Genomic DNA, 55,853 nt, shown 5'->3' with positions numbered 1-55,853 from the left:
GCAGGAGACGACATGACCGACAGACGGATGCTGATCGGCGGCGAGCGGTGCAACGCCCGCGACGGCCGCACCTTCGACCGCTTCAACCCCGCGACGGGCGCGCTTGCGTCGCGCGCGCCGGCCGCCGGCGTGGCCGACGCCGACGCGGCGATCGACGCCGCGCACCGCGCATTCCCCGCATGGGCGGCGCTTGCGCCGACGGAGCGGCGCCGCCGGCTGCTGAAGGCGGCCGACCTGATGGACGCGCGCATCGACGAGATCGTCGCGACGGGCGTGGCCGAAACGGGCGCGACGCCCGTCTGGCTCGGCTTCAACGCGACGCTCGCGGCGAACATGCTGCGCGAGGCCGCGTCGATGACGACGCAGATCGCCGGCGACGTGATCCCGTCCGACGTCCCGGGCAATCTCGCGCTCGCGATGCGCGTGCCGTGCGGCGTGGTGCTCGGCATCGCGCCGTGGAACGCGCCGGTGATCCTCGGCACGCGTGCGCTGGCGATGCCGCTCGCGTGCGGCAACACGGTCGTGCTGAAGGCGTCCGAGGCGTGCCCGGGCGTGCATGCGCTGATCGGCGCGGTGCTGGACGAAGCGGGGCTCGGCGCGGGCGTGGTGAACGTGATCACGCACGCGGCGGCCGATGCGCCCGAACTCGTCGAGCGGATGATCGCGCATCCGCATGTGAAGCGGATCAACTTCACCGGCTCGACGCACGTCGGCCGGATCATCGCGCGCCACGCGGCCGCGCACCTGAAACCCGTACTGCTCGAACTCGGCGGCAAGGCGCCGGTGCTCGTGCTCGACGATGCCGATCTCGATGCGGCCGTCGACGCGATCGCGTTCGGCGCATTCTTCAACCAGGGGCAGATCTGCATGTCGACCGAGCGCGTGATCGCCGCGCGGCCGATCGCCGATGCGCTCGTCCAACGGCTGACGGCGAAGGCGCGCACGCTGGTCGCCGGCGATCCGCTGGCCGGCCATCCGCTCGGCACGATGGTCGATGCGTCGGCCGCCGCGCGCGCGGCGTCGCTGGTCGAGGATGCGCGTGCGCTCGGCGCGCAACTGCCGCTCGGCTGCCGCGTGGAAGGCGCGACGATGCAGCCGGCGATCGTCGACGGCGTCACGCGCGACATGCGGCTGTACCGCGAGGAATCGTTCGCGCCGGTCGTCGCGATCCTGCGCGCGGACAGCGACGACGAAGCGGTCGCGCTCGCGAACGACAGCGAGTTCGGGCTGTCGGCGAGCGTGTTCAGCCGCGATATCGCACGTGCGATGGCCGTCGCGCGCCGGATCGAATCGGGGATCTGCCACGTCAACGGGCCGACCGTGCACGACGAAGCGCAGATGCCGTTCGGCGGCACGAAGGCGAGCGGCTACGGCCGCTTCGGCAGCCGCGCGTCGATTGCCGAATTCACGGAGCTGCGCTGGATCACCGTGCAGACCGCGCCGCGGCACTATCCCATATGAGCGAGCCGACGATGAATGCAAAGAAGGCGCCGCTTCAGGTCGCGCAACACGCCGACGCCGTGCGCTATCGCGCGGCCGACGTCGCGGTCGGCGCGGCCGAGATTCGCCGCGCGGCCGACGGCACGTGGTATCTGCGCTCGCGCGAACCGCTTGGCGACTACCCGACGCGCGTGACCGACTGCCTCGTGCGCGGCGCGCAGGCGCACCCCGATCGCGTGCTGGCCGCACGGCGCGGCGCCGACGGCCGCTGGATCGAGTTCACCTACGCGCAGATGCTCGAACGCGCCCGCGCGATCGGCCAGGGCCTCGCCGATCTCGGGCTGTCGGCCGAGCGTCCGCTCGCGGTGCTGTCCGGCAACGATCTCGAGCATCTGCAGATGATGTTCGCCGCGATGCTGGCCGGCGTGCCGTATTCGCCGATCTCGCCCGCGTATTCGCTGGTGTCGACCGACTACGGCAAGCTGCGTCACACGCTCGGCGTGCTGCGGCCGGGCGCGGTGTTCGTCGCGGAGCGCGCGCCGTTCGCGCGTGCGCTCGACGCGACCTTGCCGGCCGATGCGACGCTGATCGTCGCGCGCGATGCCGATGTCGATGCGGAGGGTCGCGCGGTGCCGCTGTCGCGCCTGCTCGCCACCGTCCCGCGCACGATCGACGCGGTCCACGCGGCGGTCGGTCCCGACCATCTCGCGAAGATCCTGTTCACGTCCGGTTCGACGAAGCAGCCGAAGGCCGTGCCGACCACGCACCGGATGCTGTGCAGCAACCAGCAGATGCTGCGCCAGACGATGCCGGAGCTCACGCGCGAGCCGCCGGTATTGGTCGACTGGCTGCCGTGGAATCACACGTTCGGCGGCAGTCACAATCTCGGCATCGCGCTGTACAACGGCGGCACGCTGTATATCGACGACGGCCGCCCGATGCCCGGCCGCTTCGACGAAACGGTGCGCAACCTGCGCGAGATCGCGCCGACGATCTACTTCAACGTCCCGAAGGGCTGGGAAGAGCTGACTGCCGCGCTGGAGCGCGATGCTGAACTGCGCGACACGTTCTTCTCGCGCGTGAAGCTGTATTTCTTCGGCGGCGCGGGGCTGTCGCAGGCCGCGTGGGACCGGCTCGACCGCGTGACCGAAGCGCATTGCGGCGAGCGCATCCGGATCATGGCCGGCCTCGGGATGACGGAGGCGTCGCCGTCGTGCCTGTTCACGACCGGGCCGCTGATGCGCGCCGGCTATATCGGGCTGCCCGCGCCGGGCTGCGACGCGAAGCTCGTGCCGTGCGGCGGCAAGCACGAACTGCGCTTCAAGGGGCCGAACGTGATGCGCGGCTACTGGCATGCGGACGTCGATCCGCGCGACGTGTTCGACGAAGAAGGCTATTACCGCAGCGGCGACGCGGGCGTCTTCGCCGATCCGGAGCGTCCGGAACTCGGGCTGCTGTTCGACGGGCGGCTGACCGAGGACTTCAAGCTGAGCAGCGGCACGTTCGTCAGCGTCGGGCCGTTGCGCGCGAACGCGGTGTCGACCGGCGCGCCGTACGTGCAGGACGTGGTCGTGACCGGCATCAATCGCGGCGACATCGGCTTGCTGGTGTTTCCGCGCGTCGACGCATGCCGGGCGCTGGCGGGGCTCCCGGCCGATGCGTCCGTGACCGACGTGCTGCGCGCGCCGGCCGTGCGCGCGGCGTTCGCGGCATGGCTCGCCGCGCTGAACCGCAACGCGAGCGGCGGTTCGACGTTCGTCGCGCGGATCCGGCTGATCGACACGCCGCCGTCGCTCGATCTCGGCGAAGTGACCGACAAGGGTTCGCTGAATCAGGCGGCCGTGCAGAAGCATCGCGCGGCGACGATCGACGCGCTGTACGACCCGGCGCGGCGCGATCCCGACGTGATTTACGCGTAAGCAGCACGCGCGAGCAGTTGCAGCGGTAAGCAACACGCAGGCACGACGACCGGCCGGCCATGACACCGGCAGGCACTTTCGCGGCCAATGAATCAGGTTGCCTGATAAAGGCGGCCGTTCATACGACACCTCGCGCGCCGAACCGCCACTGGCCGGCGGCGGCGCGCGGCGGCCGTTGCAGGGCCGACCGACTACAAAGACATGGGAATGGAGACATGAACACTTACGTTGCCGAAAAATCCACGGTCGCGACCACGCTTGCGCTGTGTTTCGCGATCGCACTCCTCGAAGGGCTCGACCTGCAGTCGGTCGGTGTCGCCGCGCCGCGCATGGCGCGCGAATTCGGGCTGTCCGTCTCGCAGATGGGCATCGCGTTCAGCGCGGGCACCTTCGGGCTGCTGCCGGGCGCGATGCTCGGCGGGCGGCTCGCCGACCGAATCGGCCGCAAGCGCGTGCTGATCGCATCGGTCGTGCTGTTCGGGCTGCTGTCGATCGCGACCGCGCAGGTATCGACGTTCGCGATGCTCGTCGTCGTGCGCGTGCTGACCGGCATCGGCCTCGGCGGCGCGATGCCGAACCTGATTGCGCTGTCGTCCGAAGCGGTCGAGCCGCGCTCGCGCAGCAGCGCGGTCGCGACGATGTACTGCGGGATCCCGTTCGGCGGCGTGATCGCGTCGGTGATCGGCGTGCTGCTCGCGGGCGACACCGAATGGCGGCACATCTTCTACGTCGGCGGCGTGGGCCCGCTGCTGCTCGTGCCGTTGCTCGTGTGGTTCCTGCCGGAATCGCGCGCGTATCTCGACGTCGCAGGCACGCAGGCCGCGCGCACAAGCGTCGGGAAGACGCTGTTCGGCGACGGCCGCACGACGTCGACGGTCGCGCTGTGGGTCAGCTACTTCTGCACGCTGATCGTCCTCTACTTCCTGCTGAACTGGCTGCCGTCGCTGATGGCCTCGCGCGGGCTCGATCGCGCACACGTCGGCCTCGTGCAGATCGCGTTCAACGTCGGCGCGGGGCTCGGCGCGCTCGGCATCGGCGCGGCGCTCGACCGGATGCGCGCGTCGCGCGTGGTCGGCGGCATGTATGTCGGGATCGTGCTGTCGCTCGCCGCGCTCGCGGCCGCGCCCGGTTTCGCGTCGCTCGCGGCGGCCGCGTTCGCGGCGGGGATGTTCGTCGTCGGCGGGCAGTCGGTGCTGTATGCGCTCGCGGCGATCTACTACCCGACGGCGATGCGCGGCACCGGCGTCGGCGCGGCGGTGGCGGTCGGCCGGCTCGGTTCCGTCGTCGGGCCGCTCGCGGCGGCGACGCTGCTGGCCGCGGGCCGCAGCGCGCCGGTCGTGATCGGCGCGAGCATCCCCGTCACGCTCGTCGCGGCCTTCGCCGCATTCGTGCTGATTCGCCGCCCGCAAGCCGGCGACTGACTGGCGGCTGACGGTTCGATTTTTTCAATGCGCGCCGTCAGAGCGCGCTTACTCAAGGTCTGGAGACGCAACGATGAAGAAGACAAGGAACGGCCTGCTGGCCGCCGGCGCGTGCTGCGCGCTCGCCGCGCCGGGCGCGCACGCGCAGTCGAGCGTGACGCTTTACGGGATCATCGATACGGGCGTCGAGTTCGTGTCTCACGCGAACGCGGCAGGCGACCACGTCGTGCGGATGCCGGGCGTGACGGGCGAGCTGCCGTCGCGCTGGGGCCTGCGCGGCGCCGAGGATCTCGGCGGCGGCTACCAGGCGGTGTTCACGCTCGAAAGCGGCTTCAACGTGCGCGGCGGCGATCTCGGGCAGGGCGGCCGGCTGTTCGGGCGCCAGGCGTTCGTCGGGCTGAAGAGCGGCTTCGGCACGCTCGCGTTCGGCCGTCAGTACACGATGACCTACCTCGCGCTGCAGGGCGCGGACATCATCGGCCCCGACATCTACGGGCTCGGCTCGTTCGACGCATACGTGCCGAACGGCCGCGCCGACAACGCGGTGACCTACGTCGGCACGTATCGCGGCGTGACGTTCGGCGCCGCCTATTCGTTCGGCCGCGACGGCGCGGGCACCGGCAACTCGCCGGGGCAGGGCACGTGCGCGGGGCAGGTGCCGGGCGACGCGGTGCAGTGCCGCAACTGGTCGCTGATGCTCAAGTACGACAGCGCGTATTTCGGTGCGGCGGCGTCGTACGAGGAACAGCGCGGCGGCACCGGCGCGGCCGCGAACTTCTTCGATGGCGTGGCGCCCGTCCCGTTCACGAGCAGCGGCGGCAAGGACGCGCGCGCGCACGTGAGCGCGTATGCGCAGGCGGCCGGCGCGAAGATCGGCGCGGGCTGGATCGGGCGGCGCGTGTCGACCGGTTCGCCGGCCGCGCCCGGCGCGCATTCGGACCTGTTCTTCCTCGGCGCGTCGTATGCGGTGAAGCCCGATTTCATCGTCGACGGCGAAGGCTACCGGATCGTCAACAGCGCGCACGACACGCGCGCGACGATGGCCACGCTGCGCGCGACCTATCTGCTGACCAAGCGCACGGCCGTCTATGCGCAATCGTCGTATCTGTGGAACAGCGCGCATGCACGCTACGCGGTCAGCGGCGGCGGGCCGGGCACGACGCCGGGCGCAGGGATGGGGCAGCTCGGCGCGATGGTCGGCGTGCGGCACATGTTCTGATTGACCGGCGTGACGAACCGAACGGGAGTTATCTTGAACAGGAAATCTGCGTTCCTCTGTATCGCGCCGCTGTCCGCCGCCGCCCTGCTCGCCGGTTGCGGCGGCGACGATTCGATCAGCGCCCCGCCCACGCACATGAGCGCCGCGACGCCTGCCGCGATGGCGCAGACCTGCGACGCGCTCGCCGCGAAGCTCGCGTATGCGAACACGTCGTTCACGTCGGTGACGACCGCGGCGGCCGGCGCGCTGACGGTGGCCGGCAAGCCGGTCGCCGAGCACTGCGTGATCGAAGGGAAGATGAACGAGCGCGTGAGCGCGGTGGACGGCAAGACCTATGCGATCGGCTTCGAGATGCGATTGCCGAAAGCGTGGAACGGCCGCTTCTTCTACCAGGCGAACGGCGGGCTCGACGGCAACGTCGTGACCGCGACCGGCGAGATCGGCGGCGGCGGGCCGTTGACCAACGCGCTGAACCAGGGTTTCGCGGTGATCAGCTCGGATTCCGGGCACAGCGCCGCGCAGAATCCGTTGTTCGGCCTCGATCCTCAGGCGCGGATCGACTACGGCTACGGCGCCGTCGACGCGCTGACGCCGATGGCGAAGCAGGTGATCCGGCTCGCGTACGGCAAGGCGCCCGATCGCAGCTATTTCGGCGGCTGCTCGAACGGCGGCCGTCACGCGATGGTGACGGCGGTGCGCAACCCGGCCGACTACGACGGCATCATCGCGGGCGATCCGGGCTTCCATCTGCCGAAGGCGGCGATCGGCGAGATGTACGGCGCGCAGCAGTTCGCGAAGATCGCGTCGGCCACGGGAACGAACGGGCTGCCGGACATCCGTAGCGGTTTCAACGATGCGGAACGCCAGTTCGTCGGCGCGAAGATCGTCGAAAAATGCGATGCGCTCGACGGCGCGGCCGACGGGATGGTGCAGGACGTCGCCGCGTGCCAGGCGCACTTCAGCGTCGATGCGGATATCCCGACCTGCGCGAACGGCACGCGCACGGGCGCCTGCCTGACGCCCGCGCAGAAAACCGCGCTGGAGAACGTGTTCACCGGTGCGCGCAACAGCGCGGGCACGGCGTTGTACGCGAGCTTTCCGTACGATCCGGGCATGTCGGGCCCGGGCTGGGCCGCGTGGAAGCAGTCGAACTCGATCATGCTCGACCCGGCCGCGATGGCGTTCACGTTCATGACGCCGCCGAAAACCGCCGCGACGCTCGCGAACCTCGCCGGCTTCGCGCTCGGTTTCGACATGGACAACGACGCGCCGGCGATCTTCGCGACGAACGGCACTTACACGCAATCGTCATGGTCGTTCATGACGCCGCCCGACGAGACGAACCTCGCCGCGCTGAAGTCGCGCGGCGCGAAGCTGCTCGTCTATCACGGCACGGGCGACCCGGTGTTCTCGTTCAACGACACGCGCGACTGGTATGCGCAGGTCGCGCAGGCGAACGGTGGCGATGCGTCGAGCTTCGCACGCTTCTATCCGGTGCCGGGGATGAACCACTGCTCGGGCGGGCCGGCCGCCGATCAGTTCGACATGCTGACGCCGCTCGTAGCGTGGGTCGAACAGGGGCAGGCGCCCGCGGCGGTCGTGGCGACCGCGCGCGACGCGACGAACGCGGTGCCGAACGCGGACGTGCCCGCGTCGTGGGGCGCGGGACGCACGCGGCCGCTGTGCCCGTATCCGCAAGTCGCGCGCTACAACGGTTCGGGCGATTTGAACTCGGCGGCGAGCTTCAGTTGTCGTTGACGTAGCCGTCGACGGGAGACGGCCGGCGCACGCTGCCGCGCGCCGGCCGTTTCATCGTTGCATTCACTCGCCGGCATCGACCGGCACGTCGAGCCCGACCTTCACGCGGCTCATGCTCACCAGCGTCTTGAACCGCTTCACGTTGTTGTTCGCGAAGAACAACTCGCGCGTGAGCGCGTTGTACTGATCCATGTTGCGCACCGCGAGGATCAGCACGAAATCCCATTCCCCCGTCACGTAGTAGCACTGCTGGATCTGCGGGCAGCGCTCGAACGCGCGTTTCATCGCATCGAGCTGGTCGATCTGCTCGCTCTCGACCTCGACGTTCACGACGATCGTCAGCGGATGATCGACCTTGTCCGGCGCGACGACGGCCGTATAGCGCTCGATCACGCCCGCTTCCGCGAGACGCCGCAGCCGCCGGTTCACGGCGGCGGTCGACAGGTTGACGCGCGCGCCGAGCTCGGCCTGCGGCGTCTGCGCGTCGCGCTGGACTTCCATCAACAGCTTGCGATCGAACGCATCGAGAGGAGTCGTCATGATGGCGCGTGCAACCTCGAAAGAATGAGAAATTTTTGCGTCGGAGCGGTCGATTTGGCGATTTCGTTCGCCCGCCTGCGCAATATTATTTTTCCAACCGACGGCGCGCGCAACCCGCGCCTGCCCGACCCGACTCACCCGACGGACCCCCCGGCGGTCCCGCTCCGGAGCCTTACGTCATGCTGATCGACAACCCGCGCGCGTCGCGCACTGCCTATCCGGACGCGCTGCGCCGCGTGATGAACATCGCGTCGGCCGACGAAAGCGGCGCGTGGCTCGCGCACTGGCCGCTCGTCGGCCACGCGCGCACGCCGCTGCGCGCGCTGCCCGATCTCGCCGCGCGGCTCGGCGTCGCGAGCGTCAGCGTGAAGGACGAGTCGTGCCGCTCGCCGCTCGGCAGCTTCAAGGCGCTCGGCGCGCCGATCGCGCTGGTGCGGCTCGTGAAGCGGCTGCGCCGCGCGCAGGCACTCGATCCGCAAGGGCTTCTCACCGGCCGCTACGCGTCGGCGCTGGCCGACCTGACGGTGATCAGCGCGACCGACGGCAATCACGGCCGCGCGCTGGCCGCCGCCGCGCGCGCGATCGGCTGCGGGTGCGTGATCGTGCTGCACGCGAACGTCGACGCCGAGCGCGAATGCGCGATCTCCGCGTATGGCGCGCGGATCGTGCGCATCGCGGGGAACTACGACGAATCGGTGGTCTGCGCGGCTCAGCTCGCGCAGGCGAACGGCTGGTACGTCGTGTCGGATACGTCGTACGACGGCTACGAAGCGAGTCCGCGCGACGTGATGCAGGGCTACGGCGTGATCGCCGCCGAAGCGGCCGCGCAGGCGAAAGAGGGCGACGGGCGGCCGTTCACGCACGTATTCCTGCAGGGCGGCGTGGGCGGCCTCGCCGCGGGCGTCGCGAGTTACCTGTGGGAGCGCGACGGCGTGCAGCGGCCGCGCTTCGTCGTCGTCGAGCCGCGCCAGGCCGATTGCCTGTACCAGAGCGCGCTGGCCGGGCGCGCGACGAAGGCGAGCGGCAGCGTCGATTCGGTGATGGCCGGGCTCGCGTGCGGTGAGGCGTCGCCGCTCGCGTGGGATTTCCTCGAGATGTGCATCGACCACTTCATGCTGATCGACGACGACGACGCGGTGCAGGCGATGCGCGGCCTCGCGGCCGGCAGCGAACGCGACGTGCCGCTCGTCGCCGGCGAATCGGGCGCGGCCGCCGTGGCGGGGCTGGCCGTGCTGATGCGCGACCCGGCGCGCGCGCGGCAGGTCGGGCTCGACGCCAACGCGCGCGTGCTGGCGATCAACACCGAAGGGGCGACCGCGCCGTCGGTGTACCGGAACTGCGTCGGCGAGACGGCCGACGCGGTGCTCGCGCGCCAGCGCGACTGGCTGAGCCGCGCGGCGGTGGCGGCCTGAACGACATGACGACCGACATGACCACCGACGAGGCGAACGCAATGGACACAATCGACGCAATGGCAGAAAGCACGCTGCAGGGCCGACTGAAGACCTGGCGCCGGTATCTGCACCAGCACCCGGAAACGGGTTTCGAAGAAGTGAGCACGTCGGATTACGTCGCGCGGATCCTGACGACGCTCGGGCTCGACGTGCATCGCGGCATCGGCGGCACCGGGCTCGTCGCGAACCTGACGGCCGGCACCGGCCAGCGCGCGATCGGCATTCGCGCGGATATGGACGCGCTGAACATCGTCGAGCATGCGCCCGACCGCGCGCACGTGTCACGCACGCCCGGCAAGATGCACGCGTGCGGGCACGACGGCCACATGTCGATGGTGCTCGGCGCCGCGCAACTGCTGGCCGAGCGCAAGGATTTCGACGGCACCGTGCGTTTCATTTTCCAGCCGGCGGAAGAGCACGGCCGCGGCGCGAAGGCGATGATGGCCGACGGGCTGTTCGAGCGCTTCCCGGTCGACGCGATCTTCGGCGCGCACAACATGCCGGGCATGCGCGCGGGCACGTTCGCGACGCGTGCGGGCGGCATCATGGCGAGCGAAGACAATTTCGTGATCCGGATCGACGGGCGCGGCACGCATGCGGCGCGGCCGCACATGGGCATCGATCCGATCGTGATCGGTTCGCAGATCGTGCTTGCGCTGCAGACGATCGTGTCGCGCAATCTCGACCCCGGCCAGCAGGCGGTGATCTCGTGCACGGAATTCATCACCGACGGGCTGCGCAACGTGCTGCCGTCGACCGTGACGATCAAGGGCGACACGCGCAGCTATTCGCGCGACGTGCAGGCGCTGCTGGAGGCGCGGATGCGCGAGATCGGCGAAGGGATCTGCCGCACGCACGGCGCGACCTGCACGTTCGAGTACACGCACGAGTTCGCGCCGACGGTGAATTCGCCGGAATGGGTCGACGCGGCCGTGCAGGCCGCCGCGGACGTCGCGGGCGCCGACGCGGTGAACGCCGACGTGCAGCCGATGATGATCTCGGAGGATTTCGGCGCGTTCCTGCAGGCGGTGCCGGGTAATTTCGTGTTCATCGGCAACGGTGAAGCGGCCGGGCAGGGCGGCGTGCCGCTGCACAACGCGACGTACGATTTCAACGACGAGATTTTGCCGATCGGCGCGCGATATTTCGCGGAAGTGGCGCGGCGCGCGTTGAAGGCGGTGTAGCGGGATGGGCGCGGGCGGTGCACCTGCGTCATCGGCGACGCATCGATGCTCGAGCGCACCGGGTTGCCGGCGCGTCGAGATCATTCGTCGTCGGCCGTCGTTTGCAGGCGCACGAGGATCATGTTGTGGAACGGCGCGATCAGCACGCGGCGATTCAGCAAAAGTTTTTGCGCATAAACATACGACAACTTGTCTCTAAGCGGTCCATTCTTCGATGTGAGTGTGCGCACACATCTAGCACAAATGTTTGGTGAAAACGACCTAAACGACAAATGCGTATCTCGCGCCTGTCGCGTCCCGACTCCGCAATGTAGTACGACGACGTATAAATCGTGATCCGCCGATCAGCGCATCGATACCCTTTCACCCTGCAGGGTTGTCAACACGACGATCACCGACAAGCGATGAGATGAAGCAACACGCCACGAGGTTCGCGTGCGACCCGGTTGGTGCCCGGACGCGAACGCGAATGCGTCAAGCCAGCGTCTTGATCATGTAGTGCTCGTCGTAGAAGCGGCCATCGACGAACAGGGAACGCGGCTCCGTGCCGAACCGCACGAACCCTTGGGAGGCGTAAAGCTGCTCCGCGGTGCTGTTGACCTCGTTCACGCACAGCATCAGCTGGCTGCATCCCCACGCGTTGGCCGCATGCGCGGTCGCGCTGTCGAGGAGCGCCTGCGCGATGCGTTGCCCGCGATACGCGGCGTCGACGTACACGCCCCAGATCGTCGCCTTGTGCGCGATCTTCATGCGCGCATCGCGGCGTACGCCGGTGATGCCGACGAGCGTGTCGCCGTCGAACGCGCCGAACACGGCTTGTGCCTGCGTCGGCGTGAGGCGCTTCGCGAATTCGTCGACCGGCACCTGCGACTCTTCGTCGAGCGTCGGCAGGAACGACGTGGGTGCCGTGTCGACCGCACGCAGGCGGACGGTCTGGAACTGCGCCGCGTCGGCGGCGTCAAGCTGGCGGATCGTGATCGTCATCGGGGGCATTCCGGTCGAGTGGCGTGCATGCCGGCGCGCCGCTGCCGCGGTCGCGGGATGCATCGTCCTTATCCTAATAGGAATCCGGTTGCCGCGTGGCGACGTGCGGTGCGCCGTACGGGCTGCGCGCACGATCGTGAACGGAGAACGCGGTGATGGCGGTGCGTCGTACCGCCGTCAAGGCGGGAGCGCGTCAAGCGCATGCGCGGTCGCGTCGGGCTGACGCGCGACGTCGAACCGGCGACGTGCGCGCGACCAACTCACGCGCACGCAACGGGAATCAATAGCGCGACAACTGATTGCCGTTGATCTGCACGCGGTCGCCCGGACGCAGGTTGCCCGGCGACTGCACGTCGAACGAGCGCATCGAGCCGTCGCTGACCTGCACGTCGATCCGATAGCTGCTCGGGCCTTGCGCGGCGCCCACCTGCTGGCCGATCTGGTTGCCGGCCACCGCACCGCCGAGCGCGCCGATCACGGTCGCCGCATCGCGGCCGTGACCGCGGCCGAACTGGTTGCCCACCAGCCCGCCGACCAGCGCACCGACGACGGTGCCGGCGATGCCCGACGGGGCGACCGAGCCGTTGACCGGCTGGATGTTCGACACGGTGCCGTACTGCGTGCCGTACGGGGTCGCGTATTGCTGTTGCGGGTTGCCGTACTGGTCATACGGCTGCGAGCCGTATTGCGACGGATTGCCGTATTGATCGTACGGTTGCGGCGCCTGGTTCGGATAAGCCGGTTGCTGCTGCACGTAGCCCGGCTGCGAATACGCGGGCTGCGGATAGCCGGGCGTCGCGTATTGCTGCTGCTGCGGATAGCCCGGCTGCGCGCCGTAGTAGCCCGGCGCGACGCACGCGGTGAGCGGAAGCGCCGCCACGGCGACGAGCGAGGCGAACAGAACGGTCTTCGTGGAAGGCATGCGCATCATGATGATTCCTGCATCGGCAACGTGTCCGCCGCTGGATTCCCGTCAGGGTGGCGAACTCGGCGTGAGTATAAGGAATGGCCGGATGCGCGTCCGGTGTGGCCGGGTAACAACGTGTAAAGTCTGTTGCCGCGTAAATCGCCGGTGGGGCGGGGCGCCGAAGCCGCGACCGGCAACGGCGCGACGCGGTTTCCCGGCGCACGCGTGCCCGCGCTGCGGCCCGCGCGCGGCCGCCGACATTCCAGCCGTTTCCACGGCCGGCGCAACCCGTCTGCGCGCCGGCCCGGCGGCCCCGCGCGCCGCACATCGCGAAATCGAATGCGCGGCATCGCGACATTTAATTGGCCTCGCGCAGCGGCGTCCGATATCGTGGCCGCATTCCCTGCCAACGGTCGCGCCGCGCCGGCCGCGGTTCCTTCCCTTGTCCGCGCCGGTGTCGCGCCGCGACCGCCCCACATTCGAAGCCATGACCGAACGACTCTTCATCAACGTCCGCGACGCCGGCGGCCGGCCCGTCAATCTCGTCGTCCGCGACGGCCGCTTCGCCGCGATCGGCGCCGCGTGCACCGCCGCGTCCGGCGCGCAGACGATCGACCTCGACGGCCGCGTCGTGCTGCCTGGTTTCGTCGACGGACACATCCATCTCGACAAGAGCTTCGTCGGCGATCGCTGGGTGCCGCACGAACCGGTCGGCTCGCTGCGCGAGCGGCTCGCGGTCGAGAAGCGCCAGCTCGCGGACGCGCCGCCGGCCGTCGAGCGCGCGAACGCGCTGATCGCGCAGGCCGCCGCGTTCGGCACGATCGCGATGCGCAGCCACATCGACGTCGATGCGACGACGGGCCTGTCGAACCTGCACGCCGTGATGGCCGCGCGCGAGCAATGGCGCGGGATCGTCGACATCGAACTGGTCGCGTTTCCGCAGGCCGGCGTGATCACGTGCCCGGGCACCGCCGAGATCCTCGACGCCGCGGTGCGCGAAGGCGCGGACGTGGTCGGCGGAATCGATCCGACGACGCTCGACGGCGACGCGGACGGCCAGCTCGACATCGTGTTCGGCATCGCCGAGAAGCACGGCGCGAAAATCGACATCCACCTGCACGAGCCGGGCGAAACGGGCATCGCGCAATTGCTGCGGATCGCGGCGCGCACGCGCGCGGCCGGGCTCGGCGGGCGCGTGAACGTGAGCCATGCGTACGCGCTCGGCCAGGTGAGCGACGACGAGGTGCAGCGCACCGCCGCGGCGCTGGCCGACGCCGGTGTATCGATCCTGACGAATGCGCCGGGCGATTGCGCGTTCCCGCCGGTGCAACGGCTGCGCGGCGCGGGCGTGCACGTGTTCGCGGGCAACGACAATATCCGCGACGCGTGGTGGCCGTACGGCAACGGCGACATGTTGCAGCGCGCGATGATGGTCGGCTACCGATCGGGCTTCTACACCGACGAAGCGCTCGGCGTCGCACTCGACATGGCGACGCACGCCGGTGCGCGCGCGATCGGCAAGGAGAACTACGGAATCGCGGTAGGCTGCGACGCGAGCTTCGTCGCGGTGCGTGCGCCGAATGCGGCGGCGGCCGTCGCGGGCGTGCCGGCCGAACGCTGGGTATTCCGCCGCGGCGAAAGCGATACGGGCGCACCGTTCGCGCCGTCGCTGCGCTTCACGTGCTGATTCGCCCGACCGGCGGCACGGCATGTGCCGTGGCCGCCTTGCATCGATCGACCCGACCGGAACCGACATGACGAACCTGCTGATCCGCAATGTCCGCACGAACGCCGACGCCGCGCTCGATATCCTGATCGAAGGCGATCGCATCGCGCGCGTCGGCCCGTCGCTCGAGGCCCCGGCCGGCTGCGCGATCGAGGACGGCGCGGGCGCGTTGGCGTTGCCGGGCCTCGTCGAAGGCCATACGCACCTCGACAAGACCCACTGGGGGATGCCGTGGTATCGCAACGCGGTCGGGCCGCGTCTCGTCGACCGTATCGAGAACGAACGCCACTATCGCGCGACGAGCGGCCATGACGCGGGCGCCGCGTCGCTCGCGCTGGCGCGCGCGTTTCTCGCGGCCGGCACGACGCGCATCCGCACGCACGTCGACGTCGATACCGACGCCGGGCTGCGTCATCTGCACGGCGTGCTCGCGACGCGACAAACGCTGCGCGGACAGGTCGAGATCCAGATCGTCGCGTTTCCGCAATCGGGCGTGCTCAAGCGGCCGGGCACCGATGCGCTGTTGTCCGACGCGCTCGACGCCGGCGCCGACCTGCTCGGCGGGCTCGACCCATGCGCGATCGAAGGCGATCCGGTCGAGGCGGTGGACGTGCTGTTCGCGATCGCCGAACGCCACGGCCGCGGGCTCGACGTCCATCTGCACGAGCGCGGGTCGATGGGCGCGTATTCGCTCGACCTGATCCTGCAGCGCACCGCGGCGCACGGCATGCACGGGAAGGTCACGATCAGCCATGGTTTTTGTCTCGGCGATCTCGCCGAACGCGAGCGCGATGCGCGGCTCGCGCGGATGGCCGAGCTCGGCGTCGCGATCGTCACGACCGCGCCGGCCGCGGTGCCGGTGCCGCCGGTGGCCGCGTGCCGCGCGGCGGGCGTGACCGTGATCGGCGGCAACGACGGCGTGCGCGACACGTGGACGCCGTACGGTTCGCCCGACATGCTCGAACGCGCGATGTTGATCGGCATGCGCAACGATTTCCGCCGCGACGATGCGCTCGAAGTCGCGCTCGACTGCGTGACGCACGGCGCGGCGCGCGGCTGCGGTTTCGCGGATTACGGGCTGCGGCCGGGTAGCCGCGCGGACGTCGTCCTGGTCGATGCGCTGACGTTCGCCGAGGCCGTCGTCGCGCGACCGGTGCGGCGCGTCGTCGTCTCGTCCGGGAAGATCGTCGCGCGCGACGGCGCGCTGGTCTGAGCGTCGCGTCGCCCCGGTATGATCGGGTTTTCAGCCGGATGTCGGGAGACGACGATGCGACGCACGACCGCGGCACGGGCCGCACGATGGATGGCGGTGGCCCTGTTCGCCGTGAGCGCCGCGCATGCGGTGGCGGCCGGGCCGGCCGACGCGCGGCAGGAAGCCAACCGGCGCACGGTGCTCGCGTTCTACGAGAAAGGTTTGAACGAGAAGGATGCGGACGCCGCGCTCGCGTATGTCGGCGATCGCTACGTGCAACACAACCCGAACGCGGCCGACGGACGCGACGGCTTCCGCAAGTTCGTCGCGTTTCTGCGCGATAAATATCCGCAGTCGCACAGCGAGATCAAGCGCTCGTTCGTCGACGGCGACTACGTGATCCTGCACGTGCACGCGGTGCGCGAACCGGGCACGCGCGGCAGCGCGATCATGGACATCTTCCGGCTCGAGCACGGCAAGATCGTCGAACACTGGGACGTCAACCAGCCTGTGCCCGAGCAGGCGGCGAACGGCAACACGATGTTCTGACGCGTGTGGCGCGCGGCGCGCCTGTGTGCCGCTCCCGTTTGAAATCCGCTTCGCCTACCGCCCTTCGAGTTCCAGCATCGCCGCGAGCGTCTTCGTCAGCGCGCTGACCATCGGATCGGCGGTCGGCCGGTGCAGGATCGCGATGTCCATGTGCTCGATCGGCGCGAAGCCCTGCTTCGCGGCCAGCACCACATGCTCGTCCGTTACCGCACGCGCGGGCAGCACGCTGATGCCGAGCCCGTCCGCGACGGCCGCCTGGATGCCGCTCAGGCTCGACGTCGTGAAGCTGATCCGCCAGCGGCGGCCGCGTTCCTCGATCGCCTTGATCATGTCGTCGCGGTAGAGCCCGCGCGGCGGGAACGCGACGATCGGCACCGGGTCGAGATCGATCGACGGATGCTTCGCGCTGTCGATCCAGCGCAGCTTCTCCGGCCAGCGCACGACCGCCTCGCGGCTGTCGCGCCGCTGCTTGATCAGCACGAGATCGAGTTCGCCGCGATCGTACGCGGCGCTGACGTCGCGGCTCAGCCCGCACGTCACTTCGAGCTTCACCTGCGGATGCTCGCGCTTGAACGCCGCGAGCGCGTGCGTCGTGCGGCCCGCCGCGAAATCGTCGGGCACGCCGAGCCGGATCGTCAGCGCGACCGTCGCGCCCGACAGCGCCTCCAGCATCTCGTCGTTCAGCGCGAGCATGCGCCGCGCATAGCCGAGCACCGTCACGCCCGCATCGGTCGGCCGCACGTCGCGCGTGCCGCGATCGAGCAGGCGGTGGCCGGCGATTTCCTCGAGGCGACGCACCTTCTGGCTGACCGTCGACTGCGTCGAATGCAGGCGCGCGGACGCCGTCGTGAAACTGCCGCAGTCGGCGACCATCACCAGCGCGCGCAGCAGGTCGATGTCGAACAGGGGTCTATTCATTTATGCACTTCTAGGGATTCGGGTATTTCATTTTCAAATGCGTGCGACGACTTTTAACATGGTGGGGCATCGCGGGCAATCGCGGTTTCGCCGGAGCTGGGCGGGTGTTTTGCGGGGTCGTGAGGTGCTTGACGACATCCCGTGGAGGACGTTCGCGCACGACGCCGATCTGCACGGCACGAACCGGTGTCGCGGCTCCGGGTTGATTCCGGCGGCCGATCGCGATCATGTCGAGACGGTACGCACGCCGATCGATGCGAACGTGAACGTCGATCACGGAGGCGAGGTGCGATATCGCGCTGAAAAATTCGATCGCGGTATAGGGCGCATTACTGACGGATTCAATGGAATATCGGGCGACAGATTGACGTGGTTGCTGGTGTGGGCGACTTCCTCTCGCTAACATCCGGAATACACGTTCTGACGCTCGCGTGCATAGCGCAGGGTAAACATTCGAGCATTCCATAAAAAAGCCGTCAATGGAGCATCGTTACGCTTCCTTGGTTTCTATCTTCCGTCAATCCGCCGCGCTCCTCATTTCTCCGCTTGCGCCCAAAAATTATGCGGTCTAGACTGCATCGCAATTTCATCGAAGTCCGTCTTTCGCGCCCCGTGCCGGCTTCTCGTCGCGGCGCCTCCACCGGACGCCGGCATCGCCTGCCGCGTCGAGACTTTCAAGGACCCGCCATGAACCGCATCGCAAAGCTCCTCGTCACCGCGCTGGCGTTCGCACCGCTCGTATCGTTCGCACAGGACACGTCGACGATCCGCTGGGGCATCGACCCCACGTATCCGCCGTTCGAGGCGAAGCAGCCCGACGGCTCGCTCGCCGGGTTCGACATCGACCTGCGCAATGCGCTCTGCGAGCAACTGCATGCGAAGTGCGTGTGGGTCGAGCAAAGCTTCGACGGGATGATCCCGGCGCTGCGCGCGCGCAAGTTCGACGTGATCATGTCCGCGATGACCGCCACCGACGAACGGCTCAAGCAGATCGACTTCTCGAACAAGCTGTACGCGTCGCCGGGCGCACTCGTCGCGCCGGTCGGCTCGAAGCTGCTGCCGAGCGCCGCATCGCTCGCCGGCAAGCGCGTCGGGATCGACCAGGGCACGACGCAGGAGGCGTATGCGAAGGCCGAATGGGCGACCAAGGGCGTGACGATCGTCTCGTACCAGAACCAGGACCAGGTGTACCAGGATCTCGTCAACGGCCGCCTCGATGCGACGTTCCAGGACAAGACGCAGGCTGGCTACTCGTTCCTGAAGACGCCGCGCGGCAAGGGCTACGCGTTCGCGGGGCCGGACGTGACCGACGCGCGGATCACCGGCTACGGCGTCGCGATGGGCATACGCAAGGGCGACGCCGACATGAAGAAGCGGCTGAACGACGCGATCGTCGCGATCCGCGCGAACGGCACGTACCAGAAGATCGCCGCGAAATACTTCGACTTCGACATCTACGGCGCAAAGCAGCAACTGACTTCGGCGCCGTGACCCCGTGACTCATCCGATCGACAGGCACACCATGACGAGCATTCAGGATCGCGTCGCGCAAGCCGTGACGCCCGAGCTGATCGCCGCGTTCCGCGAGGAAGGCGCGGTCTGCATCAAGGGCATCTTTTCGCCCGACGAAGTGGCCGCGCTGCGGGTCGGCATCGACGCGAACCTCGCGCAACCGAGCGAACGCGCGAAAGTCGCGAGCCGGCCCGACGATCCGGGCTGGTTCTTCGAGGATTTCTGCAACTGGCGGCACAACGACGCGTATCGCGACTTCATCGTGCGCTCGCCGGCGCCGTCGGTCGCCGCCGCGCTGATGGGCACGGACCACGTGCGGCTGCATCACGACCACCTGCTCGTGAAGGAGCCCGGCACGCGGCAGCGCACGCCGTGGCACCAGGATCAGCCGTACTACGACATCGAAGGCGACGACAACGTCAGCATGTGGATTCCGGTCGATCCGGTGCCGCTCGAATCGACACTGGAATTCGTCGCGGGCTCGCATCGCGGGCCGTGGCTGATGCCGCGCACGTTCATGGACAAGGAGGCGAAGTGGTTTCCGGAAGGCAGCCTTGCCGACCTGCCCGACATCGAATCCGACCGCGCGGCCTTCCCGATCCGTCGCTGGGCGCTCGAACCGGGCGACATGGTGTGTTTCCGGATGCTCACGCTGCATGCGTCGGGCGGCACGCAGAACCGGCGGCGCGCGTTTTCGATTCGCTTCGTCGGCGACGACATCCGTCACGCGCCGCGCCGCTGGAAAACGTCACCCGATTTCCCCGGGCTCGCGGATCAACTGCCGGACGGCGCACCGCTCGATCACCCGCTGTTTCCGGTCGTGTGGTCGCGCGATGCGGGGCAGGTCGATGGGATCTGACTCCGGTGCGTCGAGGTGACGAATCCGGCGGCAGTTTCAGGGGCGAAACGGCCGCCGTGCGTTCCTGGCGCGTGCGACGAAGGATCAGGTCGGGTGGCGCCCCGCGCCCGGCTTGAAACGCGAGCCGAGCCGGTAGCGATTGCCAGGATGCAGGAAGTGCACGAACGTGACGGGCAGCCCGTCCGTCCACGTGCGGCGCGTGAGCGTGAGGCACGGCTCGTCGGCGCGCATGTCGAGCAGCCTCGCCTGTTCGCCGGTCGGCAGCGACGCGTCGACGACGTGCTCGATTTCCAGTTCGTAGTGCGACACGTTGTTGTACAGGTATTCGGACGGCGGCTCGATCTGAAAATCCTGATCGATGAAGCCGGGCGAGGCGGCCGGGTTCACGTAGCGATCCTCGAGCTGGATCGGGCGGCCGTTTTCCTCGTGCACGCACACCACGTGAAAGACCGGCGTGTTGACCGGCAGGCCGAACGCGGCCGCGACGTCGAACGACGCGGGCTCGCGCGACTGGCTGAGCACGCGGCAGCGGTATTCGTGACCGCGCGCGCGGATCTCGTCGCGGATGTGCGCGATCATCAGCAGGTTCGACTGCGGCTTCACCTCGGCGACGAAGGTGCCGACGCCCGCGATGCGCTTGAGCACGCCTTCCTCGGTCAGCTCGCGCAGCGCGCGATTGACCGTCATGCGCGCGACGCCGAACTGCGCGGCGAGATCGAGTTCGGACGGAATGCGGTCCCCTGGGCGCCAGTCGCCCGCATCGACATTCTGGCGAACGAGCGTCTTGATCTGCTGGAACGGTGCGGTGGTCTTCGTGACCATCGGGGGATCCTTCGGGAAGGGCAACCGCGAAATTCTATCCCGGATCAGGCGGCGGGCAGTTCGCGAACGTCGGCCGTCGGCTCGTTACCGAACGCGTCGCTCAGCGCATGGCCGATCAGTTGCCGTGCCGCCGCCGCGGGCGTCGCGAGCGCACCGCTCGACTTCAACTCGTCGAACTTCTCGCGCATCGGGAAGTTGTCTTCGCTGGTCGAGCGGATCGTCGCCTGCATGCCGGTGTCGACCACGCCGGGCGCGACGCTGCAGATCCGCAGCGCGCCGTTCGCGTCGAGCGCGACCGCGCGCGCATGGTGATCGAGCGCGGCCTTGGTCGCGCAGTAGACGCTCCAGCCCGCATACGCGTTGCGCGCCGCGCCGCTCGACACGTGCAGGATCCGGCATTCGGTCGTGGCCGATGCCGCTTGCGCGAGCGCGGCCGACAGCATCAGCGGCGCGGCGACGTTCAGGCCGACCGCGCGGGCGACGATCGCCGGATCCTGCACGGCGAGCGGCCCGATCGGATCGACGATGCCCGCATTGTTGAACAGCAGCACGAGCGACGCACCGTCGACGAAGCGGCGCAGTGTGTCGCCGGCCAGCCAGGCCGCGACGGCCGTGGAATCCGACAGGTCGAGTTCGATTTCGGCGAAGCGCTCGCCGGCCTGCGACGCGAGCGACGGATGACGGCTGCGCGACACGCCGAGCACGGCGATGCCTTCCTGCAGCAATTGTTCGGCGAGCGCCGCGCCGACGCCGCGGGTGTGTCCGGTGACGATGGCGCGCACGTGTGCGGGAGAAGATGCAGTCATGGTGGTGAACCGGTGAGGGGATGAGCGGGTTTGACGAGCGGCGCGCACGCACGCGGCAGCGCGTTCAGGGCGGGCGATGCGTGGTATCGACCTGCGAAGACGATCGCGCGCGGCACCGTTGATTTCGGGATGAACGCTTATCGTAGCGCCCGCGTGAGCATCGCGCAAACGCCGGGACGTGCGTGACGGATGAATCTGCGGCGCTGCGGCTCGCGCATCGTCGCGTTGCAGCACGTGCGCTCGGCGCGCCGCTGCGTCGGACGAAAGCCTGCTCAGGCGAGTGTGCGCGCCGGCGCGGCGAGCGGCGCCGGGCCGCGCGTCGCGAGCTATCATATGGCTCGCCCGTGCGCGAAGCCGCGCGGGCCGCGATCGTTTCCCTTCACCTGCCGCACGTTTCGACGCCACTCATGAACACCACGCCGGATACGCCCACGCCCCGCGCCCTTCGCGAACTCACGCCCCTCGAGGCCCGCATTCTCGGCGTGCTCGTCGAGAAGCAGCATACGGTGCCGGACACCTATCCGCTGTCGCTGAATGCGCTGACCGCCGGCTGCAACCAGAAAACCGCGCGCGCGCCGGTGATGAACGTCAGCGAGGACGAAGTCACGACCGCGCTCGACGGGCTGAAGCACCTGAGCCTCGTGATGGAGGGCAGCAGCAGCCGCGTGCCGCGTTTCGAGCACAACATGAATCGCGTGCTCGGCATCCCGAGCCAGGCCATCGCGCTGCTGACGATCCTGTTGCTGCGCGGCTCGCAGACGGCCGCCGAGCTGCGCCTGAACAGCGCGCGCCTGCACGGCTTCGCGGATATCTCGTCGGTCGAGGCGTTCCTCGACGAACTCGCGGCGCGTGCGCAGCCGCTCGTCGTCCGGCTGCCGCGTGCACCGGGCGCGCGCGAGAACCGCTGGATGCACCTGATGTGCGGCGAAGTGAACATGGCCGACTTCGCGAGCACGGAGGCAGGCGGTGGCGCGGATTCGGTGTCGCCTTCCGAATTCGAAGCGCTGAAGGCCGAGCAGAAGCGTCTCGCGGACGAAGTGGCGCGACTCAATGCGCTGGTTCAGCGGATGGCGAGCGAACTGGGCATCGACGTCGACGCGCCGGGCGACGCGGGCTGATCGCTTCTTGATGCATGCAGCGCGATCGGCACGCACGCGCTCCGGATCAACGGGCGCATCACGGGCGATAACAGAATGGTTTTCATGGCGGTGCGTGAACGATGAAGATGCCTGTCAACCAACACTGATCCGCGTGGCGCCCGCATCGACGAGCCGGAACAGCAGATCCTCGACGGCCGCGCACGGCGCCGAGCCGAGATCCGCGTTGACGCGCCATCCGTGCTCCGTGTTCGCCGGTTCCGACAGATAGTGAACGATGCCGTGCAGGCCGTCTTCGGCCGGCATGCTTTCGTCGTCGGCGTCGAACCACGCGAAGAACCAGGTCTTGAACACATCGGTGGCCGCGGCTTCGTCGAGCCCGTCGGCTTCGATCGTCGCCCAGTCCCACACGAACGGATGGATCGATACGGCTACCGTTTCGAGCTCGAACTCGAACGGCTCGAAATCCAGTTGCGTGGTCGAATCGATCATCGCCGGCTGGCCGGCCGATTCGCCCTCGGTGTGCACGGTGTCGGCACGGCACGGCAGCGCGAGCGGGCCTTCGGTGGCGAGCGTGCCGTCGGCTTTCCGGTAGGCCGGTTCGACGACGGCCGCCGGTTGCGCGGCCGCTTGCGCGAGCAGGTCGACGTAGGGTTGGCGGATGGCGCTGAGCAAGTCGGATACGGTCATCGTGGCGTGTCGGGCAAGGGGTGAACGATCGATCGCAGGCAAGCGGCGCATGCCGTCGCCTGCATCGAGCGAGGGGCCGCGTCGGCAGCGGACAACCACGATCGTACGGCACCGCGGCGACACGCGACCACTCGGCCGAATGGCCGGCGGCCCCCGATCGCCGTCGCTTCGCGAGCGTCGCGTCGATGCCGATCGACTCCCGCCGCCACCCGCTATCGTCCCGCGCGGGTGCCATAATCGAGCCTGCCCATCATTCCAGACAGACGTCCCCCGGAGAATCACCATGCAGAACCTCGACAATCCGTCCCACGATCGCGAGGTAGGCAGCGCCGACGCGACGCAGGACACCACGCGCATCGACGACGTCCGCATCGGCGCCGTGCGTCCGCTGATTTCGCCCGCGCTGCTGCTCGACGAGCTGCCGGTGCCGCCCGCGACGCAGACGCTCGTCGAGGATACGCGCCGCGCGATCGGCGACATCCTGCACGGCCGCGACGACCGGCTGCTGCTCGTCGTCGGCCCGTGTTCGATCCACGATCACGACCAGGCGCTCGACTATGCACGCCGCCTGAAGGCCGCCGCCGATGCGCTGAAGGACGACCTGCTGATCACGATGCGCGTGTATTTCGAGAAGCCGCGCACGACGGTCGGCTGGAAGGGGTACATCAACGATCCGCGCCTCGACGGCAGCTTCCGCATCAACGAAGGGCTGCGTGCCGCGCGGCAACTGCTGCTCGACATCAACGCGCTCGGCCTGCCGGCGTCGACCGAATTCCTCGACCTGCTGAGCCCGCAGTACATCGCCGACCTGATCGCGTGGGGCGCGATCGGCGCGCGCACGACCGAGAGCCAGAGCCATCGTCAGCTCGCGTCGGGGCTGAGCTGCCCGATCGGCTTCAAGAACGGCACCGACGGCGGCGTGCAGGTCGCGTCGGACGCGATCGTCGCCGCGGCCGCGAGCCATGCGTTCATGGGGATGACGAAGATGGGGATGGCCGCGATCTTCGAGACGCGCGGCAACGACGACGCGCACGTGATCCTGCGCGGCGGCAAGAATGGGCCGAACTACGATGCCGAGCACGTCGAAGCGAGCTGCGCGGTGCTGCGCAAGGCCGGGTTGCGCGAGCAGGTGATGGTCGACTGCTCGCATGCGAACTCGAACAAGTCGCACGAGCGGCAGATCGAGGTCGCACGGGATCTCGCGCGGCAGTTGGGGCAGGGCGAGCACCGGATCGTCGGCGTGATGGTGGAGAGCCATCTCGAAGCAGGCAGGCAGGACCTGAAACCGGGCGTGCCGCTGCAATACGGCGTGTCGATTACCGATGCGTGCCTGAGCTGGTCGCAGACGGAGCCGGTGCTCGACGTGCTGGCGGAAGCGGTGCGGCATCGTCGGGTGTATTCGCGGAATGCGTGATGCCGTGGGGCTGCGCGACGCCCGGCGCGTCGTTCGACGTGTTCGATGCGCCGCGAGGATCGGGCGCTCGCCCGCGAGATTGCCCTGATCGACCGGCCGCGGCGCCCTTGTTCCGCGCCGTGCGCCCCCGTCTGTCCGCACGATCCTTGATCCCGATCCGGCTCGCCCCGCCTGCCACGTTGCACGCTGAACGCACGACCCGGCGAATCCCGCTACCATGAAGGACGTGTTGCTCGCTGCAGTCCGGCCACGCACACACGCCGTGGCGGCGCGGCCGGCCATCACGCGACCGACGAAGCGGGGCATCCACCGATCAGCCGTTGCGCCCGCTTCGCTCCCGGAATCCACAACAACCGAACCGGAGTGCATGACACATGAAGTTCTACAAGACCCTCCTCGCAGCAGCCGTCCTCGCCTCGAGCGTCAGCGCGCACGCGCAGATCGCGGGCACCCAGCCGATCAGCGTGACCGTCGAGCAATCGCAGGCGCTGCTCGAAGGCTGGAGCGTGAAGAAGAGCGTGCTCGGCAAGACCGTGTACAACGACGAGAACCAGAAAGTCGGCAAGGTGCGCGACCTGATCGTCGCACCGGACGGCTCGGTGTCGGCCGCGATCGTGTCGGCAGGCGGCTTCCTCGGCGTGGCCGCGCATGACGTCGCGGTGCCGATCGCGTCGCTCGACGTGCGCAACGGCAACATCTACCTGCCGGGCGCGACCAAGGAAGCGCTGAAGGCCACGCCGGCGTTCCAGTACGCGAAGGTGCCGTCGCCGCCGAAGCCGAAGAAGGTCGACGAAAAGCACTGATCCGCGGTGTCGGCGCGGCGCCCGTTGCGCGATGCGGCGGGCGCCGCGTTTTTGTTTGCGTTTTCGTTTGCGATCAGCGCGTCCGCGTCGTCGGTCGTCACAGCCACACGCCGCTGAACCCGAACGTCACGGGCCCGCTCAGGAACACGCTGCCGGCGCCGTCCCATCGAACGGTGACGTCGCCGCCATCGCATGTCACCCGCACGGTGTCGTCGAGCAGCCCGCGCCGGATGCCGTTGACCACCGCGCCGCACGAACACGAGCCGGAGCCGAGCGGCACGCCGCCGCCGCGTTCCCAGATGCGCAGCCGAATGTGCGTGCGATCGATGACCTGAACGAAATGCACGTTGGTTTTCAGCGGAAACAGCGGATGCGTTTCGATGGCCGGGCCAAGCGCCGCCACGTCGATCGCGCGGAGAGCGTCGACGAAGAACGTGCAGTGCGGATTGCCCATGCTGCATGCGGCCGGCGCGCCGGGCAGCGGCAGCGCGAGCGTGTCGACGGCTTCCGAGACCGGCACGTCCTGCCAGCCGAGCCGCGGCACGCCCATTTCGACCTGGATCAGCCCGTCCGCATCCTGCGCACAGTGGAGGCGCCCGCGATTCGTGCGCAGCACGACCGACGCCGCGCCGGTTTCCCGCATCAGTTTCCACGCGATGCCGCGCGTCGCGCTGCCGCAGGTATCGAGCGCCGAGCCGTCGGGGTTCCAGAACGCGACGCGCGCGGCTGCGTCGTCACAGTCCGACACGATCGCGAGCTGGTTGAAGCCGATGCCGCGATGACGGTCGCCCATGCGCCGCACGAGGTCGCGATCGATGCGCTGCGCTGGATCGTGTCCCTGACCGCGCAGATCGACGATGACGAAGTCATCGCCATTCGCGTGCATCTTCTGAAATGCGATCGGCATGGCGGTTCCGGAATGGAGGCAGGCAAATACTGTACGCGGCCCGCCGATCGCGGGCAATCGCGGCCTGACGGCGGGCAGGCGCCAGCGGCTACGTAATTCTACGTAGCCCGTCATACGTAGTTATCCGCTTGTAAGCGTCCCCCGTCGCGCGGAATACTACGGCCCATCGCCGCGGTCTCTGCGAGGCCGCGGCACGACGCATCGACGTCACGCGGGTTCGGCGCCTCGCCGCATCCACTCAAAAACACATTGGAGACCAGGAGACGCCATGAATCGGGCTTCCAGTACCCTGCTATGGATCGCGGTTGCGCTGCTCGGCGCGTTCGCCTTCGGCACGATCGCACTCGCGCACGGCGAACGCGTCAGTGCCCTCTGGATCGTGATCGCCGCAGTCTGCGTGTATCTGATCGCGTATCGCTTCTACAGCCGTTTCATCGCCAGCAAGGTCATGCAGCTCGACGGGCTGCGGATGACACCGGCGGTCAAGTACAACGACGGCCTCGACTACGTGCCGACCAACAAGTACGTGCTGTTCGGCCATCACTTCGCCGCGATCGCCGGCGCCGGGCCGCTCGTCGGCCCCGTGCTCGCCGCGCAGATGGGCTATACGCCCGGCATGCTGTGGATCCTGGCCGGCGTCGTGTTCGCTGGCGCGGTGCAGGACTTCATCGTGCTGTTCATCTCGACGCGTCGCGACGGCCGTTCGCTCGGCGACCTCGTCAAGATGGAGCTCGGCACGGTGCCCGGCGTGATCGCGCTGTTCGGCGCGTTCCTGATCATGGTGATCATCCTCGCGGTGCTCGCGCTGATCGTCGTGAAGGCGCTGACCAATTCGCCGTGGGGCACGTTCACCGTCGCCGCGACGATTCCGATCGCGCTGTTCATGGGCGTCTATACGCGCTACATCCGCCCGGGCCGCATCGGCGAAGTGTCGATCATCGGCTTCTTCGGGCTGATGGCGGCGATCGCGTTCGGCCAGAACGTGGCTGCCTCGCCGGCCGTCGCCGCGTGGTTCACCTTCAGCGGCACGCAGCTCACGTGGATCCTGATCGGCTACGGCTTCGTCGCGTCGGTGCTGCCGGTGTGGCTCTTGCTCGCGCCGCGCGACTACCTGTCGACGTTCCTGAAGATCGGCACGATCCTCGGCCTCGCGATCGGCATCCTGGTCGTCGCACCGGAACTGAAGATGCCCGCGCTGACGAAGTTCGTCGACGGCACGGGCCCGGTGTGGGCGGGCAACCTGTTCCCGTTCCTGTTCATCACGATCGCGTGCGGCGCGGTGTCGGGCTTCCACGCGCTGATCTCGTCGGGCACGACGCCGAAGCTGATCGACAACGAAACCAACGCGCGCTTCATCGGTTACGGCGCGATGCTGATGGAATCGTTCGTCGCGATCATGGCGCTGGTCGCCGCGTGCGTGATCGAACCGGGCATCTACTTCGCGATGAACGCGCCGGCCGCGGTGCTCGGCTCGACGCCGGAAGCGGTCGCGAACACCGTCACGCAATGGGGCTTCGTGCTGACGCCCGACATGCTCACGCAAACCGCGAAGGCCGTCGGCGAGACGACGATCATCGCGCGTGCGGGCGGCGCGCCGACGCTGGCCGTCGGCATGGCGCACATCCTGCACCAGGTGATCGGCGGCGAAGCGATGATGGCGTTCTGGTATCACTTCGCGATCCTGTTCGAAGCGCTGTTCATCCTGACGGCCGTCGACGCGGGCACGCGTGCCGGCCGCTTCATGCTGCAGGATCTGCTCGGCACGTTCCACCCGGCGCTCAAGCGCACCGAGTCGCTGCCCGCGAACCTCGTCGCCACCGCGCTGTGCGTGGCCGCGTGGGGCTACTTCCTGTACCAGGGTGTGGTCGATCCGCTCGGCGGCATCAACACGCTGTGGCCGCTGTTCGGCATCTCGAACCAGATGCTCGCCGCGATCGCGCTGGTGCTCGGCACCGTCGTGCTGTTCAAGATGAAGCGCGAGCGCTACGCATGGGTGACGATCGTGCCGACCGCGTGGCTGCTGATCTGCACGCTGACGGCCGGCTGGCAGAAGATTTTCGACGCGAACCCGAAGGTCAGCTTCCTCGCGCACGCCGCGAAGCTGCAGGCCGCGGTGGACGAAGGCAAGGTGCTCGCGCCGGCGAAGTCGATCGCGCAGATGAAACGGATCATCTTCAACGACTACATCGATGCGGCGCTGGCCGGGTTGTTCATCTTCGTCGTCGTCGCGATCGCGGTGTACGGCGTGATCGCCGTGCTGCGCGCGCGCCGCGAATCGAAGCCCACCGTGCGCGAGACGCCGTACGAAGCGATGCCGGCTTCGCAGGCGCTCGGCAGCGGACGTTGACGGGAGGCCGCGATGTTCAGCGATCTCGGCAGCGACCTGCGCAGCGCGGGACGTTACCTTGGGCAGGCGTTGCGGCTGATGGTCGGCCTGCCCGACTACGATACCTACGTCGCGCACATACGCGAAACCCATCCAGACCGCGAGCCGATGACGTACGAGGAATTCTTCCGCGAGCGTCAGAATGCGCGGTATGGGTCGGGAGCGGGGAAGTGTTGCTGAACCGGGCCGTTGCAACGGATGCAACGGCCTGACGAGTCGGCCCGGTATCGAAACGGAAGCGCCGCGATGGCTGTCGCGGCGCTTTTTTCTTTGGGCGGGCCGCGGCGCGCATCGCACGGCGCTTGCAGGCCGTTTGCCCGCGCGCAGCACGGCGGCATCCGGCCGCCGGTATCATGAGGGCTTTCTTTCCCTGTTTCTTTCCCGATGGACCGCAGGAGAACACGTCGTGCATGTCGGTGAGCGTTTCAACAGCATTTCCCATCTCGTCGGCGCGGTGCTGTCGGTGGCCGGCCTCGTCGCGCTCGTGACGATGGGCGCACTCGAAGGCGATCCGTACAAGGTGGTGAGCTTCAGCGTGTACGGTGCGATGCTGATTCTGCTCTACGCGATCTCGACGGCGTATCACAGCGTGCGCGACCCGCGCCTGAAGGCGATCCTGCAGAAATGCGACCATGCGGCGATCTACCTGCTGATCGCCGGCAGCTATACGCCGTTCACGCTGGTCACGCTGCGCGGCCCCTGGGGCTGGTCGCTGTTCGGCGTGAGCTGGGGGCTCGCCGTGTTCGGCATCGTGCAGGAGCTGACGCTCGGGCGCCGCACGCGCCTGTTGTCGATGATCCTGTACGTGCTGATGGGCTGGCTCGCGCTCGTCGCCGTGCGGCCGCTGATCCATGCGCTGCCGCCGGTCGGCACCGCGTGGCTCGTGGCCGGCGGCGTGATCTACAGCGCGGGGATCTACTTCTTCATCAACGACGAACGCATCCGTCACGGGCACGGTATCTGGCACCTGTTCGTGCTGGCCGGCAGCCTGTGCCAGTTCGTCAGTGTCGCGATGTACGTCGCGTGAGCGGCATGGCGCGTTGAGCCGGTAACCATACGGGAGCGGCGTGCCGGCCCCGGAGGCGCTACCGGCGCGCGGCGGCGCGCGGATGCGCGGTCGTTTCGGCGGTTGTCGACGCCGCCTGCACCGTGAGCCACCACGTCGCCGCCGCGAGCGCCGACAACCCGGCTGCCAACGCCAGCACGACGCGCATCGCCACCGGAAACGGCTGCAGCGTCGCGATGCACGCACCGAAGATCGCCACGCCGAGCGCCGATCCGCTTTGCCGTGCCGCGTTCAGCACGGCCGCCGCCACGCCGGCGCGGTGCCGGTCGACCGTCCCGAGCGCTGGGGACGTCGCGGCCGGCGAGATGAAGCCCGATGCGAAGCCGATCGCGAGCATCGGCGCGACGGCGAGCCACGCGGGCGTCGTCGCGCCGATGGCCGTCATCCCGAGCGCGCCCGCCGCATAGAGCCCGAACGCCATGCACATCGGCCCGCGCGCGCCGAAGCGTGCAACGATCCGTCCCGACGCGAGGCCGCCGAGCGCGACCATCGCGGTCATCGGCAGGAACGCGAGCCCCGTATCGAGCGGGCCCGCGCCGCGAATCTGCCGATAGAACAGGCTGAGCACGAACAGCAAGCCGTAGAACACGAACGCCGATGCCATCGACACGCACGTCGAACCCGCGAACAACCGGTTGCGGAAGAACGCGAGCGGCAGCATCGGTTCGCGGCGCCGCACCTCGATCGCGATGAACGCGATCCACGCGACGACGCTCGCCACTGCGCCGCCGACGATCGGCCCCGAGCGCCAGCCGAGCGTCGGCCCTTCGATCAGCGTGCCGATCAGCGCCGCGATCGCGACGATGGCCGCCGCCTGGCCGCCCCAGTCGAATTGCCGCGACCGATCGACGGCGGCGCGCGCGACCGTGCGGCCGAGCCAGATGCCGGCGAGCCCGAACGGCAGGTTCACGAAGAAGAGGCTGCGCCAGCCGAACAGATCGATCAGCAAGCCGCCGATCAGCGGACCCGACGCCATCGCGATGCCGCCGCACCCCATCCATATGCTGATCGCCGACGCGCGCGCGGCCGGCTCGGGGAACGCGCGATTGATCAGCGCGAGCGAGCAGGGCACCAGCATCGCGCTGCCGACGCCCTGCAATGCGCGGGCGACCGCGAGCGCCGGCAGCGTCGGCGCGACGCCGCACAGGGCCGACGCGACGACGAAGATGGCCAGCCCCGCCACATAGACGGTGCGGTCGCCGAGCCGGTCGCCAAGCGTGCCGCCCGTCAGCAGCAGGCTCGCGAATGCGAGCGTGTAAGCGTTCACTATCCACTGCAGGCCGGCCACGCGGCTGCCGAACGTGTGCGCGATGTCGGTGAGTGCGACGTTGACGATCGACGCATCGAGCAACACGAGCGTATAGCTCACGCAGGTCGCGGCGAGCACGCGGCGCGCGGCGGCCCGATCCGGTGCGGCGGCCGTCATGCGCGTTCAGGCGTCGGCGAGGCGGCGGCCCGCAACGCATTGAACCCGACCCATCCCCAGTACACGCGATGATGCGCGATCAACCCGTCGCGCAGGTCCATCACCTCGACGAGATCGACCTGATCGCCGTCCGGCGTGGCGCGCGGGTATTCCCAGACGAGCTGGCGGCCGTTCGAGAAGAACAGCCCGGTCCGGTACCAGCGCCCGAGCTTGTTGTCCGGATTGCGCAGGCCGGCCGCGAAGAACGCGCCGATCGCGGCCTTGCCGTGCAGCACGCCCGAACCGTGTTCGGGCAGCGTGGCGACGACGAGCGGCGTTTCGAACACCGCGTCGTCGGCATACAGCGACATCAGCGCGTCGAAGTCGCGGGCGACGACGGCGGCGTGCCACGCCTCATGGATACGCCGGGCGTCGGCGCTGGCGTCGGTATCTGCGGGTGTCATGGCGGGTTTCCGGAAGTCGATCACGGAAACCACTGTAGGGGCGTCCCGCCGCGAGACGTTTCACGTCGACCCGAAACGTGGATGCGTCGCCGCGCCGCGGGCGCTCGGGTGTCGGCCCTCAGCCGCCCAGCGCGTCGAGATTCAGCGCATACGACTTGCCGATCCACACCGCGCAATCGCGGTGGTCGCGCAGTTCGTCATGCGTATTCGGATGCAGGAAGATATCGAGCGCGCCGTGGTTCAGCACGAGCCACGGCACGATGTCGTCGAATCGCGCGGCATCGAACGCGATCTGGTACGACCACGCCGGATGCGGGCCGACGAGGCGTTCGTGAAAGCGGCCGAGTTCGATGACCGCGCCGAACCGCGCGTCGACGACCTGGCGAAACGCCCAGGCCGCGTCCCGGCTCGTCGCATCGAAATAGACGTGCGCGTGCCAGCTGTCGATGGCGGTAATGTCGAGGGCGACCATGGAGAGGCTCGATTAAAAATGAAAATGCTTGAGATGCCGTGCGAAACGGCCGATGCATGATTATCGCGCGTCCTTGCAGATTGCGTCGTGTCTCAATCCGGCAGGACGATGCGAGTGATTTGTCCTGCATCAGAAGAATCGGCTGATCCGACGAAATCGCCTCGATGGTATCCGCGTGCGCGATAACACGCCGGAAGCCTTGTGCGCAGGCGCGCCGGCCGGAATCGCGCCGGCAACACGTCATTTCCTAAATTGAAAGAGCGGGGTGAGCGCTTCACCGGAGCGTCGGTAAAAGTCCGGTCAGATCGTTGAATGAAATAAAGAAATTCCATTTCGAAGGGATGCGCGAATGACGCAAGTCGCACGCCGAATGCGCGACTGAAAATAACAATTGCGGATTCGGCTATTCAAGCGGCATGCGGTCCGACATACGATGATTTCAACGCATCGATGATGGATCGATGCGGGGACAACCATCTGGAGGCCATTATGCGATCCCTCGTTCCCGTTGCCGTTCTTTCCTGCGCACTCGCTGCGCTACCGGCCGTCGGCTTCGCGCAGTCGATCGGCGCCGGCGACACCGCGCATGCCGCGCCGTTGACCTGGTCGGCGGCGCGTGCCGAAACCGATGTCCAGCTGATGCAGATGACGCGTGCCGGCTATCGCGCGACGACGGCCGGCAACCAGAACTATCCGCTCGCGATGCAGCGTGCGCTCGAGCGCGTGTACGACCCGGTGCCCGACCGGTGGCGCGACGAAAAGGCCGCGATGGAAGCACGGGCCGCCCGCGACGTGCAGAGCGGCCATCCGGTGAAGGCGTTCTTCGTGAAAACCGCGTACTACCTGAAGGGCGAGAACACGTTTTGATGCAGGAGACGAACATGGCGTGCCCGAACCGATCGCTCGGCGTGTGGCGTGCATCGACGATACGCAGGCTGCCGGAAGCGTGCGCGGCATCGCGGCGCGCCGACGTGCACGGCATGCGACGCCGGCCGAACACCCTGCGCGACGCGGGCCGCTGCGTCGCTGCGTGCCGCAGCGCGTGGCCGGGGGCGGCGGCGGACGACGCGCCCGCGAGCGAGGGCGAATCATGAAGGCTGCCCGGAAAGGCCGTCGCCATCCGCCGTTGACGCGCGAATGGCTGCTGCCGCTGCCGCCCGCGCATGCCCGCGACATCTCGCTGAAATGCCACATGGCGCTGGTCGCGCTGCGCGGCGAGCACGGTAGCGAAACGCTGCTGATGCGGCTGCGCACGAGCGTGTATCTGGTGTTCCTCGCGCTCGACGATGCGGTCTCTCCCGACGCGACCATCGACCTGTGCGTCGACGCCGAGCGCGTGCTGGACGCGAGTGTCGCGCGCGCCGCGCAAAGCGGTGCGTGGACGCTGCGCGACGACGAATGCGCAGTGCTCGAACGCGTGCTCGCCGCGAACGACGCGTGCGTGGCGACGCTCACGCGGCATCGGCTGGCCGAGCTGTGGCGTCACGTCTGCACGTTCGCTTCCGCCGAACAGCCGGGGATCGTCGCGCAGGCCGCGGCAAAGATGCGGGCGCCGGCCGTTCTGCATTGAATGACCGGCCGTGGGCCGTGTTTCGTATGCGTCTCATTCCATCGCGCGGCCGCGCGCCGTCTAATGACATGACTGGAACCCGGCGTGCCCGGGCGACGAGGATCCATCCTCGCGTTTGCGGCGATCGTGCGTATCGGCGCGAACGCATTCGTTTCGGTCAGGAGGAGCGATGGCGCTATACAGGAGCGGCGGCTACTTCACGTGTGGGAGTGGCCGCGCATTCAGCGAGAACTTGCCGCCGGGCAGCAAGGTGACGGTAGCGGGCATTTATCGATGCACCGTATGCGGCGACGAAATCGGCATTGCGAAATGGCAGGCGTTGCCGTCCGAGGACGCACATCCGCACGATCTCGATCCGCCGTCCGATCCGCTGCTCGATCCGGGGCCGACCGCGTGGCAACTGATCGCCGCGGCGGAGTCGCGAAGCTAGGCAACGGACGTTCGCCCCCGCCCGCGGGCATGCAAGCGCGCAAACGCAATGCATCACACGGCGTCCGTCAAAAACAAAAAGCGCCGCGGAGCGAACTCCGTGGCGCTTCTTCGATACCGGGCCGCTACGAAGGCGTGAACCTCCGCACGGCGAACCGCGCTGCTTAAGCGGCCGTTGCCGACTTCGCCGGCTTCTGCAGCTTGCCCTTGCCGGCGCGCTGGATTTCCTCGAGCTTGATCTCGACGTGGCGCGAGAACACGTACTCGGCCGGACGCTGCTTCGCGATCGAGATGTCCGGTGCGAACGGGCCGTCGGTCTTGATGCCCTTGCGGCTCACGCGCAGCGCCTTCAGCGGGTTCGAGATCGTGTCCATCACGGCCGTGGCCTCGAAGCCGCAGTGGACCATGCAGTCCGCGCACTTCTCGTAGTTGCCGACGCCGTAGTTGTCCCACTCCGTCGTTTCCATCAGTTCCTTGAAGGTCTTCACGTAACCTTCGCCGACCAGATAGCACGGCTTCTGCCAGCCGAACACCGTACGCGCCGGGTTGCCCCACGGCGTGCACTTGTACGTCTGGTTGCCGGCCAGGAAGTCGAGGAACAGCGACGACTGGCTGAACGACCAGCGCTTGCCGCCTTCGCCGCGCTTCAGGATTTCGCGGAACAGGTTCTTCGTCTTGTCGCGGTTCAGGAAGTGCTGCTGATCCGGCGCGCGCTCGTATGCGTAGCCCGGCGACACGGTGATACCGTCGACGCCGATCGGGCCCAGCGTGTCGAAGAACTTCGCGACGCGTTCCGGCACCGCGTCGTTGAACAGCGTGCAGTTGATGTTCACGCGGAAGCCGCGGCGCTTCGCTTCCTTGATCGCCGCGACGGCCTTGTCGTACACGCCTTCCTGCGACACCGAGTGATCGTGCGCTTCCTTGTCGCCGTCGAGGTGGACCGACCAGACGAAATACGGGCTCGGCTGGTAGTCGTCCATCTTCTTTTCCATCAGGAGCGCGTTCGTGCACAGGTACACGAACTTCTTGCGCTTCATGATGCCCTTGACGATTTCCGGCATCTCCTTGTGGAGCAGCGGCTCGCCGCCGGCGATCGACACGACGGGGGCGCCGCACTCGTCGACGGCCTGCAGGCATTCCTCGACGGACAGGCGCTGGTTCAGGATCGGATCCGGATAATCGATCTTGCCGCAGCCGTTGCACGCGAGGTTGCAGCGGAACAGCGGCTCGAGCATCAGCGCGAGCGGATAGCGTTTGTTGCCGGACAGGTGCTGGCGCACGATGTAGGCGCCGACACGGACTTGCTGGAGCAGCGGAATAGACAAGGGATGTCCTCCTTAAACTTCGCGGGCGACAGCTTGCGTGAGCTTCGCCGGCAACTTGAATTCGACTTTTTCTTCACGGCCCGCCATCGTCGCGACATCGACGGGCCCCAGCGCGCGCAGCGCGCCGATTACATCCTCGACCATTTCTTCGGGCGCCGACGCGCCGGCGGTCAGGCCGACCGTCTGCGCGCCCGCGAACCATTCGGCCTTCACTTCCGAGCCGTCGGCGACGAGATAGCTCGGCACACCGCTTTCGGTGCCGATCTCGCGCAGGCGGTTCGAGTTCGAACTGTTCGTCGCACCGACGACGAGCAGCACGTCAACCTGTTCGCTCAACTCGCGCACGGCGGCCTGGCGATTCTGCGTGGCATAGCAGATGTCGCGCGTGTCCGGGCCGACGAGGTCGGTGAACCGGCGCTGCAGCGCTTCGATGATGCCGCGCGTGTCGTCGACCGACAGCGTGGTCTGCGTGATGTACGCGACCGGCGTGTCGACGGGCAGCGTCAGCGTATCGACTTCCGCTTCGCTCTGCACGAGGATCACCTCGGCCGGAATCTGGCCGATCGTGCCCTCGACTTCCGGGTGGCCCGCGTGGCCGATCAGGATCAGCCGGCGGCCCGCCGCGACGTACTGACGGCCCTGCACGTGTACTTTCGTGACGAGCGGGCAGGTCGCGTCGAGCACGTCGAGCCCGCGCGTTTCAGCATCGCGCTCGACCGTCTGGGCGACACCGTGCGCGCTGAAGATCGCGACAGCGCCGTGCGGCACCTCGTCGAGTTCCTCAACGAATCGTGCCCCTTTATTACGCAGGTTTTCGACGACATGCCGGTTGTGCACGATCTCATGACGCACATAGACCGGCGCACCGTGCTGTTGCAGCGCGCGATCGACGATCTCGATCGCACGGACAACCCCCGCACAGAAGCCGCGGGGCTGGGCAAGGATGACTCGCATAAGTGAGCGAACTCCGACGACAGACGCCGGGGTTCGAGGCGCTTGGCACGCGCTTGCTCGCCCCGGCTTGATGTTATGAAGGCAGGAACGAACCGGCCGGCCAGGCCCCGGAACCCCGAATTAATCGCGCATTTTAACCCTATCGGGCCGTCCTTGCTTCGGTGCCGTGTCGGCACCGTTGCAATTGCGGGAGAGCCGCGTCGGCGCTGGCGCGCGCGGAACCCGGTAAACTGCGCGGTTTCGCGGGCGACCGCTCCGGCTGCCCGCCATCGCGCTCATTTCAAGGCCATTCGATGACCGTCGATTCTCACGCGTATTGCCCGTCCGCCCATGCGGCTTCGGGTGTGTTGTTCCAGACCCTTTTTGAAGCCGAACCGGCAGGCGCGCGGCGGGAGGCAGGCCGATGATGCTCGCGATCGCTTTCCTGGTGTCCGGCCTGTCGCTGGTGATCTGGATCGTGCTGCTCGTCGCGCGCGGCGGCTTCTGGCGCGCGCAACCGGCGCGGCCGCTGCCGCCCGACGCCCGCGGCGCGGCGGCCGACGCCGGCTGGCCGGCCGTCGTGGCGGTCGTGCCGGCGCGCAACGAAGCCGACGTGATCGCCCGCGCGGCGACTTCGCTGCTCGAGCAGGACTATCCGGGCGGCTTCCACCTCATCATCGTCGACGACCACAGCGACGACGGCACCGCCGACGCGGCCCGCGCGGCCGCGCTCGCGATCAACCGCGCCGACCGGCTGACGGTGCTGACCGCGAAGCCGCTGCCGGCCGGCTGGTCGGGCAAGGTGTGGGCGCAGTCGCAGGGGATCGCGGCCGTGCAGACGCTCGGCCTGCCGGCCGACTACCTGCTGCTGACGGATGCCGACATCGGCCATCCGCCCGACGCCGTCGCGCAGCTCGTCACGCGCGCGCAGGCCGAGCAGCGCGATCTCGTGTCGCTGATGGTGCGGCTGCGCTGCGATTCGTTCTGGGAGAAGGCGCTGATCCCGGCGTTCGTGTTCTTCTTCGCGAAGCTGTACCCGTTCTCGTGGATCAACAACCCGCGCAACCGGACGGCCGGCGCCGCCGGCGGCTGCATGCTCGTGAAGCGCACGGCGCTCGAGGAAGCGGGCGGCATCGAGTCGATTCGCGGCGCGCTGATCGACGACTGCAGCCTCGCCGCGCAGATCAAGCATCGCGGCAGCGGCCGCCATCCGATCCGGCTCGATCTCGCCGATCGCAGCGTGTCGCTGCGCCCGTACGACAGCTGGCGCGACATCTGGAACATGATCGCGCGCACCGCGTTCACGCAGCTGCACTATTCGCCGCTGCTGCTGGCCGGCACGCTGCTCGGGATGACGATCATCTATCTGGTGCCGCCCGTCGTCGCGCTCGCTTACGGCGCGCGCGCATGGCCGGCGTGGCTCGCGTGGGCGTCGATGTGCGCCGCGTATGCGCCGATGCTGCGCTACTACCGGCGCTCGCCGCTGTGGGCGCCGGCGCTGCCACTCGTCGCGCTGTTCTATGTGGGCGCGACGTTTGCGTCCGCGTGGCGTTACTGGCGCGGCAAGGGTGGCCAGTGGAAGGCGCGCGTGCAGGCGCCGGTGGAGCGTTGACACACGCCGGCGGAGGCCGGCCGCCCAGATAAACCGGAGCGCTGAAAGCACACAGCCCGGATCGGCTCGAGCCGATCCGGGCTGTGTGCTTTTTGGCCGGCTTCCGGCCGATGCGCGCGCTTACCGCTGCGTCAGCATCATGTACATCTGGATCACGACGTCCGGCGAGAACGTGAACGGCACCCAGCCGTAGCCCGTGTGGCGGGCGACCAGCAGGCGGTCGCCGTTCGCCTGCTTCTGCACGGCCATCATCGGGTTCTTCGTCGTCACGAAACGCCAGCCGGCCGGAATGCCGGGCGGCGGCTCCGGCTGCATCGACGCGCGTGCGTGCGCGAGTTCCTCGATCAGCTGGCCCAGTTGCTCCGGATGCAGCGTGATCGACTGGCCGTTGATGGTGAGCGTGAGTTCGTTCTGGGACGGGCGCGCGACGTGCAGCGTCGCGTTGTCGGCAGGCGCGGCAGGGGTATTGGTTTCAGTTTCAACCGCGGTTTCGGCTTGCGCCGTTGGGATCAATGCGGTCTCGGCATCGGCCGGGGCGTCGGCGGCTTCGACCACATCGATCGTTTCCACCGTTTCCGCCGCCGCCCGCGCGGTCGCGTTCGCCGACGCTTGCGCCGCCACTGCCGGCTCGACGACATCGGCCGTCACGGCCGACGCAGCAACCGCGCTCGTCGCGGCTTCCTTGACGACGGCCTCGACCAGCGCTTCGGCGTCGACGATGGCCTTCGCGTGGTGCTGCGCGGCCGCTTCGGCCTGGGCGATCGCTTCGGTATGGCGCTGCGTGATCGCTTCGGCCGCGGCGGTCGCTTCCGCGTGGCGTTGCGCGGCTGCTTCGGCCTGGGCGATCGCTTCTGCGTGACGCCGCGTGATGGCTTCGGCCTCGGCGGTTGCGTCGGCATGATGTTGAGCGGCGGCCTGCGTATCGGCGAGCGCCTGCGCGTGCCGCTGGGCGAGCGCCTCGGCCTCGGCGATCGCAGCCATGTGGCGCTGCGCGGCTGCTTCGGCCTCGGCGGTCGCTTCCGCGTGGCGCTGCGCAGCGGCTTCGGCTTCGGCGGTCGCCGCGGCATGACGTTGCGCGGCCGCTTCAGCCTCGGTCGCGGCGGCGTGATGACGCTGCGCGGCGGCCTCGGCTTCGGCGATCGCCGCCGCGTGTCGCTGCGACGCGGCTTCGGCATCCGCGTGACGTTGCGCGAGCGCTTCGGTCAGCGCGGTGGCTTCGGCATGGCGCTGCGAAGCGGCCTCGGCTTGCGTGGCGGCATCCGTATGACGTTGGGCGGCCGCTTCGGCGGCGGCGGTGGCGTCGGCATGACGCCGCTGCGCGGCTTCGGCATCGGCGGCAGCGGCCGTGTGGCGCTGCGCGGCCGCCTGCGCTTCGGCTTCCGCCGCCGCGTGACGCTCGGCCGCGGCCCGGGCTTCCGTTGCCGCGGCGCGCGCGAAGGCTTCCGCGCTGCGTGCCGCCTGCTGCGCGGCGTGGTGATCGTGGAGGAGCTGATCGACGCCCGTGGCGAGCGAAGCGATCTGATCGTTCAGGTTCATGCGTGTCTTCTCTGCGTAAGACCCGCGATTTTAACCGCTGCGCCGATAGCGGTCCGTGCGCGGCGTGTAACAAAGTGCGCAAAGCGGCGCGACGTGCGCCGCTTTGTGTTACTTGAGGTAGCCCGCCGACCCGAACCAGTCGAGCGCATCGCGCAGCCCTTCGCGATACGGGCGCGCCCGGTAGCCGAGCTCGCGCTCGGCCTTCGCGGACGTGAAATACATCTTGTTCTTCGACATCCGCAGCCCGTCGACGGTGACGAAGGGCTCCTTCTTCGTGAACTTCGCGACCGCTTCGGCACCGACCGCGAGCGGGTACAGCGGCCAGCGCGGCAGCGCGATCGTCGGCGCCTTGCGGCCCGTCATCTGCGCGATGTCCGCGAGCATCTGCTGCAGCGGCAGGTTCTCGCCGCCGAGGATGTAGCGCTCGCCGATCCGGCCGTGCTCGAGCGCGAGGAAGTGGCCGTGCGCGACGTCGTCGACGTGCACGAGGTTCAGCCCCGTGTCGACGAACGCGGGAATCTTGCCGAGCGCGGCCTCGACGATGATGCGGCCGGTCGGCGTCGGCTTCACGTCGCGCGGGCCGATCGGCGTCGACGGGTTGACGATCACGGCGGGCAGCCCTTCGTCGGCGATCATCCGTTCGACCGCGCGCTCCGCGAGCACCTTGCTGCGCTTGTAGACGCCGATCGCCTGCTCGGCCGTGAGCGGCCGGTTCTCGTCGGACGGATCGCCGGCGCTCGTCACCTTCAGCGTCGCGACGCTGCTCGTGTAGACGATCCGCTCGACGCCTTCCGCGCGGGCCGCGCGCATCGTCGCGACCGCGCCTTCGAGGTTCGCGCGCTCGATTTCGTCGGGGTCGGGCGCCCACAGCCGGTAGTCGGCCGCCACGTGCAGCAGGTAGCGCACGCCGCGCAGCGCGGCGCGCATCGACGCCTCGTCGCGCATGTCGCCGGTGACGACCTCGGCGTCGAGATCCGCGACGTTCGTGCGCGGGCTGGTCGGGCGTACGAGCACGCGCACCGCATAGCCTTTCTGCTGCGCGATGCGCGCGACGGCCGAGCCGACGAAACCGGACGCGCCGGTGACGAGAACGAGATCGCGGGAAGTATCAGTCATGCGTTTCCTTCAGGGCCGCGCGGGGGGCGCGGCGGTTGAGCATCGGCGAGATTGTACGTGGTCGACGGGCGCGGCGACGCCCGGCCGGCGCGTGTGCGAAGCGGCCGACGCGACTACAATGCCGGGCTTGGATGCAACGGGAGGGCGACGCGATGAGCCGCAATGAACTGGACGAACGGATCGAGACCTACTACGTGCGGGTGCGCGGCGTCGTGCAGGGCGTCGGCTTTCGTCATGCGACGGTGCGCGAGGCGCATGCGCTGAAGCTGCGCGGCTGGGTCGCGAATCTCGAGGACGGCACCGTCGAGGCGATGATCCAGGGCCCCGGCGCGCAGATCGACCGGATGCTCGCATGGCTGCGCCACGGGCCGCCCGCCGCGCGCGTGACCGAGGTGACGTTCGAGGAACGCCGGACCGAGAAGCGCTTCGAACGCTTCCAGCAACAGTAAGCGGCGCACAACGACATGACGGGGTATCCGGAAGCCGGGCGCGGCCTCATGCTGTCGGTGATGGCGTCGACGCTGTTCGCGCTGATGTCGGCTTACGCGAAACTGCTCGCGCCGCTGACGGGGCTCGACATCTTCGCGTGGCGCATCGTGTGGACCGCGCCGGGCGCGCTCGCGCTGATCGCGCTGCGCGGCCGCTGGCCGGCGCTCGTCGAGCTGGCGCGGCGCAGTGCGCGCGACTGGCGCCTGCTGGTCGCGCTGCCGGTGAGCGCGGTGCTGCTCGGCGTGCAGCTGTGGCTGTTTCTGTGGGCGCCGCTGCATGGCCGCATGCTCGAAGTGTCGCTCGGCTATTTCCTGCTGCCGCTGACGATGGTGCTCGTCGGCCGCTTCTACTATCACGAACGGCTCGACCCGCTGCAATGGGCGGCGGTCGCATGCGCGGCGCTCGGCGTCGCGCACGAGGTGTGGGCGACGCGCGCGTTCGCGTGGCCGACGCTCGTCGTCGCGCTCGGCTATCCGCCGTATTTCGTGCTGCGCCGGCGGATCAACGCCGATTCGCTGGCCGCCTTCGCGATCGAAATCGTGCTGCTGTGCCCGATCGCGTTCGCGATGGTCGCGACGAGCGCGACGCGGGTCGCCGGCCATCCGCTGCTGTGGGCGGCGCTGCTGCCGGGGCTCGGCCTTCTCAGCACGCTCGCGCTCGCGAGCTACCTGAAGGCGAGCCGGATGCTGCCGATGGCGCTGTTCGGGATTCTCGGCTACGTCGAGCCGGTGCTGCTCGTCGTGGTGTCGTTGCTCCTGCTCGGCGAGACGCTGAGCGTCGCGCAGCTCGCGACGTACGCGCCGATCTGGGTCGCCGTCGCGCTCACCGCATGGCACAGCGCGATGCTGATGCGGCGCTTGCCCGCGCGCGGATAACTGCATCGTCGCGGTGCGCCGGCTGTGCGCAACGGGCCGCGCATCGCGCATCATCCACCGCGTCGAACCGCGCGCGTTCCGCTGCCGAGTCCCGCCGAATCCGTCGATACTGACCATCGACTGGCGCCGCGCTGACGCGAATCTGGCGACGCTGTCTGCTTCGCCGCGCCACGCTCGCGCTTGTAATCGAACAGAAGATTCGGTTGCACTTTGTTACTTAGGGTCTCCCCTGATCGGCTACTAGACTGGGCTGACCGACTTCTCTTCGTATGCAGCTTTTCCATGAACGGTCATCTCCGCGCCTGGCCAGCCGGGTTGGCACGATACGGGCATACGCGTATCGTCGCCGATCGCGCTCGCCGTCTCTCTCCCGATCCCTTCCCCGGTGCGCGTCGCACCGCCGCCGCGCAGGTGCGCTCATGTCGTTGAGCCCGCCGCATGCCGCCACGGTGCAGCCGTCGCGCAGCGGCCGCCTGATCGAAATCGATTCCTTCCGCGGGCTCGTGCTGTTGATGATCGTCGTCGATCACATCGGCGCGAGCGTGCTGTCGCGCGTGACGCTGCACGCATTCGCGCTGTGCGATGCGGCCGAGGTGTTCGTGTTCCTCGGCGGCTTCGCGACCGCGAGCGCGTACGGCGCGATCGCCGAGCGCCACGGCGCGCGCGCCGCGCAGCAGCGGTTCGTGCGGCGCGCGACGCAGATCTACCGCGCGTTTCTCGCGACGTCGACGCTGATGCTCGTCGTGTCGGCGGTGCTCGATCACTTCGGCGTCGATGCGCCGAACCTCGCGCTCGACGACGTCAGCGTGATGCTCGCGTCGCCGCTCACGGGTCTCGCCGAGCTGCTGACATTCCAGCGCCAGCCGTATCTCGCGTCGGTGCTGCCGATGTACGTGCTGTTCGCGCTCGCGTCGCCGGTGCTGGTGCCGTTCGCGCGGCGCCATCCGTGGCCGCTCGTCGCGATCAGCGCCGCATCGTGGCTCGCGGCGGGCTGGCTCGGCCCCGAGTTGCTGGACACCGACGGCTTCCGCTGGAGCTTCAACCCGTTCGCGTGGCAACTGATGTTCGTCGCCGGCGTGCTTGCGCGCTGCCAGCCGTTCTACCGGCGCGTCGCGCTCGGCCGCTGGGGCGCCGCGGCGACCGGGCTCGCGTGCGCGATCGTGCTCGGCTGCGCGAGTTACAAGCTGTTCTCGGGGCTGCCGGTGCCCGAAGGCGTGTTCAAGCGCGATCTCGCGCTGCCGCGCGTCGTGAGTTTCGCGGCGATCGCGTGGCTGATGGCCGATTGCGTGCGCTTCGGCTGGATCGCGCGGATCGCGCAGGGTGTGCGGCCCGTCGTGGCGGTCGGCCAGCGCGGGCTGATCTGTTTCGTCGCGGGTGCGGCGATCTCGCTCGTGATCGATTCGCTGCTGCATCCGGTCGCGGGCAGCGCCGATCTGCGGCATGTCGGCGTGGGCCTCGCGGCCGACGCGTGCGCGGTCGGGCTGATGATGGCGGTGGCCGGTTCGGGAACGTGGATCGCGCGATGGCGCGGCGCGGCGGCTTAGGGCCGACGCAAGCCCGTTATTGGCGTGAACCGGCCCTGGGCGCGCGCAAGAAGGGGGCGGCGCGGCAGGCGCCGCGCCGCGCCGCGTCAGTGAGGTGAGCCGATACGGGAGCGGGGCGTGGCGGCGGCGTCGTCGGATTCGGCGTCGTCGCGTTCGTCCTGCGCCGGGTCGTCGCGCTCCGCGAGCACCGCGTCGGCTTCGGCCGCGGCCCGGGCGGCGCGCATCGCGGTGCAGCGCTGCGCGTGCCGGATGTCCGACAGGATCCTCAAAAGCCGCGTCGTCTTGCTTTTCATCGTGTTCTCCCGCCAGTGCGCATCTCGCGAAGCGGATGCGTTGCCTGCAACCAGTGTAGGACGCGTTCGCGTTTCCGGCGGGAGAATGTGGCGTGCACGCCGCACGCCGAGGGATAGTACTTACTGCGCGGCGGCTGCTTGCGCCTGCTGCGCTTCTTCGCGGCGCTCGTCCGCGCAGCGCTGATGCTGGCGCGACAGGCGGTTCATCAGCGGCAGCAGCAGCAGCGCGAGCAGCATGCCGATCGCGGCGAGCCAGCCGAGCTTCTCGAACAGCGACAGGTAGAGCGGCAGCGATTCGGTGGCCGGCAGTTCGTGCGACGGCATCTGCGCGAAGTTCGCGACGACGCTGCCCAGATACTGCGACACGCCCGTCGCGACGAAATACGCGCCCATCATGAAGCCGCTCATGCGCGCCGGCACGTAGCGGGCGATCATCGCGAGGCCCAGGCCGCTCACCAGCAGCTCGCCGAGCGAGTACAGCCCGTAGCCCCACACCATGAACCACGACGACACGCGGCCGTCGACCGCGTAGCGGCCGCTGATCGTGAACACCAGGTAGCCCGCGGCGACCGCGCCGAAACCGAGCGCGTATTTCGCGGCGACCGGCAGGTCGCGGCCGCCCTTCGCGACGGCGTTGTAGACCCACACCAGCACCGGGCTCAGCAGCATGATCCAGATCGGGTTCAGCGCCTGGAACTGCGCGGCGCTCCACGTGAACAGCGTCGTGCCGAACAGCATGAAGCGCGGATCGACGTTGCGCAGCGCGAACAGCGTCAGCGACGTCGACATCTGCACGTAGAAGATGAAGAACAGGATCACCTGGCCGATCAGCACGAGCGCCGCGATCAGGCCGGCGCGCTCCGAGCGCTCCGACTTCGCGATCATGTACGCGAAGATCGCGAGAATCGCGAATGCCGCCGTCCACACGCTGGCGACCGCGAGCTGCTTGTGCTGCAGCACGTACAGCGTGATCAGCGCGAGCGCGACGCCGCCGGCCGCGACCGCGCCGAGGCGCTTCCAGCGGATCGGCTGGTCGTCCGGTTGCGAGCCGACGTGCGCGAGCGTGCGGTGCATCAGCATGAAGTTGAGGATCGCGAGCAGCATGCCGCCGCAGCAGACCGCGAACGCGGTGTGCCAGCCCCAGTGATCCTTGATCCACGGCGTGGCGAGCATCGACACCGTCGAGCCGATGTTGACCGCCATGTAGTAGATCGTGAATGCGCTGTCGATGCGCGCGTCGTCGCCTTCGTAGATGCGGCGCACGAGGTTCGCCGCGTTGGCCTTGAACAGGCCGTTGCCGACGACGATCACGCCGAGCGACGCGTACATGTACGTCAACTGATCGTTCGGCACCGCGAGCATCAAGTAGCCGGCGCACAGCACGGACGCGCCGATGATCATCGTGCGGCGGGCGCCGAGCACCTTGTCGCCGATCCAGCCGCCGATCGACGGCGCGGCGTAGACGAGTGCGGTAAACGCACCCCAGGTCAGGTTCGCATGGCTGTCGGTGAATCCGAGCCGGTCGACCATGAAGAGGACCAGGAGCGCGGCCATGCCGTAGTAGCCGAAGCGCTCCCACATTTCGATGAGGAAGACCGTCGTAAACGATCGGGTCTGTGAAACAGGTGCGTGCATCATCAATCTCGTTTGAAACGGACGGCGCGGATCGCGCGTCGCCTTGGGGTCGAACTGGCGCCGGAGCACTGTGGCCGGGTAGGCTTGCGTCGGCGATGGAGCAATCGGGCGGTTAGCCCGGGCCGGGGGCGGACTCCGCCGGAGAAGGCGGAGCGCGGCCCCGACCGGCGCACGAATGGTAACGTTTGCCGGTCCGGTGCGTCGGGTCCGCGCCACTTAGGGAAACTCCCGATATGGCAGCAGCTTTCAGGAATATTTGTCTCATCATCTACTTGTAAGCTTGACGCCGGTTCTCCGCAAATTCCCGGAGAGCCGCTTGCAGCTTGCCTGTGAAGCCTTCGAGTCTGGCAAGATAGCGCGTCGTTTCGCTCGCTTCGGGCCCTGTTTAGTGCACCGGGCTCAACGCCGAAGACGTGGGCGAACCCGAAGATTAAGCTATCTCTAATTAACTTAGTTACTTTCCATCAAACATTTTTTGACGACCACTTTTCGGCCTGCTATGGTTCCCCCCACTGAAAACTCGCGATCGGCAGACGCTGTCGCACTGGGCAGCAAGATTCGCGCGTTGCGCCAACGTCTGAAGCGCACGCTCGACGACACCGCTACCGCCGCGGGGATTTCGAAGCCGTTTCTGTCTCAAGTCGAGCGCGGGCTCGCGTCGCCGTCACTGACGTCGCTGGCCGGTATCGCCCACGCGCTCGGCGTGACGGTGCAGTACTTCGTCGATACGCCGAGCGAGGAACGCTCGGTGTGCCGAGGCGATCAGCTGCGCTTCTTCGGGTTTGCCGATTCGGCGAACCTGTTCGCGCGACTGACGAACGTATCCGAAGGGCGCCAGCTGGAGGCGATTCTCGTGAGGATGCCGCCGGGGCAGAAACGGTCCGAGGTGACGACACATGCAGGAGAGGAGTTCCTGTACGTGATTGAAGGGGAAGTGTCGCTGACGCTGGAAGGCAAGACGTTCGTTCTGCAGGCCGGCGACAGTTCGCACTATCAGTCGACGGTCCCGCACAGCTGGGTCAACACCGCGAAGATCGAGTCGGTGGTGGTCTGGGTCGGTACGCCGCGACTGTTCTAACGCACGGGTATTCCTTCGTTTCTTCGACGGGATGCCTGTCGAAAGAAATGTAAGGAATACTAACATGCAATACGAGAATCACGGGCCTCCTCAATCGCTGCCCCCGTCAGCGTCTCACGCGTAAGCCGCGGCATCCGCCGCGCGACGCCCACCGAACCACCTTCTCAAGACTGCCACGATGAAATCCTTGCATGCCATGTCGGCCGTGCTGGCCGCGCTCGCCCTGACGACGCCCGTCGCCCACGCCGTAACCGTTCCGTCGAACGTCGCGCTCGCTCCGCAACAGGACCTGACGCGACAGGTGCCGGCCGAAGTCGAGTCGCTCGACCCGGCGCACATCGAATCGTGGACCGGCAACACGATCGGCCTCGACCTGTTCGAAGGGCTCGCGCGCATCGATGCGGCCGGCCAGGTCGTGCCGGGCGTCGCGCTGTCGTGGGAACGCAAGACGCCGCAGACGTGGATCTTCAAGCTGCGCCACGACGCGAAATGGAGCAACGGTCAGCCGGTGACGGCCGCCGATTTCGTCTATTCGTGGCAGCGCCTCGTCGATCCGAAGACGGGTTCGAAATACACGATCCTCGTCGAGTTCATCAAGAACTCGAAGGACATCATCGCCGGCAAGGCCGCACCGACGACGCTCGGCGTTCGCGCGGTCGATCCGTACACGCTGGAAGTGACGACCGACGTGCCGGTCGCGTTCTTCCCCGAACTGACCGCGATGGCGCCGCTCGTGCCGGTGAACAAGGACGTGGTCGCGAAGTTCGGCGACGCATGGACGCGCCCGGGCAATCTCGTCAGCAACGGCGCATACCAGCTCGTCGACTGGCAGCCGAACAACCGCATCGTGATCTCGAAGGACGCGAAGTACTGGAACGCGCCGAAGGTCGTGATCAACAAGGTCACGTACCTGCCGATCGAAAGCGACGAAACCGCGATGCGCATGTACCAGGCCGGGCAGATCGACTACAGCTACTCGATTCCGTCGGGCATCTTCCAGCAGGTCAGCAAGCAGTTCGGCGCGGAACTGCGCCCGGGCCTGCAGCTCGCGACCTACTACTACTACCTGAACAACAGCGACGCGGCGCTGAAGGACAAGCGCGTGCGTCAGGCGTTGTCGATGGTGATCGATCGCGACGTGCTGACGTCGAAGCTCACGCAGGCCGGCGAGAAGCCGATGTACGGGCTGATGCCGAACGGCACGAAGGGCGTGCGGCCGTTCACGCCGGAATGGGCGTCGTGGCCGATGGCCAAGCGCATCGCGACCGCGAAGGACCTGCTGAAGCAGGCCGGCTATTCGGACGCGAAGCCGCTGTCGTTCACGCTCACGTACAACACCAACGACCTGCACAAGAAGGTCGCGCTGTTCACCGCATCGGAATGGCGCACGAAGCTCGGCATCACCACGAAGCTCGAGAACGTCGAATTCAAGGTGCTGATGAAGCAGCGGCATGACGGCAAGGTGCAGATCGCGCGCGACGGCTGGTTCGCCGACTACAACGACGCGATGACGTTCTTCGACCTGATCCGCTGCGGCAGCTCGCAGAACACCGTCGGCTACTGCAACAAGCAGGTCGACGCGCTCGTCGAGGAAGGCAACCAGAAGCTCGACGACAACGCGCGCACCGCGCTGCTCACGCAGGCGCACGACATGGCGATGAAGGACACGCCGATGGTGCCGCTGTTCCAGTACTCGGCCGACCGTCTCGTGAAGTCCTACGTGGGCGGCTATTCGCTGAAGAACGTGATCGACATGCGTGCTTCGCAGGACCTGTACCTGATCAAGCACTGACGGAGCGATCATGCTGGCCTACGCATTGAGGCGCACGTTGTGGGCGGTGCCGACGATCCTCGCGGTCATCACCGTCTGCTACCTGCTGCTGCATTTCACGCCCGGCGGCCCGTTCGATACGGAGAAGCAGCTGTCCGCCGCGACGCTCGCGAACCTGAACGCGAAGTACCACCTCGACGAGCCGCTGTGGAAGCAGTACCTGCTGTATCTCGGCTCGCTGCTGCACGGCGATCTCGGCCCGTCGTTCCGTTACGTCGACTGGTCGGTGAACGATCTCGTGAAGAAGGCGCTGCCCGTGAGCCTCGGCGTGGGCGGCGTGTCGATCCCGATCTCGATCGTGCTCGGCGTGCTGCTCGGCACCGTCGCGGCCGTGCGCCGCGACAGCGTGATCGACCGCTTCGTGATGCTGATCGGCAACTTCGGCAACGTCGTGCCGCCGTTCGTGCTCGGCCCCGTCATGGTGTGGATCTTCGCGATCCTGCTGAAGACGTCGGCCGGCAACGGCTGGCTGCCGGCCGGCGGCTGGGGCGACGGCGGCTGGCAGTACCGGCTGCTGCCGATCGCGCTGCTGACCCTCATCAACGTGTCGCTGCTCGCGCGCGTGATGCGCGGCTCGATGATCGAGACGCTGTCGAGCAACTACATCCGCACCGCGCGCGCGAAGGGCCTGCCCGGCTCGACGATCGTGCTGCGCCATGCGCTCAAACCCGCGCTGATGCCGGTCGTGTCGCTGTTCGGCACGGTCTGCATCACGTCGATCACCGCGGCCGTCGTCACCGAATCGGTGTTCGCGCTGCCGGGCCTCGGGCAGCTCGTCGTGAACGGCGCGATCAACCGCGATTACACGCTGGTGCTCGGTCTCGTCGTGCTGACGACCGTCTTCGCGGTGCTGTTCAACCTGCTGGTCGACCTCGCGTACGCATGGCTCGATCCGCGCATCCGTTATTGAGCGAGGCACAGCGATGACTCCGACCACTCCCGTCGTCGGCCTGCCCGTGCAGACCGATTCGCCGCCGCGTTCGCGCTCGCCGCTCGAGCTCGCGTTCGCGCGCTTCCTTCACAACCGCGCGGCGTTGTTCAGCCTCGCGCTGCTCGTGCTGATCACGCTCGCCTGTTTCGTCGGCCCGTGGCTGCTCGCGGCCGACCCCGCCGCGAGCGATTGGGCCTCGATCAGCCTGCCGCCGACGTGGGCGAACCAGCACTGGTTCGGCACCGACGAGCTCGGCCGCGACCTGCTCGTGCGCACGCTGATCGGCGGTCGCGTATCGATCGAGGTCGGCCTGCTCGGCACGCTCGTGTCGGGCCTGTTCGGCGTCGCGTGGGGCGCGACCGCGGGCTTCGCGGGCGGCCGCGTCGACTCCGTGATGATGCGCGTCGTCGACATGATGTACGCGATCCCGTACCTGCTGATCGCGATCCTGATGATGACCCTGTTCGGCCGCTCGTTCATGCTGGTCGTGCTGACCATCAGCGCGTTCTCGTGGATCGACATGGCGCGCGTCGTGCGCGGCCAGACGCTGTCGCTGCGCAATCGCGAGTTCGTCGACGCGGCGCGCGCGATCGGCGTGTCGCCGACGTCGATCGTGCTGCGCCACGTCGTGCCGAACCTGCTCGGCGTGGTCGTCGTGTACGCGACGGTCTCGGTGCCGAACATCGTGCTGACCGAATCGGTGCTGTCGTTCCTCGGCCTTGGCGTGCAGGAGCCGATGACGAGCTGGGGCGTGCTGATCCAGGACGGCGCGCAGAAACTGGAATCGATGCCGTGGCTGCTGCTGGCCCCGGCCGTCATGCTGTGCGTGACGCTCTACTGCGTGAACTTCGTCGGCGACGGCCTGCGTGACGCGCTCGACCCGAAGGATCGCTGAAGATGGCCGCTCTACTGGAAGTTGAAAACCTCGGCGTGCGCTTCACGCGCAAGGATGCGCCGCCGATCGACGCCGTCAACGGCGTGTCGTTCTCGCTCGAAGCCGGCAAGACGCTCGGCATCGTCGGCGAATCGGGCTCGGGCAAGAGCCAGACCGTGATGGCGCTGCTCGGCCTCCTGGCCGGCAACGGCACGACGACCGGCGCCGCGCGCTACCGCGGCGACAACCTGCTCGACATGGATACGCGCGCGCTGAACGCGGTGCGCGGCGATCGCATCGCGATGATCTTCCAGGATCCGATGACGTCGCTCAATCCGTTCCTGACGATCGAGCGGCAGATGACCGAGACGCTGCAGCTGCATCGCAAGCTGTCGCGCAAGGCCGCGATCAAGCGCGCGATCGAGGCGCTCGAATCGGTGCGCATTCCCGACGCGGCGCGCCGCATCCGCATGTATCCGCACGAGTTCTCGGGCGGCATGCGCCAGCGCGTGATGATCGCGATGGCGCTGTTGTCCGAGCCGGAAATCCTGATCGCCGACGAGCCGACCACCGCGCTCGACGTGACCGTGCAGGCGCAGATCATCGATCTGCTGCGCGAGCTGAACCGCGAGCGCGGCACCGCGATCGTGCTGATCACGCACGACATGGGCGTGGTCGCCGGCCTCGCCGACGACGTGATGGTCATGTATGCGGGCCGCACCGTCGAATACGCGCCGGCCGACTCGATCTTCGCGGCGCCGTCGCATCCGTACACGATCGGCCTGCTCAACGCGCTGCCGCGCCTGACCGACGCGGACGATGCTCCGCTCGTCGCGATTCCCGGCAACCCGCCGATGCCCGGCACCGCGCCGGCCGGCTGCGCGTTCGCGAAGCGCTGCACGTATGCGGAAGAACGCTGCGGCGCCGAGCGCCCGGCGCTCGAAACCTATGGCGCCGCGGGCGCGGTGCGCGCATGCCACCGGCCCCTGGCCGATCTGACGGGAGGTCTGCGATGAGCGTCGATGAACGCCGCCAAGCCGGCGCGACGGACGACACGCTGCTGTCCGTCGAGAATCTGAAAGTGCATTTCCGCGTGCCGCTCGGCGGCTATCCGTGGTCGCCGAAGGGCACGCTGCGCGCGGTCGACGGTGTGTCGTTCGACGTCAAGCGCGGCGAGACGGTCGGGCTCGTCGGCGAATCCGGCTGCGGAAAATCGACGCTCGCGCGCGCATTGATCGGCCTCGTGCCGATGACGGCCGGCACCGTGAAATGGCGCGGCCAGGCCGTGGCGCCCGATCACCTGCGCGGCACCGCGATGCGGCGCGAAGTGCAGATGATCTTCCAGGATCCGCTCGCCTCGCTCGATCCGCGCATGACGATCGAGCAGGTCGTCGCCGAGCCGCTCGTCACGCACCACCCGGGCCTCGGCCGTGCCGAAGTGCGCCGCCGCGTGATTTCGATGCTCGAACGCGTCGGCCTGAACGCGCATCACCTGCTGCGTTATCCGCATGAGTTTTCCGGCGGGCAGTGCCAGCGCGTCGGCATTGCGCGCGCGCTGATCAGCGAGCCGAAGCTCGTGGTCTGCGACGAACCCGTCTCGGCGCTCGACGTGTCGATCCAGGCGCAGATCGTGAACCTGCTGCGCGATCTGCAACGTGAACTGTCGTTGTCCTATCTGTTCGTCGCGCACGATCTGGCGGTGGTGAAGGCCATCAGCCAGCGCGTGCTCGTGATGTATCTCGGCCGCGTGATGGAGTTCGGCACGCGGCATGACGTGTACGGCGTGCCGCAGCACCCGTACACGAAGGCGCTGCTCGATGCGGCGCCGACGCCGGAGCCGGCGCGCGAGCGTGCTCGCCGTCCGATGCTGCTGGCGGGCGAGATGCCCTCGCCGCTCAACCCGCCGTCCGGCTGCGCGTTCCGCACGCGCTGCCCGGTCGCGATCGACGCGTGCGCGCAGGACGTGCCGCTGCCGGAAGTGCGGCAGGGGTCGGCGGCGCGCGTCGCGTGCATCCGCGCGGGCGCGGCGTGATGTGAAGTGACGCAGCACACATAACCAAGGCAGGTCAACAGGGGTAGGTGCGGCGCGAACGATCTTCGCGCCGCGGGTACAGGCGCGTCCTTAGCCGGGCTCGCCGGGGGGCTGGGAGCGGATCGCGACCGGCATGGACGATATCAACACAAGACGAGAATGACGATGAAACAGCAGAAGAAGATCGGGACGGCATCGAAGATGCTGCTTGCCTGGGGGCTGCCGGCGCTTGCCGGCGTCTCGCTGACGGGCGTCGCGCACGCCGACGACGCGGCGCCGGCGCCGCTGACGGTCGCGCAGGCCGCACCGGCCGCCGGGTCGGGCGCATCCGTTGCGCAGGCAACGACGCCGAACGCGATTGTCAACGCCGAGGCGACCCAGGCCGTCACGCCGCCCGACGAGCCGTCGGCACAGTCGAAATCGAACGGCTTCATCGCCGACAGCCATCTCGACTTCCTGTTCCGCAACTATGCGGACGTGCTCGACAGCAAGGGCGGGCCGCATCGCCATGCGTGGGTCCAGGGCGCGATGGCGAACTTCGAGTCGGGCTACACGACCGGCCTGATCGGGATCGGCTTCGATGCGTCGCTGTATGCGGCGCTGAAGCTCGACGGCGGCCAGGGCGCCGGCAGCATGGTGCACATCGCGAAGGGCGGCGGCGGCGGCAACCAGCTCGCGTGGGCGTATCCGGGCATCTACGACATCAAGGCGCGCATCTCGAACACGGTGGTCAAGTACGGTCTGCAGGCCGTCGACAACCCGTTCATGGAGCAGCACGACAACCGCGCGCTGCCGCCGACGTTCCTCGGCGCGACGCTCGTCAGCAATGAATTCAAGAACGTGATGCTCGAGGCCGGCAGCTTCACGAAGACCGACGCGCGCGGCCATACGACGCTCACCAACCTGACGACGCAGTACGGCGGCACGCGCATCAATCGCCTGTCGTACGTCGGCGGCACGTGGGACTACTCGCCGAACGGCGAAGTCGCGCTGTACGCGAACCAGGCCGACGACGTGTGGCACCAGTACTACGCGTCGGTGAAGCACAGCATCGGCAGCCCGCAGACGATCAAGTGGACCGGCTTCGGCAACGTCTATTCGACGCACGACACGGGCGATGCGCTGCAAGGCAAGATCAACAACAACGCGTACAGCCTGTCGCTCGCGGCGCAGCATGGCCCGCATGAACTGCTGCTCGGCTTCCAGCACGTGCTCGGCGACCAGTTCTTCGACTACCTGAACGAAACGAACGGCATCTTCCTGACCAACTCGATGGACGTCGACTACAACGCGCCGCACGAAAAATCGCTGCAGCTGCGTTACACGTTCTACGGCAAGGAAGCGGGCCTGCCGGGTTTCAAGGCGATGGTGTGGGGCGTGACGGGCTGGGGCGCGGACGGCAGCGCGGGCGCGGCCAACGACCCGAGCAAGTCGAGCATCTACTGGAGCAACGGCGCGCCGGTGCAGGGCCGTCACCACGAGTTCGGCTTCATCCCGTCGTACACGTTCCAGAGCGGCAAGCTGAAGAACACGAAGGTCACGTTCATCGCGATGTGGCACAACGGCTCGGCACACTACTCGGACGCGACGAACACCGAGTACCGTCTGGTCGTGAACCTGCCGCTGCACGCGTTCTGATGGAACGGGGACGCACGTCCCCGGTGTCGTACACGCCGGCCTGCGATCGGTGCGATCAGGCCGGCTTGTGCCAGCCCGCTACGGAATCGTTCGCGGCGGGCGTCTCTTCCACGAGCGCCGTGAGCTGGCGGCCCGTATCGCGCCATGCGTCGAGGCCGCCGCGCAGCGCGAGCGCATCGGTGAAGCCTGCATCGAGCAGGCGCTTCGCCATCAGCGCGGCCGTCACCTCGTTCGGGCACGAGCAATACACGACGAATTTCTGCGTGAGCGGATAGCGCGCGACCATATCGCCGATCTGGCGCTCGTCGGCGAACTGCGCACCGGGAATCGTGAACGGGTCGAGCTTGCGATGCTCGGGCGAGCGCACGTCGAGCACCACCGGGGCGGTGGCGTCGCGCAGCAGCACGTCGAGCTCGTCGACGCCAATCCGCGCGTTCGCGAGCTGGCGGATCAGCGCACGGCGGCGCATCCACCGCACGGCCGCATAGACCGCGAGCAGCGCGACGATGACCACCAGCACCGCGCGGCCGAGGCGGCTCGCGCCGGCGAACAGCCAGTCGATCTGCCGGTAGAACACGAGGCCGGCGCCCAGCCCGACGATCGTCCACAGCGCGGCGCCGAGCGCGTCGTAGCCGGCGAACGTGCGATAGCGCGTGCCGAGCGCACCGGCCATCGGCACGGACACCAGCGACAACCCCGGAATGAAGCGCGCGACCGCGAGCACGCGCACGCCGTAGCGGCCGAAGAAGCGCTCGGTCTTTTTCACGCAGGTATCGCGCGACAGAGACAGCCGGCAGATCGTCTTCAGCGTCGTGCCGCCGTAACGCCGCCCGGCCACGTACCAGACCGTGTCGCCGATCAGCGCGCCGAGCACCGCCAGCGCCACGACCGTCACGAGCTGCGAGCCGATCATCGCGGGATGCATCGCGGACATCGCGCCGAACAGCACGAGCGTCGGCATCGCGGGCACCGGCAGGCCAATGGCCGCCGCGAGCACGTTGGCGAATACGAGAAGCGGCCCGTACTGGGCGACGAGGTCACGGAGCATGACGGCTGGCCGAAAAGGAAACGCGTGGGCAGGAAACGCAGACAGACCGATTATCGGCCTTTTTCAAGACAGCGGCGGGAATGACGCAAAGCGCCTGACGGCGGCAGGGAGATGCGGGTGAGCCGACGCATTGCACGCGGCTCACCGTTCGGAATCAGGAAGGCGTACGGGCGAGCGATGCGGCGCCGTGGTTTTCGCCGGGCAGCTCGGCGCCGTGCGAGCGGATCGCCGCGATCAGTTCGGCCGGCGTGATCTCGTAGCGGACCTCGCGGTGGATGCCGGGCTTGCGTTCGTCGACCTCGATCAGCAGCACGCTCTTGCCGTCGCCCGTGGCTTCGAGCCGGAGCGAGCGCAGTTCGCGGCCGTCGGCCGCGTCGTGTTCGGTGAGCAGGGTCATTGCCCCGGATGAGCCGGTAGTGCGCATCGAACCTATCCTCGTGTCGTGGATGCCGTAGCGGCAAAGATGTCTTTGTTGAATACAGCTTGACGCAGTTTAACGCGAACGGGCCGCGGCACGGAGCATTTTCGTGGGGCTGAAAAGAGGGTTATACCACCGATCCTTCTGAAGTTTGAGCCGCGCCGGGCGGGCATCTCCGCCGGATCGGGGACCGGTCCGAACCGGTACCCGAACGGCGTTCGCGGCCACGCCGGCGTGGGCGGCGACACGCGTCGCCGCGGCGGCGTCAGAAGCGGTCGGCGAGCCCCATCGCCGGGTCGCTCACCGAGTGGCGGCCGGTTTCCACGCGGCCGGCCACGCGGCGCGAGAAGCTCGCGTCGCTGTCGGCGGTCACGATGAAGTCATACCAATGGCCGGTCGAGTCGAGCTTCCAGTGCAGTTCGGACTGGTCGCCGGCATGCACCGTGACGGTCCATGCAGTGCCGGCGCCATGGCCGTTCTCGTTGCCGTGGCCATGACCGTGATCGTCGTGTCCGCCGCCCCCGGACAGCGGCCCGTAGACCTGGTTCGACTTGACCGTGAAGCGGACCGTGCCGCCGCCGTCGTTGCGCAACCGCAGGTGGAGGTTGCCGCTCGCGCCCGCATAGCCGACGCGCACTTCCGGAAGCGGCGCGCGGGCCCCGGCCACGCGGCTCAGGTCGCCGGTGAAGCGGCGGTGAAAGCCGTTCGGGCCGAGCACCCACAGGTCATATT

Annotated in this window: 54 protein-coding genes (1 of these 54 only partly in view); 34 read left to right on the top strand and 20 right to left on the bottom strand. The window is 68.2% G+C overall.

Translation table 11 applies throughout. The features are described 5' to 3' along the window. Window positions 1-12: 12 nt before the first annotated feature. The 5 genes from CFB89_RS28525 to CFB89_RS28505 all read left to right on the top strand — a co-directional run bounded on the left by CFB89_RS28525 (window position 13) and on the right by CFB89_RS28505 (window position 7,757). Window positions 13-1,461, top strand: coding sequence for an aldehyde dehydrogenase (locus CFB89_RS28525; protein WP_089470857.1), 1,449 nt, complete (start codon window positions 13-15; stop codon window positions 1,459-1,461). Between the two features lie 11 nt (window positions 1,462-1,472). Beyond that, window positions 1,473-3,359, top strand: coding sequence for a feruloyl-CoA synthase (locus tag CFB89_RS28520; protein WP_089470939.1), 1,887 nt, complete (start codon window positions 1,473-1,475; stop codon window positions 3,357-3,359). Between the two features lie 215 nt (window positions 3,360-3,574). Next, complete coding sequence (mhpT, locus tag CFB89_RS28515) at window positions 3,575-4,780, top strand: 3-(3-hydroxy-phenyl)propionate transporter MhpT (protein WP_089470856.1); 1,206 nt, start codon at window positions 3,575-3,577, stop codon at window positions 4,778-4,780. Between the two features lie 73 nt (window positions 4,781-4,853). After that, window positions 4,854-5,999, top strand: a complete 1,146-nt coding sequence (locus CFB89_RS28510) for a porin (protein ID WP_089470855.1) — start codon at window positions 4,854-4,856, stop codon at window positions 5,997-5,999. A gap of 33 nt (window positions 6,000-6,032) precedes the next feature. Next, the gene (locus CFB89_RS28505) at window positions 6,033-7,757 is read left to right on the top strand and encodes a tannase/feruloyl esterase family alpha/beta hydrolase (protein WP_089470854.1); all 1,725 of its coding nucleotides are present in this window, start codon (window positions 6,033-6,035) and stop codon (window positions 7,755-7,757) included. A 63-nt stretch (window positions 7,758-7,820) separates the two neighbouring features. On the opposite strand, the gene CFB89_RS28500 is transcribed toward CFB89_RS28505, so the two are convergent. Further along, complete coding sequence (locus CFB89_RS28500; RefSeq protein ID WP_059581607.1) at window positions 7,821-8,297, bottom strand: Lrp/AsnC family transcriptional regulator; 477 nt, start codon at window positions 8,295-8,297, stop codon at window positions 7,821-7,823. A gap of 179 nt (window positions 8,298-8,476) precedes the next feature. Here CFB89_RS28500 and CFB89_RS28495 point away from each other — a divergent pair, with 179 nt between their 5' ends. Beyond that, complete coding sequence (locus tag CFB89_RS28495; RefSeq protein WP_089470853.1) at window positions 8,477-9,709, top strand: diaminopropionate ammonia-lyase; 1,233 nt, start codon at window positions 8,477-8,479, stop codon at window positions 9,707-9,709. A 41-nt stretch (window positions 9,710-9,750) separates the two neighbouring features. Then, window positions 9,751-10,935 carry a M20 aminoacylase family protein gene (locus CFB89_RS28490; protein ID WP_089470938.1) on the top strand — a complete coding sequence of 395 codons (1,185 nt, stop codon included), beginning with the start codon at window positions 9,751-9,753 and terminating at the stop codon, window positions 10,933-10,935. A gap of 474 nt (window positions 10,936-11,409) precedes the next feature. On the opposite strand, the gene CFB89_RS28485 is transcribed toward CFB89_RS28490, so the two are convergent. After that, a complete protein-coding gene (locus CFB89_RS28485; protein WP_089470937.1) occupies window positions 11,410-11,919 on the bottom strand; it encodes a GNAT family N-acetyltransferase in 510 nt (169 codons plus the stop codon). Between the two features lie 280 nt (window positions 11,920-12,199). Beyond that, entirely contained in the window at window positions 12,200-12,850 is a 651-nt protein-coding gene (locus tag CFB89_RS28480) for a glycine zipper 2TM domain-containing protein (protein ID WP_089470852.1), read from the bottom strand. Window positions 12,851-13,313: 463 nt separating this feature from the next. Here CFB89_RS28480 and CFB89_RS28475 point away from each other — a divergent pair, with 463 nt between their 5' ends. The 3 genes from CFB89_RS28475 (at window position 13,314) to CFB89_RS28465 (ending at window position 16,293) form a co-directional block, all read left to right on the top strand. Further along, on the top strand, window positions 13,314-14,513 hold the full coding sequence (locus tag CFB89_RS28475) for an amidohydrolase family protein (protein ID WP_089470851.1): 1,200 nt from the start codon (window positions 13,314-13,316) through the stop codon (window positions 14,511-14,513). A 67-nt stretch (window positions 14,514-14,580) separates the two neighbouring features. Then, the gene (locus CFB89_RS28470; protein ID WP_089470936.1) at window positions 14,581-15,765 is read left to right on the top strand and encodes an amidohydrolase family protein; all 1,185 of its coding nucleotides are present in this window, start codon (window positions 14,581-14,583) and stop codon (window positions 15,763-15,765) included. 54 nt (window positions 15,766-15,819) lie between these two features. Then, a complete protein-coding gene (locus CFB89_RS28465) occupies window positions 15,820-16,293 on the top strand; it encodes a nuclear transport factor 2 family protein (protein ID WP_089470850.1) in 474 nt (157 codons plus the stop codon). A gap of 54 nt (window positions 16,294-16,347) precedes the next feature. Here CFB89_RS28465 and CFB89_RS28460 read toward each other — a convergent pair whose 3' ends face one another. Then, window positions 16,348-17,211 carry a LysR family transcriptional regulator gene (locus CFB89_RS28460; protein WP_089470849.1) on the bottom strand — a complete coding sequence of 288 codons (864 nt, stop codon included), beginning with the start codon at window positions 17,209-17,211 and terminating at the stop codon, window positions 16,348-16,350. 58 nt (window positions 17,212-17,269) lie between these two features. On the opposite strand from CFB89_RS28460, the gene CFB89_RS35700 reads away from it, so the two are divergent. The 3 genes from CFB89_RS35700 (at window position 17,270) to CFB89_RS28445 (ending at window position 19,582) form a co-directional block, all read left to right on the top strand. Next, a complete protein-coding gene (locus tag CFB89_RS35700; RefSeq protein WP_089470848.1) occupies window positions 17,270-17,614 on the top strand; it encodes a hypothetical protein in 345 nt (114 codons plus the stop codon). A 284-nt stretch (window positions 17,615-17,898) separates the two neighbouring features. Next, window positions 17,899-18,702: an ABC transporter substrate-binding protein gene (locus CFB89_RS28450; RefSeq protein ID WP_089470847.1), complete on the top strand. Its 804-nt coding sequence runs from the start codon at window positions 17,899-17,901 to the stop codon at window positions 18,700-18,702. Between the two features lie 31 nt (window positions 18,703-18,733). After that, window positions 18,734-19,582 (top strand): phytanoyl-CoA dioxygenase family protein, encoded by an 849-nt coding sequence (locus CFB89_RS28445; protein WP_089470846.1) that lies wholly within the window; start codon window positions 18,734-18,736, stop codon window positions 19,580-19,582. 84 nt (window positions 19,583-19,666) lie between these two features. Here the strand turns inward: CFB89_RS28445 and hutC are convergent, their stop codons facing one another. Continuing rightward, the gene (gene hutC / locus CFB89_RS28440; RefSeq protein ID WP_089470845.1) at window positions 19,667-20,404 is read right to left on the bottom strand and encodes a histidine utilization repressor; all 738 of its coding nucleotides are present in this window, start codon (window positions 20,402-20,404) and stop codon (window positions 19,667-19,669) included. 44 nt (window positions 20,405-20,448) lie between these two features. Then, on the bottom strand, window positions 20,449-21,210 hold the full coding sequence (locus tag CFB89_RS28435; RefSeq protein WP_089470844.1) for an SDR family oxidoreductase: 762 nt from the start codon (window positions 21,208-21,210) through the stop codon (window positions 20,449-20,451). Between the two features lie 407 nt (window positions 21,211-21,617). On the opposite strand from CFB89_RS28435, the gene CFB89_RS28430 reads away from it, so the two are divergent. After that, the gene (locus CFB89_RS28430; RefSeq protein WP_089470843.1) at window positions 21,618-22,328 is read left to right on the top strand and encodes a YceH family protein; all 711 of its coding nucleotides are present in this window, start codon (window positions 21,618-21,620) and stop codon (window positions 22,326-22,328) included. Between the two features lie 114 nt (window positions 22,329-22,442). On the opposite strand, the gene CFB89_RS28425 is transcribed toward CFB89_RS28430, so the two are convergent. Next, window positions 22,443-22,997, bottom strand: a complete 555-nt coding sequence (locus CFB89_RS28425; RefSeq protein ID WP_089470842.1) for a hypothetical protein — start codon at window positions 22,995-22,997, stop codon at window positions 22,443-22,445. A gap of 283 nt (window positions 22,998-23,280) precedes the next feature. On the opposite strand from CFB89_RS28425, the gene CFB89_RS28420 reads away from it, so the two are divergent. Beyond that, the gene (locus tag CFB89_RS28420) at window positions 23,281-24,411 is read left to right on the top strand and encodes a 3-deoxy-7-phosphoheptulonate synthase (RefSeq protein ID WP_089470841.1); all 1,131 of its coding nucleotides are present in this window, start codon (window positions 23,281-23,283) and stop codon (window positions 24,409-24,411) included. Between the two features lie 374 nt (window positions 24,412-24,785). Beyond that, window positions 24,786-25,214: a PRC-barrel domain-containing protein gene (locus tag CFB89_RS28415; protein ID WP_089470840.1), complete on the top strand. Its 429-nt coding sequence runs from the start codon at window positions 24,786-24,788 to the stop codon at window positions 25,212-25,214. A gap of 97 nt (window positions 25,215-25,311) precedes the next feature. On the opposite strand, the gene dapF is transcribed toward CFB89_RS28415, so the two are convergent. Further along, window positions 25,312-26,100 (bottom strand): diaminopimelate epimerase, encoded by a 789-nt coding sequence (gene dapF / locus CFB89_RS28410; RefSeq protein ID WP_256979784.1) that lies wholly within the window; start codon window positions 26,098-26,100, stop codon window positions 25,312-25,314. Between dapF and CFB89_RS35540 the strand changes: the two genes are divergently transcribed. The 4 genes from CFB89_RS35540 to CFB89_RS28395 all read left to right on the top strand — a co-directional run bounded on the left by CFB89_RS35540 (window position 25,993) and on the right by CFB89_RS28395 (window position 29,534). Continuing rightward, window positions 25,993-26,217, top strand: a complete 225-nt coding sequence (locus CFB89_RS35540) for a hypothetical protein (protein WP_256979785.1) — start codon at window positions 25,993-25,995, stop codon at window positions 26,215-26,217. The two genes, dapF and CFB89_RS35540, sit on opposite strands and share 108 nt — an antisense overlap. A gap of 172 nt (window positions 26,218-26,389) precedes the next feature. After that, window positions 26,390-28,468: a carbon starvation CstA family protein gene (locus CFB89_RS28405; protein ID WP_089470838.1), complete on the top strand. Its 2,079-nt coding sequence runs from the start codon at window positions 26,390-26,392 to the stop codon at window positions 28,466-28,468. A gap of 12 nt (window positions 28,469-28,480) precedes the next feature. Then, window positions 28,481-28,687, top strand: a complete 207-nt coding sequence (locus CFB89_RS28400) for a YbdD/YjiX family protein (RefSeq protein WP_060174036.1) — start codon at window positions 28,481-28,483, stop codon at window positions 28,685-28,687. A gap of 226 nt (window positions 28,688-28,913) precedes the next feature. Then, window positions 28,914-29,534 (top strand): hemolysin III family protein, encoded by a 621-nt coding sequence (locus CFB89_RS28395; RefSeq protein ID WP_089470837.1) that lies wholly within the window; start codon window positions 28,914-28,916, stop codon window positions 29,532-29,534. Between the two features lie 58 nt (window positions 29,535-29,592). Here CFB89_RS28395 and CFB89_RS28390 read toward each other — a convergent pair whose 3' ends face one another. From CFB89_RS28390 to CFB89_RS28380, 3 genes are all read right to left on the bottom strand, one after another. Then, window positions 29,593-30,999, bottom strand: a complete 1,407-nt coding sequence (locus CFB89_RS28390) for an MFS transporter (RefSeq protein WP_089470836.1) — start codon at window positions 30,997-30,999, stop codon at window positions 29,593-29,595. Then, window positions 30,996-31,442, bottom strand: a complete 447-nt coding sequence (locus CFB89_RS28385) for a nuclear transport factor 2 family protein (RefSeq protein ID WP_089470835.1) — start codon at window positions 31,440-31,442, stop codon at window positions 30,996-30,998. Before CFB89_RS28385 ends, CFB89_RS28390 begins: the two co-directional genes overlap by 4 nt. A gap of 118 nt (window positions 31,443-31,560) precedes the next feature. Then, a complete protein-coding gene (locus CFB89_RS28380) occupies window positions 31,561-31,914 on the bottom strand; it encodes a DOPA 4,5-dioxygenase family protein (RefSeq protein ID WP_089470834.1) in 354 nt (117 codons plus the stop codon). Window positions 31,915-32,403: 489 nt separating this feature from the next. On the opposite strand from CFB89_RS28380, the gene CFB89_RS28375 reads away from it, so the two are divergent. The 3 genes from CFB89_RS28375 (at window position 32,404) to CFB89_RS28360 (ending at window position 33,914) form a co-directional block, all read left to right on the top strand. Next, a complete protein-coding gene (locus CFB89_RS28375) occupies window positions 32,404-32,781 on the top strand; it encodes a hypothetical protein (RefSeq protein WP_089470833.1) in 378 nt (125 codons plus the stop codon). Window positions 32,782-33,004: 223 nt separating this feature from the next. Further along, window positions 33,005-33,484: a hypothetical protein gene (locus CFB89_RS28365; RefSeq protein WP_089470831.1), complete on the top strand. Its 480-nt coding sequence runs from the start codon at window positions 33,005-33,007 to the stop codon at window positions 33,482-33,484. A 169-nt stretch (window positions 33,485-33,653) separates the two neighbouring features. Beyond that, the gene (locus tag CFB89_RS28360) at window positions 33,654-33,914 is read left to right on the top strand and encodes a hypothetical protein (protein WP_089470830.1); all 261 of its coding nucleotides are present in this window, start codon (window positions 33,654-33,656) and stop codon (window positions 33,912-33,914) included. Between the two features lie 163 nt (window positions 33,915-34,077). Here CFB89_RS28360 and hpnH read toward each other — a convergent pair whose 3' ends face one another. Further along, a complete protein-coding gene (hpnH, locus tag CFB89_RS28355) occupies window positions 34,078-35,238 on the bottom strand; it encodes an adenosyl-hopene transferase HpnH (RefSeq protein WP_012339213.1) in 1,161 nt (386 codons plus the stop codon). A gap of 12 nt (window positions 35,239-35,250) precedes the next feature. Further along, complete coding sequence (ispH, locus tag CFB89_RS28350) at window positions 35,251-36,192, bottom strand: 4-hydroxy-3-methylbut-2-enyl diphosphate reductase (protein ID WP_089470829.1); 942 nt, start codon at window positions 36,190-36,192, stop codon at window positions 35,251-35,253. Between the two features lie 403 nt (window positions 36,193-36,595). Between ispH and CFB89_RS28340 the strand changes: the two genes are divergently transcribed. After that, on the top strand, window positions 36,596-37,783 hold the full coding sequence (locus CFB89_RS28340) for a glycosyltransferase (protein WP_089470827.1): 1,188 nt from the start codon (window positions 36,596-36,598) through the stop codon (window positions 37,781-37,783). 120 nt (window positions 37,784-37,903) lie between these two features. Here the strand turns inward: CFB89_RS28340 and CFB89_RS28335 are convergent, their stop codons facing one another. Continuing rightward, on the bottom strand, window positions 37,904-39,319 hold the full coding sequence (locus tag CFB89_RS28335; RefSeq protein WP_089470826.1) for a phage tail protein: 1,416 nt from the start codon (window positions 39,317-39,319) through the stop codon (window positions 37,904-37,906). 108 nt (window positions 39,320-39,427) lie between these two features. Further along, window positions 39,428-40,435: a hopanoid-associated sugar epimerase gene (gene hpnA / locus CFB89_RS28330; RefSeq protein WP_089470825.1), complete on the bottom strand. Its 1,008-nt coding sequence runs from the start codon at window positions 40,433-40,435 to the stop codon at window positions 39,428-39,430. Between the two features lie 152 nt (window positions 40,436-40,587). Here hpnA and CFB89_RS28325 point away from each other — a divergent pair, with 152 nt between their 5' ends. The 3 genes from CFB89_RS28325 to CFB89_RS28315 all read left to right on the top strand — a co-directional run bounded on the left by CFB89_RS28325 (window position 40,588) and on the right by CFB89_RS28315 (window position 43,343). Beyond that, a complete protein-coding gene (locus CFB89_RS28325) occupies window positions 40,588-40,884 on the top strand; it encodes an acylphosphatase (RefSeq protein ID WP_006480292.1) in 297 nt (98 codons plus the stop codon). Between the two features lie 15 nt (window positions 40,885-40,899). After that, on the top strand, window positions 40,900-41,799 hold the full coding sequence (rarD, locus tag CFB89_RS28320) for an EamA family transporter RarD (protein WP_089470824.1): 900 nt from the start codon (window positions 40,900-40,902) through the stop codon (window positions 41,797-41,799). Between the two features lie 419 nt (window positions 41,800-42,218). After that, window positions 42,219-43,343, top strand: coding sequence for an OpgC domain-containing protein (locus CFB89_RS28315; RefSeq protein ID WP_089470823.1), 1,125 nt, complete (start codon window positions 42,219-42,221; stop codon window positions 43,341-43,343). A gap of 86 nt (window positions 43,344-43,429) precedes the next feature. On the opposite strand, the gene CFB89_RS28310 is transcribed toward CFB89_RS28315, so the two are convergent. Further along, entirely contained in the window at window positions 43,430-43,636 is a 207-nt protein-coding gene (locus CFB89_RS28310; RefSeq protein ID WP_089470822.1) for a hypothetical protein, read from the bottom strand. Window positions 43,637-43,756: 120 nt separating this feature from the next. Continuing rightward, a complete protein-coding gene (locus CFB89_RS28305; protein WP_089470935.1) occupies window positions 43,757-45,274 on the bottom strand; it encodes a peptide MFS transporter in 1,518 nt (505 codons plus the stop codon). 496 nt (window positions 45,275-45,770) lie between these two features. On the opposite strand from CFB89_RS28305, the gene CFB89_RS28295 reads away from it, so the two are divergent. The 7 genes from CFB89_RS28295 to CFB89_RS28265 all read left to right on the top strand — a co-directional run bounded on the left by CFB89_RS28295 (window position 45,771) and on the right by CFB89_RS28265 (window position 53,655). Next, a complete protein-coding gene (locus CFB89_RS28295) occupies window positions 45,771-46,349 on the top strand; it encodes a cupin domain-containing protein (protein WP_011548888.1) in 579 nt (192 codons plus the stop codon). Between the two features lie 178 nt (window positions 46,350-46,527). Then, window positions 46,528-48,141 carry a peptide ABC transporter substrate-binding protein gene (locus CFB89_RS28290; protein ID WP_089470821.1) on the top strand — a complete coding sequence of 538 codons (1,614 nt, stop codon included), beginning with the start codon at window positions 46,528-46,530 and terminating at the stop codon, window positions 48,139-48,141. 10 nt (window positions 48,142-48,151) lie between these two features. Beyond that, window positions 48,152-49,090 (top strand): ABC transporter permease subunit, encoded by a 939-nt coding sequence (locus CFB89_RS28285; protein ID WP_089470820.1) that lies wholly within the window; start codon window positions 48,152-48,154, stop codon window positions 49,088-49,090. A gap of 13 nt (window positions 49,091-49,103) precedes the next feature. Then, window positions 49,104-50,006 (top strand): ABC transporter permease, encoded by a 903-nt coding sequence (locus CFB89_RS28280; RefSeq protein ID WP_089470819.1) that lies wholly within the window; start codon window positions 49,104-49,106, stop codon window positions 50,004-50,006. A 2-nt stretch (window positions 50,007-50,008) separates the two neighbouring features. After that, window positions 50,009-51,001, top strand: a complete 993-nt coding sequence (locus CFB89_RS28275; RefSeq protein WP_089470818.1) for an ABC transporter ATP-binding protein — start codon at window positions 50,009-50,011, stop codon at window positions 50,999-51,001. Further along, a complete protein-coding gene (locus CFB89_RS28270) occupies window positions 50,998-52,017 on the top strand; it encodes an ABC transporter ATP-binding protein (protein ID WP_179233549.1) in 1,020 nt (339 codons plus the stop codon). The genes CFB89_RS28275 and CFB89_RS28270 overlap by 4 nt, the downstream gene beginning before the upstream one ends. A gap of 165 nt (window positions 52,018-52,182) precedes the next feature. Further along, the gene (locus tag CFB89_RS28265; RefSeq protein WP_089470934.1) at window positions 52,183-53,655 is read left to right on the top strand and encodes an OprD family outer membrane porin; all 1,473 of its coding nucleotides are present in this window, start codon (window positions 52,183-52,185) and stop codon (window positions 53,653-53,655) included. Between the two features lie 55 nt (window positions 53,656-53,710). Here CFB89_RS28265 and CFB89_RS28260 read toward each other — a convergent pair whose 3' ends face one another. The 3 genes from CFB89_RS28260 to CFB89_RS28250 all read right to left on the bottom strand — a co-directional run. Further along, the gene (locus tag CFB89_RS28260) at window positions 53,711-54,703 is read right to left on the bottom strand and encodes a DedA family protein/thiosulfate sulfurtransferase GlpE (protein WP_089470816.1); all 993 of its coding nucleotides are present in this window, start codon (window positions 54,701-54,703) and stop codon (window positions 53,711-53,713) included. A gap of 154 nt (window positions 54,704-54,857) precedes the next feature. Beyond that, window positions 54,858-55,127 (bottom strand): hypothetical protein, encoded by a 270-nt coding sequence (locus tag CFB89_RS28255; RefSeq protein ID WP_059581751.1) that lies wholly within the window; start codon window positions 55,125-55,127, stop codon window positions 54,858-54,860. Window positions 55,128-55,386: 259 nt separating this feature from the next. Then, window positions 55,387-55,853 carry the 3' portion of a phosphocholine-specific phospholipase C gene (locus CFB89_RS28250; RefSeq protein WP_089470815.1) on the bottom strand. The gene runs 1,861 nt beyond the window's last position, so 467 of the gene's 2,328 nt are visible here — the last part of the coding sequence; the start codon falls outside the window, past its right edge; it ends in the stop codon at window positions 55,387-55,389.

The organism is Burkholderia sp. AU16741 (assembly GCF_002223345.1).
In the GTDB taxonomy this organism is placed as follows: domain Bacteria; phylum Pseudomonadota; class Gammaproteobacteria; order Burkholderiales; family Burkholderiaceae; genus Burkholderia; species Burkholderia sola.
This window is presented reverse-complemented; position numbering and strand designations above follow the sequence as displayed.

Coding starts and splice junctions, on each gene's coding strand:
- CFB89_RS28525 (WP_089470857.1), top strand. CDS start 13: ATGACCGACAGACGGATGCTGATCGGCGGCGAGCGGTGCAACGCCCGC.
- CFB89_RS28520 (WP_089470939.1), top strand. CDS start 1,473: ATGAATGCAAAGAAGGCGCCGCTTCAGGTCGCGCAACACGCCGACGCC.
- mhpT (WP_089470856.1), top strand. CDS start 3,575: ATGAACACTTACGTTGCCGAAAAATCCACGGTCGCGACCACGCTTGCG.
- CFB89_RS28510 (WP_089470855.1), top strand. CDS start 4,854: ATGAAGAAGACAAGGAACGGCCTGCTGGCCGCCGGCGCGTGCTGCGCG.
- CFB89_RS28500 (WP_059581607.1), bottom strand. CDS start 8,297: ATGACGACTCCTCTCGATGCGTTCGATCGCAAGCTGTTGATGGAAGTC.
- CFB89_RS28495 (WP_089470853.1), top strand. CDS start 8,477: ATGCTGATCGACAACCCGCGCGCGTCGCGCACTGCCTATCCGGACGCG.
- CFB89_RS28490 (WP_089470938.1), top strand. CDS start 9,751: ATGGACACAATCGACGCAATGGCAGAAAGCACGCTGCAGGGCCGACTG.
- CFB89_RS28485 (WP_089470937.1), bottom strand. CDS start 11,919: ATGACGATCACGATCCGCCAGCTTGACGCCGCCGACGCGGCGCAGTTC.
- CFB89_RS28480 (WP_089470852.1), bottom strand. CDS start 12,850: ATGATGCGCATGCCTTCCACGAAGACCGTTCTGTTCGCCTCGCTCGTC.
- CFB89_RS28475 (WP_089470851.1), top strand. CDS start 13,314: ATGACCGAACGACTCTTCATCAACGTCCGCGACGCCGGCGGCCGGCCC.
- CFB89_RS28470 (WP_089470936.1), top strand. CDS start 14,581: ATGACGAACCTGCTGATCCGCAATGTCCGCACGAACGCCGACGCCGCG.
- CFB89_RS28465 (WP_089470850.1), top strand. CDS start 15,820: ATGCGACGCACGACCGCGGCACGGGCCGCACGATGGATGGCGGTGGCC.
- CFB89_RS28460 (WP_089470849.1), bottom strand. CDS start 17,211: ATGAATAGACCCCTGTTCGACATCGACCTGCTGCGCGCGCTGGTGATG.
- CFB89_RS35700 (WP_089470848.1), top strand. CDS start 17,270: ATGGTGGGGCATCGCGGGCAATCGCGGTTTCGCCGGAGCTGGGCGGGT.
- CFB89_RS28450 (WP_089470847.1), top strand. CDS start 17,899: ATGAACCGCATCGCAAAGCTCCTCGTCACCGCGCTGGCGTTCGCACCG.
- CFB89_RS28445 (WP_089470846.1), top strand. CDS start 18,734: ATGACGAGCATTCAGGATCGCGTCGCGCAAGCCGTGACGCCCGAGCTG.
- hutC (WP_089470845.1), bottom strand. CDS start 20,404: ATGGTCACGAAGACCACCGCACCGTTCCAGCAGATCAAGACGCTCGTT.
- CFB89_RS28435 (WP_089470844.1), bottom strand. CDS start 21,210: ATGACTGCATCTTCTCCCGCACACGTGCGCGCCATCGTCACCGGACAC.
- CFB89_RS28430 (WP_089470843.1), top strand. CDS start 21,618: ATGAACACCACGCCGGATACGCCCACGCCCCGCGCCCTTCGCGAACTC.
- CFB89_RS28425 (WP_089470842.1), bottom strand. CDS start 22,997: ATGACCGTATCCGACTTGCTCAGCGCCATCCGCCAACCCTACGTCGAC.
- CFB89_RS28420 (WP_089470841.1), top strand. CDS start 23,281: ATGCAGAACCTCGACAATCCGTCCCACGATCGCGAGGTAGGCAGCGCC.
- CFB89_RS28415 (WP_089470840.1), top strand. CDS start 24,786: ATGAAGTTCTACAAGACCCTCCTCGCAGCAGCCGTCCTCGCCTCGAGC.
- CFB89_RS35540 (WP_256979785.1), top strand. CDS start 25,993: ATGACGGTCGCCCATGCGCCGCACGAGGTCGCGATCGATGCGCTGCGC.
- dapF (WP_256979784.1), bottom strand. CDS start 26,100: ATGCACGCGAATGGCGATGACTTCGTCATCGTCGATCTGCGCGGTCAG.
- CFB89_RS28405 (WP_089470838.1), top strand. CDS start 26,390: ATGAATCGGGCTTCCAGTACCCTGCTATGGATCGCGGTTGCGCTGCTC.
- CFB89_RS28400 (WP_060174036.1), top strand. CDS start 28,481: ATGTTCAGCGATCTCGGCAGCGACCTGCGCAGCGCGGGACGTTACCTT.
- CFB89_RS28390 (WP_089470836.1), bottom strand. CDS start 30,999: ATGACGGCCGCCGCACCGGATCGGGCCGCCGCGCGCCGCGTGCTCGCC.
- CFB89_RS28385 (WP_089470835.1), bottom strand. CDS start 31,442: ATGACACCCGCAGATACCGACGCCAGCGCCGACGCCCGGCGTATCCAT.
- CFB89_RS28380 (WP_089470834.1), bottom strand. CDS start 31,914: ATGGTCGCCCTCGACATTACCGCCATCGACAGCTGGCACGCGCACGTC.
- CFB89_RS28375 (WP_089470833.1), top strand. CDS start 32,404: ATGCGATCCCTCGTTCCCGTTGCCGTTCTTTCCTGCGCACTCGCTGCG.
- CFB89_RS28365 (WP_089470831.1), top strand. CDS start 33,005: ATGAAGGCTGCCCGGAAAGGCCGTCGCCATCCGCCGTTGACGCGCGAA.
- CFB89_RS28360 (WP_089470830.1), top strand. CDS start 33,654: ATGGCGCTATACAGGAGCGGCGGCTACTTCACGTGTGGGAGTGGCCGC.
- ispH (WP_089470829.1), bottom strand. CDS start 36,192: ATGCGAGTCATCCTTGCCCAGCCCCGCGGCTTCTGTGCGGGGGTTGTC.
- CFB89_RS28340 (WP_089470827.1), top strand. CDS start 36,596: ATGATGCTCGCGATCGCTTTCCTGGTGTCCGGCCTGTCGCTGGTGATC.
- CFB89_RS28335 (WP_089470826.1), bottom strand. CDS start 39,319: ATGAACCTGAACGATCAGATCGCTTCGCTCGCCACGGGCGTCGATCAG.
- hpnA (WP_089470825.1), bottom strand. CDS start 40,435: ATGACTGATACTTCCCGCGATCTCGTTCTCGTCACCGGCGCGTCCGGT.
- CFB89_RS28325 (WP_006480292.1), top strand. CDS start 40,588: ATGAGCCGCAATGAACTGGACGAACGGATCGAGACCTACTACGTGCGG.
- rarD (WP_089470824.1), top strand. CDS start 40,900: ATGACGGGGTATCCGGAAGCCGGGCGCGGCCTCATGCTGTCGGTGATG.
- CFB89_RS28315 (WP_089470823.1), top strand. CDS start 42,219: ATGTCGTTGAGCCCGCCGCATGCCGCCACGGTGCAGCCGTCGCGCAGC.
- CFB89_RS28310 (WP_089470822.1), bottom strand. CDS start 43,636: ATGAAAAGCAAGACGACGCGGCTTTTGAGGATCCTGTCGGACATCCGG.
- CFB89_RS28305 (WP_089470935.1), bottom strand. CDS start 45,274: ATGATGCACGCACCTGTTTCACAGACCCGATCGTTTACGACGGTCTTC.
- CFB89_RS28295 (WP_011548888.1), top strand. CDS start 45,771: ATGGTTCCCCCCACTGAAAACTCGCGATCGGCAGACGCTGTCGCACTG.
- CFB89_RS28290 (WP_089470821.1), top strand. CDS start 46,528: ATGAAATCCTTGCATGCCATGTCGGCCGTGCTGGCCGCGCTCGCCCTG.
- CFB89_RS28285 (WP_089470820.1), top strand. CDS start 48,152: ATGCTGGCCTACGCATTGAGGCGCACGTTGTGGGCGGTGCCGACGATC.
- CFB89_RS28280 (WP_089470819.1), top strand. CDS start 49,104: ATGACTCCGACCACTCCCGTCGTCGGCCTGCCCGTGCAGACCGATTCG.
- CFB89_RS28275 (WP_089470818.1), top strand. CDS start 50,009: ATGGCCGCTCTACTGGAAGTTGAAAACCTCGGCGTGCGCTTCACGCGC.
- CFB89_RS28270 (WP_179233549.1), top strand. CDS start 50,998: ATGAGCGTCGATGAACGCCGCCAAGCCGGCGCGACGGACGACACGCTG.
- CFB89_RS28265 (WP_089470934.1), top strand. CDS start 52,183: ATGAAACAGCAGAAGAAGATCGGGACGGCATCGAAGATGCTGCTTGCC.
- CFB89_RS28260 (WP_089470816.1), bottom strand. CDS start 54,703: ATGCTCCGTGACCTCGTCGCCCAGTACGGGCCGCTTCTCGTATTCGCC.
- CFB89_RS28255 (WP_059581751.1), bottom strand. CDS start 55,127: ATGCGCACTACCGGCTCATCCGGGGCAATGACCCTGCTCACCGAACAC.